Annotated in this window: 53 protein-coding genes and 1 riboswitch (1 of these 54 cut by a window edge); of the genes, 22 read left to right on the top strand and 31 right to left on the bottom strand. The window is 63.1% G+C overall.

Translation table 11 applies throughout. The annotated features are described in order from the left end of the window. From FCL40_RS00760 to ubiA, 3 genes are all read left to right on the top strand, one after another. Nucleotides 1-234: the 3' end of an aminoacyl-tRNA deacylase gene (locus FCL40_RS00760; RefSeq protein WP_136850373.1), read on the top strand. 270 nt of this gene lie to the left of the window's left edge; the window shows 234 of its 504 coding nt (coding positions 271-504); the start codon falls outside the window, past its left edge; it ends in the stop codon at nt 232-234. 107 nt (nt 235-341) lie between these two features. Further along, a complete protein-coding gene (locus FCL40_RS00765) occupies nt 342-1,973 on the top strand; it encodes a methyl-accepting chemotaxis protein (protein WP_136850375.1) in 1,632 nt (543 codons plus the stop codon). Nucleotides 1,974-2,059: 86 nt separating this feature from the next. Then, nucleotides 2,060-2,920 carry a 4-hydroxybenzoate octaprenyltransferase gene (ubiA, locus tag FCL40_RS00770; protein ID WP_229360261.1) on the top strand — a complete coding sequence of 287 codons (861 nt, stop codon included), beginning with the start codon at nt 2,060-2,062 and terminating at the stop codon, nt 2,918-2,920. Nucleotides 2,921-2,989: 69 nt separating this feature from the next. Here ubiA and fre read toward each other — a convergent pair whose 3' ends face one another. Continuing rightward, nucleotides 2,990-3,685 carry an NAD(P)H-flavin reductase gene (gene fre, locus FCL40_RS00775; protein WP_136850377.1) on the bottom strand — a complete coding sequence of 232 codons (696 nt, stop codon included), beginning with the start codon at nt 3,683-3,685 and terminating at the stop codon, nt 2,990-2,992. A gap of 100 nt (nt 3,686-3,785) precedes the next feature. Then, nucleotides 3,786-5,252, bottom strand: a complete 1,467-nt coding sequence (ubiD, locus tag FCL40_RS00780) for a 4-hydroxy-3-polyprenylbenzoate decarboxylase (RefSeq protein ID WP_136850379.1) — start codon at nt 5,250-5,252, stop codon at nt 3,786-3,788. 124 nt (nt 5,253-5,376) lie between these two features. Here ubiD and FCL40_RS00785 point away from each other — a divergent pair, with 124 nt between their 5' ends. Next, nucleotides 5,377-6,309 (top strand): SPFH domain-containing protein, encoded by a 933-nt coding sequence (locus FCL40_RS00785; protein WP_136850381.1) that lies wholly within the window; start codon nt 5,377-5,379, stop codon nt 6,307-6,309. Further along, nucleotides 6,306-6,776, top strand: a complete 471-nt coding sequence (locus FCL40_RS00790; protein WP_136850383.1) for an NfeD family protein — start codon at nt 6,306-6,308, stop codon at nt 6,774-6,776. The genes FCL40_RS00785 and FCL40_RS00790 overlap by 4 nt, the downstream gene beginning before the upstream one ends. Nucleotides 6,777-7,055: 279 nt before the next feature. Here the strand turns inward: FCL40_RS00790 and nrfD are convergent, their stop codons facing one another. Genes nrfD through FCL40_RS00810 form a run of 4 tightly spaced genes read right to left on the bottom strand, consistent with a single transcriptional unit; the run spans nt 7,056 to nt 9,370 of the window. After that, nucleotides 7,056-8,015, bottom strand: a complete 960-nt coding sequence (gene nrfD / locus FCL40_RS00795) for a cytochrome c nitrite reductase subunit NrfD (protein ID WP_136850385.1) — start codon at nt 8,013-8,015, stop codon at nt 7,056-7,058. Continuing rightward, on the bottom strand, nt 8,015-8,680 hold the full coding sequence (locus FCL40_RS00800; protein WP_136850387.1) for a 4Fe-4S dicluster domain-containing protein: 666 nt from the start codon (nt 8,678-8,680) through the stop codon (nt 8,015-8,017). Before FCL40_RS00800 ends, nrfD begins: the two co-directional genes overlap by 1 nt. Then, entirely contained in the window at nt 8,677-9,144 is a 468-nt protein-coding gene (locus FCL40_RS00805; RefSeq protein ID WP_136850389.1) for a cytochrome c3 family protein, read from the bottom strand. The genes FCL40_RS00800 and FCL40_RS00805 overlap by 4 nt, the downstream gene beginning before the upstream one ends. Before the next feature lie 46 nt (nt 9,145-9,190). Then, a complete protein-coding gene (locus tag FCL40_RS00810) occupies nt 9,191-9,370 on the bottom strand; it encodes a hypothetical protein (protein WP_136850391.1) in 180 nt (59 codons plus the stop codon). A gap of 441 nt (nt 9,371-9,811) precedes the next feature. On the opposite strand from FCL40_RS00810, the gene FCL40_RS00815 reads away from it, so the two are divergent. Next, on the top strand, nt 9,812-10,765 hold the full coding sequence (locus FCL40_RS00815; RefSeq protein ID WP_267873495.1) for a LysR family transcriptional regulator: 954 nt from the start codon (nt 9,812-9,814) through the stop codon (nt 10,763-10,765). Between the two features lie 55 nt (nt 10,766-10,820). On the opposite strand, the gene rho is transcribed toward FCL40_RS00815, so the two are convergent. After that, the gene (gene rho, locus FCL40_RS00820) at nt 10,821-12,086 is read right to left on the bottom strand and encodes a transcription termination factor Rho (RefSeq protein ID WP_028107863.1); all 1,266 of its coding nucleotides are present in this window, start codon (nt 12,084-12,086) and stop codon (nt 10,821-10,823) included. A gap of 224 nt (nt 12,087-12,310) precedes the next feature. Next, nucleotides 12,311-12,637: a thioredoxin TrxA gene (trxA, locus tag FCL40_RS00825; RefSeq protein ID WP_136850395.1), complete on the bottom strand. Its 327-nt coding sequence runs from the start codon at nt 12,635-12,637 to the stop codon at nt 12,311-12,313. A 319-nt stretch (nt 12,638-12,956) separates the two neighbouring features. On the opposite strand from trxA, the gene rhlB reads away from it, so the two are divergent. The 4 genes from rhlB to FCL40_RS00845 all read left to right on the top strand — a co-directional run bounded on the left by rhlB (nt 12,957) and on the right by FCL40_RS00845 (nt 18,133). Continuing rightward, complete coding sequence (gene rhlB, locus FCL40_RS00830) at nt 12,957-14,240, top strand: ATP-dependent RNA helicase RhlB (protein WP_136850397.1); 1,284 nt, start codon at nt 12,957-12,959, stop codon at nt 14,238-14,240. Next, on the top strand, nt 14,227-15,153 hold the full coding sequence (locus FCL40_RS00835; protein WP_136850399.1) for a Ppx/GppA phosphatase family protein: 927 nt from the start codon (nt 14,227-14,229) through the stop codon (nt 15,151-15,153). The genes rhlB and FCL40_RS00835 overlap by 14 nt, the downstream gene beginning before the upstream one ends. A 189-nt stretch (nt 15,154-15,342) precedes the next feature. Further along, nucleotides 15,343-16,737: an L-cystine transporter gene (locus FCL40_RS00840; RefSeq protein WP_136850401.1), complete on the top strand. Its 1,395-nt coding sequence runs from the start codon at nt 15,343-15,345 to the stop codon at nt 16,735-16,737. Between the two features lie 61 nt (nt 16,738-16,798). Next, nucleotides 16,799-18,133 (top strand): CoA-disulfide reductase, encoded by a 1,335-nt coding sequence (locus FCL40_RS00845; RefSeq protein WP_136850403.1) that lies wholly within the window; start codon nt 16,799-16,801, stop codon nt 18,131-18,133. Nucleotides 18,134-18,174: 41 nt separating this feature from the next. On the opposite strand, the gene FCL40_RS00850 is transcribed toward FCL40_RS00845, so the two are convergent. The 12 genes from FCL40_RS00850 to ubiE all read right to left on the bottom strand — a co-directional run bounded on the left by FCL40_RS00850 (nt 18,175) and on the right by ubiE (nt 29,420). Further along, nucleotides 18,175-18,537, bottom strand: coding sequence for a hypothetical protein (locus FCL40_RS00850; RefSeq protein WP_136850405.1), 363 nt, complete (start codon nt 18,535-18,537; stop codon nt 18,175-18,177). 290 nt (nt 18,538-18,827) lie between these two features. After that, entirely contained in the window at nt 18,828-21,476 is a 2,649-nt protein-coding gene (locus FCL40_RS00855) for a hypothetical protein (protein ID WP_136850407.1), read from the bottom strand. An 80-nt stretch (nt 21,477-21,556) separates the two neighbouring features. Then, nucleotides 21,557-21,636, bottom strand: a riboswitch (cyclic di-GMP riboswitch). 197 nt (nt 21,637-21,833) lie between these two features. Further along, nucleotides 21,834-22,373 (bottom strand): TlpA family protein disulfide reductase, encoded by a 540-nt coding sequence (locus FCL40_RS00860; RefSeq protein ID WP_136850409.1) that lies wholly within the window; start codon nt 22,371-22,373, stop codon nt 21,834-21,836. 163 nt (nt 22,374-22,536) lie between these two features. Next, a complete protein-coding gene (gene hemB, locus FCL40_RS00865; protein ID WP_407644134.1) occupies nt 22,537-23,508 on the bottom strand; it encodes a porphobilinogen synthase in 972 nt (323 codons plus the stop codon). A 153-nt stretch (nt 23,509-23,661) separates the two neighbouring features. Next, nucleotides 23,662-24,438, bottom strand: coding sequence for a TatD family hydrolase (locus FCL40_RS00870; RefSeq protein ID WP_136850413.1), 777 nt, complete (start codon nt 24,436-24,438; stop codon nt 23,662-23,664). Then, nucleotides 24,435-24,935, bottom strand: a complete 501-nt coding sequence (locus FCL40_RS00875) for a hypothetical protein (protein WP_136850415.1) — start codon at nt 24,933-24,935, stop codon at nt 24,435-24,437. Before FCL40_RS00875 ends, FCL40_RS00870 begins: the two co-directional genes overlap by 4 nt. Nucleotides 24,936-24,976: 41 nt before the next feature. Next, on the bottom strand, nt 24,977-25,729 hold the full coding sequence (gene tatC / locus FCL40_RS00880) for a twin-arginine translocase subunit TatC (RefSeq protein WP_136850417.1): 753 nt from the start codon (nt 25,727-25,729) through the stop codon (nt 24,977-24,979). A gap of 2 nt (nt 25,730-25,731) precedes the next feature. Then, nucleotides 25,732-26,124 (bottom strand): Sec-independent protein translocase protein TatB, encoded by a 393-nt coding sequence (tatB, locus tag FCL40_RS00885; RefSeq protein ID WP_136850419.1) that lies wholly within the window; start codon nt 26,122-26,124, stop codon nt 25,732-25,734. Nucleotides 26,125-26,130: 6 nt separating this feature from the next. After that, the gene (gene tatE, locus FCL40_RS00890; RefSeq protein ID WP_136850421.1) at nt 26,131-26,355 is read right to left on the bottom strand and encodes a twin-arginine translocase subunit TatE; all 225 of its coding nucleotides are present in this window, start codon (nt 26,353-26,355) and stop codon (nt 26,131-26,133) included. Nucleotides 26,356-26,421: 66 nt separating this feature from the next. Next, nucleotides 26,422-28,056: a ubiquinone biosynthesis regulatory protein kinase UbiB gene (gene ubiB, locus FCL40_RS00895; protein ID WP_136850423.1), complete on the bottom strand. Its 1,635-nt coding sequence runs from the start codon at nt 28,054-28,056 to the stop codon at nt 26,422-26,424. Next, complete coding sequence (locus FCL40_RS00900; protein WP_136850425.1) at nt 28,053-28,655, bottom strand: ubiquinone biosynthesis accessory factor UbiJ; 603 nt, start codon at nt 28,653-28,655, stop codon at nt 28,053-28,055. Before FCL40_RS00900 ends, ubiB begins: the two co-directional genes overlap by 4 nt. 12 nt (nt 28,656-28,667) lie before the next feature. Beyond that, the gene (gene ubiE, locus FCL40_RS00905) at nt 28,668-29,420 is read right to left on the bottom strand and encodes a bifunctional demethylmenaquinone methyltransferase/2-methoxy-6-polyprenyl-1,4-benzoquinol methylase UbiE (RefSeq protein ID WP_136850427.1); all 753 of its coding nucleotides are present in this window, start codon (nt 29,418-29,420) and stop codon (nt 28,668-28,670) included. Nucleotides 29,421-29,579: 159 nt separating this feature from the next. Here ubiE and FCL40_RS00910 point away from each other — a divergent pair, with 159 nt between their 5' ends. Together FCL40_RS00910 and FCL40_RS00915 are read left to right on the top strand one after the other, a co-directional pair. Then, nucleotides 29,580-30,245, top strand: coding sequence for a transglutaminase-like cysteine peptidase (locus FCL40_RS00910; protein WP_229360244.1), 666 nt, complete (start codon nt 29,580-29,582; stop codon nt 30,243-30,245). After that, nucleotides 30,242-32,158: a bifunctional diguanylate cyclase/phosphodiesterase gene (locus FCL40_RS00915; RefSeq protein ID WP_136850428.1), complete on the top strand. Its 1,917-nt coding sequence runs from the start codon at nt 30,242-30,244 to the stop codon at nt 32,156-32,158. The genes FCL40_RS00910 and FCL40_RS00915 overlap by 4 nt, the downstream gene beginning before the upstream one ends. On the opposite strand, the gene FCL40_RS00920 is transcribed toward FCL40_RS00915, so the two are convergent. Both FCL40_RS00920 and rraA read right to left on the bottom strand, forming a co-directional pair. Further along, nucleotides 32,130-33,197, bottom strand: a complete 1,068-nt coding sequence (locus tag FCL40_RS00920) for a formimidoylglutamase (protein WP_136850430.1) — start codon at nt 33,195-33,197, stop codon at nt 32,130-32,132. The genes FCL40_RS00915 and FCL40_RS00920 overlap by 29 nt on opposite strands. Nucleotides 33,198-33,199: 2 nt before the next feature. Next, the gene (gene rraA / locus FCL40_RS00925) at nt 33,200-33,685 is read right to left on the bottom strand and encodes a ribonuclease E activity regulator RraA (RefSeq protein ID WP_136850432.1); all 486 of its coding nucleotides are present in this window, start codon (nt 33,683-33,685) and stop codon (nt 33,200-33,202) included. A 342-nt stretch (nt 33,686-34,027) separates the two neighbouring features. Between rraA and FCL40_RS00930 the strand changes: the two genes are divergently transcribed. The 3 genes from FCL40_RS00930 (at nt 34,028) to FCL40_RS00940 (ending at nt 36,047) form a co-directional block, all read left to right on the top strand. Further along, nucleotides 34,028-34,276, top strand: a complete 249-nt coding sequence (locus tag FCL40_RS00930; protein ID WP_136850434.1) for a YgjV family protein — start codon at nt 34,028-34,030, stop codon at nt 34,274-34,276. 178 nt (nt 34,277-34,454) lie between these two features. Further along, on the top strand, nt 34,455-34,973 hold the full coding sequence (locus tag FCL40_RS00935; RefSeq protein WP_136850436.1) for a phosphatase PAP2 family protein: 519 nt from the start codon (nt 34,455-34,457) through the stop codon (nt 34,971-34,973). 12 nt (nt 34,974-34,985) lie between these two features. Then, on the top strand, nt 34,986-36,047 hold the full coding sequence (locus FCL40_RS00940; RefSeq protein ID WP_136850438.1) for an MJ1255/VC2487 family glycosyltransferase: 1,062 nt from the start codon (nt 34,986-34,988) through the stop codon (nt 36,045-36,047). Nucleotides 36,048-36,118: 71 nt separating this feature from the next. On the opposite strand, the gene FCL40_RS00945 is transcribed toward FCL40_RS00940, so the two are convergent. From FCL40_RS00945 to priA, 7 genes are all read right to left on the bottom strand, one after another. After that, nucleotides 36,119-36,508 (bottom strand): gamma-butyrobetaine hydroxylase-like domain-containing protein, encoded by a 390-nt coding sequence (locus tag FCL40_RS00945; RefSeq protein WP_136850440.1) that lies wholly within the window; start codon nt 36,506-36,508, stop codon nt 36,119-36,121. 15 nt (nt 36,509-36,523) lie between these two features. Continuing rightward, the gene (gene hslU, locus FCL40_RS00950; protein WP_136850442.1) at nt 36,524-37,849 is read right to left on the bottom strand and encodes an HslU--HslV peptidase ATPase subunit; all 1,326 of its coding nucleotides are present in this window, start codon (nt 37,847-37,849) and stop codon (nt 36,524-36,526) included. Nucleotides 37,850-37,854: 5 nt separating this feature from the next. Beyond that, nucleotides 37,855-38,385: an ATP-dependent protease subunit HslV gene (hslV, locus tag FCL40_RS00955; RefSeq protein WP_136850444.1), complete on the bottom strand. Its 531-nt coding sequence runs from the start codon at nt 38,383-38,385 to the stop codon at nt 37,855-37,857. A 233-nt stretch (nt 38,386-38,618) separates the two neighbouring features. Then, on the bottom strand, nt 38,619-39,218 hold the full coding sequence (locus FCL40_RS00960) for a tRNA-uridine aminocarboxypropyltransferase (protein WP_136850446.1): 600 nt from the start codon (nt 39,216-39,218) through the stop codon (nt 38,619-38,621). A 47-nt stretch (nt 39,219-39,265) separates the two neighbouring features. Continuing rightward, on the bottom strand, nt 39,266-39,820 hold the full coding sequence (locus FCL40_RS00965) for an SPOR domain-containing protein (protein WP_136850448.1): 555 nt from the start codon (nt 39,818-39,820) through the stop codon (nt 39,266-39,268). Nucleotides 39,821-39,823: 3 nt separating this feature from the next. Beyond that, nucleotides 39,824-41,572 (bottom strand): arginine--tRNA ligase, encoded by a 1,749-nt coding sequence (gene argS / locus FCL40_RS00970; RefSeq protein ID WP_136850450.1) that lies wholly within the window; start codon nt 41,570-41,572, stop codon nt 39,824-39,826. A 169-nt stretch (nt 41,573-41,741) separates the two neighbouring features. Further along, the gene (gene priA, locus FCL40_RS00975) at nt 41,742-43,931 is read right to left on the bottom strand and encodes a primosomal protein N' (RefSeq protein WP_136850453.1); all 2,190 of its coding nucleotides are present in this window, start codon (nt 43,929-43,931) and stop codon (nt 41,742-41,744) included. Between the two features lie 245 nt (nt 43,932-44,176). Here priA and rpmE point away from each other — a divergent pair, with 245 nt between their 5' ends. Then, entirely contained in the window at nt 44,177-44,392 is a 216-nt protein-coding gene (gene rpmE / locus FCL40_RS00980) for a 50S ribosomal protein L31 (RefSeq protein WP_136850456.1), read from the top strand. A gap of 362 nt (nt 44,393-44,754) precedes the next feature. Beyond that, nucleotides 44,755-46,002, top strand: a complete 1,248-nt coding sequence (locus FCL40_RS00985) for a malic enzyme-like NAD(P)-binding protein (RefSeq protein ID WP_136850458.1) — start codon at nt 44,755-44,757, stop codon at nt 46,000-46,002. A 119-nt stretch (nt 46,003-46,121) separates the two neighbouring features. Here the strand turns inward: FCL40_RS00985 and metJ are convergent, their stop codons facing one another. Next, a complete protein-coding gene (gene metJ / locus FCL40_RS00990; protein ID WP_136850461.1) occupies nt 46,122-46,439 on the bottom strand; it encodes a met regulon transcriptional regulator MetJ in 318 nt (105 codons plus the stop codon). A gap of 181 nt (nt 46,440-46,620) precedes the next feature. Between metJ and metB the strand changes: the two genes are divergently transcribed. The 5 genes from metB (at nt 46,621) to FCL40_RS01015 (ending at nt 54,703) form a co-directional block, all read left to right on the top strand. Beyond that, the gene (gene metB / locus FCL40_RS00995; protein WP_136850463.1) at nt 46,621-47,775 is read left to right on the top strand and encodes a cystathionine gamma-synthase; all 1,155 of its coding nucleotides are present in this window, start codon (nt 46,621-46,623) and stop codon (nt 47,773-47,775) included. Further along, entirely contained in the window at nt 47,772-50,141 is a 2,370-nt protein-coding gene (metL, locus tag FCL40_RS01000) for a bifunctional aspartate kinase/homoserine dehydrogenase II (protein WP_136850465.1), read from the top strand. The genes metB and metL overlap by 4 nt, the downstream gene beginning before the upstream one ends. 31 nt (nt 50,142-50,172) lie before the next feature. Then, nucleotides 50,173-51,054, top strand: coding sequence for a methylenetetrahydrofolate reductase (metF, locus tag FCL40_RS01005; protein WP_136850467.1), 882 nt, complete (start codon nt 50,173-50,175; stop codon nt 51,052-51,054). A 288-nt stretch (nt 51,055-51,342) separates the two neighbouring features. Beyond that, nucleotides 51,343-52,917: a methyl-accepting chemotaxis protein gene (locus tag FCL40_RS01010; RefSeq protein WP_136850469.1), complete on the top strand. Its 1,575-nt coding sequence runs from the start codon at nt 51,343-51,345 to the stop codon at nt 52,915-52,917. 211 nt (nt 52,918-53,128) lie between these two features. Next, the gene (locus tag FCL40_RS01015; protein WP_136850471.1) at nt 53,129-54,703 is read left to right on the top strand and encodes a methyl-accepting chemotaxis protein; all 1,575 of its coding nucleotides are present in this window, start codon (nt 53,129-53,131) and stop codon (nt 54,701-54,703) included. A gap of 48 nt (nt 54,704-54,751) precedes the next feature. On the opposite strand, the gene FCL40_RS01020 is transcribed toward FCL40_RS01015, so the two are convergent. Continuing rightward, complete coding sequence (locus FCL40_RS01020) at nt 54,752-55,801, bottom strand: hypothetical protein (RefSeq protein ID WP_136850473.1); 1,050 nt, start codon at nt 55,799-55,801, stop codon at nt 54,752-54,754. Between the last annotated feature and the right edge of the window lie 169 nt (nt 55,802-55,970).

The raw sequence follows: 55,970 nt of genomic DNA on the forward strand, positions 1-55,970 counted from the left end.
AGCTTCCCCGATTGCCAGTTCGGTGCCCTGCCCGCCCTGGGCCAGGCCTATAACCTACCGGTGGTGGTGGACGACGCCCTGTCGGATCAGGAGAGGGTTTACTTCGAGGCGGGCGATCACCAGCTGCTGGTGCAGCTGGAGAAGCCGGCCTTCGACAAGGTGATGGGTAAGGACCGTCATGGCCGCTTCAGCGTGCAGCCGACGCTGGATTACGGTCAGCGACGTTGGCTGTAGTCCGGGGCAGGATTACTGCGAAGTTGTTACTGCCGTGATCCAGATCAGTACCCCTCCTTGAGAAGCGTGTATTTTTCGATAACACGTTTCTCAAGGAAGATATTAAAGTGCTGTTACTGAAACGAATTTCAATCAGCAAGAAGCTGTGGCTGCTGGTTATCCTCTCCATTATCGCCACCCTGTGGCTGCTGGTGTTTGCCGCCAATCTCCTGAAAAGCCGCATCAACGATGCCACCGACCAGGCCTTAAAGGGACACCTTGACCAGGCCCACTCCCTGGTGACCTTCTACCAGGGGCAGGCGGCGGAGCTGGGCGAGGAGAATGCCAAGAGCCGGGCGCTGGCGGCCCTGACCCAGCTGAGGTTTGAGGGTAAGCACTATTTCTGGGTTCTGGGGAGCGACGGCACCCTGCTGGCCCACCCCCATCGCCAGGACGCCTTGGGACAGGATATCTCCCGGGAGACCGATCTCAACGGAGTTCCCTTCTGGCAGGAAATGGTCAACCTGGGGCGCGGCCCCGGCGAGGGTTTCCTGAAGTACAGCCTGAAGGGGGACAACGGCGAACCGGTGGAGAAGACCGCCTACGTGATGCGGGATCAGCAGTGGAACTGGGTGATTGGCGCCGGCATCGAACACGCCGACGGTCAGGCCCTGTTCTGGGATCTGGTGATCCGGCTGATCTGGGTGTCATTGATCGCCACCGCGGTGACCCAGCTGGTCAGCCACTTTGTCCGCCGGGACATCGCCACCGCCATCCACGAGCTGGAGGTGGCCTGTGATGCCATGGCCGACGGTGACCTCGGCGATAAGGACAGCCATCTGCACGACCGCCGGGATGAACTGGGTCATCTTGCCCAGGCCCTGGGCAAGATGCGCCAATCTCTGGTGAAGGTCCTCTCCGAGGTGAAGCTCACCGCCACCGACGCCCAGGAGCAGGCCCTGGCCCTGGCGGATTCCGCCCAGGCCAGCCGTCACTCCATCGAAGAGCAGCAGTCCCAGCTGCAGCAGGTGGCCACCGCGGTCAATGAGATGAGTCACACCATTGGTGATGTGGCCCACAACGCCGAGCAGACTGCCGCCACCACCCACGCCGCCAGCGACAGCAGCGAGCAGGGGCAGCAGCGTATGCACCAGGCCGAGGCGAGGATCAACGAGCTGGCCCAGAGCGTCAGTGCCAGTGCCGACCGCATCCGCGAACTGCACCAGGGGGTCCAGGCGATCAGCGAGATCACCGAGGTGATCAACGGCATCTCTGAGCAGACCAACCTGCTGGCGCTCAACGCCGCCATCGAGGCGGCCCGGGCGGGTGAGCAGGGGCGGGGCTTTGCCGTGGTGGCGGATGAGGTGCGCGGGCTGGCGGCCCGAACCCGGGAGTCCACTTCCCAGGTGCAGAGCACCATCGAAACCCTGCAGCGGGGGGCCCTGGTCTCCGTGGAGGCGATGGGCAGCTGCACCACCCTGGCCAGTGACAGTGCCGCCGAAAGCAAGACGATGGCCCAGGAGCTGGAGCAGGTGGTGACCCGCATCCGGGATGCCAATGATCGTGCCGGCCAGATCGCCACCGCCTCGGAGCAGCAGAGCGCCGTGGCCGAGGAGATCAACCAGAACCTGATCCGTGCCAACGAGTCGGGCAACGAAGTGGGACAGCAGGCGGAGCAGGTGGCCAGGCAGAGCCAGGCGCTGCTGGATCATGCCGCGTCATTGCAGAACCAGTTGCAGAGATTCAGCTTCAGTGGCTAGTAAGCCGCTGTAAAATCTGATCTGGATCACGCATAATGGCCACAGTTGAAACCATCAGAGACCGTGCACGGATGATGTTAGCCGTTATGCGTGATCGCCTGGGGCCCTACATGAGGCTGGCCAGGCTGGATCGCCCCATAGGAACTTTCCTGTTGCTGTGGCCCACCCTCTCCGCCATCTGGCTGGCGGCCCACGACGGTGCCCCAGAGACCCGGGTGCTGCTGGTGTTCTTTATTGGTGTCTGGCTGACCCGGGCCAATGGCTGCATCATCAACGATTACGCCGACCGGGATCTGGATGGGCATGTGGAGCGGACCAGGGGACGCCCCCTGGCCAGCGGCGAGCTGCAGGCCTGGGAGGCACTGGCGCTGTTTGTGGTGCTGGGATTGATCTGCTTCTCGCTGGTGCTTACCCTCAACACCCTGACCATCATGATGAGCTTCGTCGGGATCGCCCTGACGGTCATCTACCCCTTCACCAAGCGTTTCTTCCCCGGCCCGCAGATGGTGCTCGGGGTGGTGTGGAGCTGGTCGATCCCCATGGCCTTTGCCGCCCAGACCAACTCGGTGCCGGCGGAAGCCTGGATCATGTTCCTGGCCCACTGGTGCTGGACCGTGGCCTACGACACCATGTACGGCATGGTCGACAAGGAGGATGATCTCAAGGTGGGGATCCGTTCCACCGCCATCTGGTTCGGCCGCTGGGACAGGCGGATCATCGCTTTGTTGCAACTGGTCTGCCTGGGGTTGCTGCTGACTCTGGGAGGGCGCTTGGGGCTGGCTTGGCCCTACTACCTGGCCATGACGGCCATGGCGGCGCTGTTCCTCTATCAGCATTGGCTGATTCGTCATCGGGACAGGGCCATGTGCTTCAAGGCGTTCCTCAACAACAACTGGGCCGGCCTGGCGCTGTTTACCGGGGTGGTGGCCAACTACGCCCTCAGCTGAGCCAGGGGCTCCCAAGACAAAAAACACCGCCAACCGGCGGTGTTTTTTTGGTGCTTAAGTCGCGCAGCACTACTTCATAAAGGCGTAGGCATCGCCGTAGAGGTGGGCTTCATTCACGCCGTGCTGGCGGAACGCCTCACGGGCGGCTCCGGCCATCTCGAAGCGGCCGGCGATGTAGATGTCGTACTCCCCCAGCCCGACGAAGTCGCTGCAGACCGCATCGATCACCGTGCCTTGACGCTCACCCTCAACCGCCTGGTCGAACACCGGCACGAAGGTCAGATGGGGCAGGGTGCTGGCCCACTGCTGCACCTTGTCGGCCAGGTACATCGCCGCCCGGTCGCGACACCCCCAATAGAGGAACGTGGTGGTGGTGTCCCCCTGGGCGATCAGGGTCTCCATGATGGCGTTGATGTAGGAGAAGCCGGTGCCGCCGGCCACCAGCAGCCTGGGGCGGTCGCTCTCCTGGCGCAGAACGGCGTCACCGAAGGCCAGCTCCACCTCGATGCTGTCGTTCGCCTGGAGGCGCTCGATCACCTGCATGGCGTAGCTCTCTGCCACCGAAGCGCCGATGTGCAGCTCAATCTGGCTGGCGTCCAGCGGCGTGGAGGCGATGGAGAAGGGGCGCTTGTCCTCGTCGTCCATCACTACCGTCAGGTACTGGCCCGCCTTGAACTGGACCGGTTGCTCCGGGGTGAGGATGACCTTGAAAACGGTATCGCAGAAGGGGGTCACCGACGCGATCTTACAGCTGATCCTTTGCATTGAGTTCTCATTCTTATTCCGGGGTGCGCGCATTGTAGCGCGAACGTTGACCCTGGGGCCAGCAATGCCCCAGGGCGGCAGTAGGATATTTTCGATCGGGCTAATCGATGCCGAGATCGGCCCAGCGCTCATCCACCCGCCGTTTCACCTCGTCATCCATGACGATGGGTTCGCCCCATTCGCGCTCGGTCTCCCCGGGCCACTTGTTGGTGGCGTCGATGCCCATCTTTGAGCCCAGCCCGGCCACTGGCGAGGCGAAGTCCAGATAGTCGATGGGGGTATTGTCCACCATCAGGGTGTCCCGGCTGGGATCCACCCGGGTGGTCAGGGCCCAGATGACGTCGTTCCAGTCGCGGGCGTTGACGTCGTCGTCACAGATGATGATGAACTTGGTGTACATAAATTGGCGCAGGAAGCTCCAGGCCCCCATCATCACCCGCTTGGAGTGGCCGGGATACTGCTTCTTGATGGTGATCACCGCCATCCGGTAGCTGCACCCCTCCGGGGGCAGGTAGAAGTCCTCGATCTCCGGATACTGCTTCTTGAGGATGGGGACAAACACCTCGTTCAGCGCCACCCCCAGCATTGCCGGTTCATCCGGCGGCCGGCCGGTGTAGGTGCTGTGGTAGATGGCGTCCCGGCGCATGGTGATGTGGGTGACGGTGAACACCGGGAAGCGTTCTACCTCGTTGTAGTAGCCGGTGTGGTCGCCGTAGGGGCCCTCCTCCGCCTCCTCGCCGGGCTCCAGGTAGCCCTCGAGAATGATCTCGCTGTGGGCGGGCACATCCAGGTCGTTACTGACCGACTTGACCACCTCGGTGCGCTCACCCCGCAGCAGGCCGGCGAAGGCGTACTCACTCATGGCGTCCGGCACCGGGGTGACGGCCCCTAGGATGGTGACCGGATCCGAGCCCAGGGCCACGGACACCGGGTAGCGCTCCCCCGGGTGCTTATCCTGGAAATCCTTGTAGTCCAGGGCTCCGCCACGGTGGGCCAGCCAGCGCATGATCAGCTTGTTTCTGCCCAGCAGCTGCTGGCGGTAGATCCCCAGGTTCTGGCGTTTCTGGTTGGGGCCCTTGGTGATAGTCAGGCCCCAGGTCACCAGGGGGGCGACGTCGCCGGGCCAGCAGTGCTGGATCGGCAGCTGAGTCAGATCCACGTCGTCGCCGCTGATCACCACCTGTTGACAGGGGGCCCTGGAGACCCGCTTGGGAGGCATGTTCAGCGCCTGCTTGAACATCGGCACCTTGGAGATGGCGTCCTTGAAGCCGGAGGGCACCTCGGGCTCCTTGAGGAAGGCCAGCAGTTCGCCCACTTCCCTCAGGGCGCTGCTGTCCTCGCGGCCCAGGGCCATGGCCACCCGCTTGGGGGTGCCAAACAGGTTGGCCAGCACCGGCATCTGCTTGTCCTTGACGTTCTCGAACAGCAGGGCGGGGCCGCCGCCGCGCAGCACCCGGTCGCTGATTTCGGTCATCTCCAGGTGGGGATCCACCTCTGCGGTGATCCGCTTGAGCTGCCCCTCCTGCTCCAGGTGGTTGATGAACTCTCGTATATCCCTGAATTTCATGCGATAGTCTCTACATTACTGACTGCAATCGTTCCCGAAAGTGGTCATGACATCATTGCCTCACAGTATACTGGTCCTGGCACCTGCTGTCGCCGCCTACAACCCATTGAGATAAGGAAGAGAGATGGACATAGGTCTTCTAATCGAGCTGCTGGGTCCCAGCATCATCTTTGTGGTTTTCGCCCTGGTGGTGGTGTTTACCGCCGTGAAGATCATCCCCCAGGGGTACGAGTGGAACGTGGAGCGTTTCGGCCGCTACACCACCTCCCTGAAGCCCGGCCTGCACCTTATCGTCCCCTTCATCGACCGCATCGGCAAAAGGGTCAACATGATGGAGCGGGTGCTGGACATCCCCAGCCAGGTGGTGATCAGTAAGGACAACGCCAACGTGACCGTCGATGGGGTGACCTTTATCCAGGTGGTGGACGCCGCCCGTGCCTCCTACGAGGTGAACGACCTGGAGAACGCCATCCAGAATCTGGCAATGACCAACCTGAGGACGGTACTGGGTTCCATGGAACTGGATGAGATGCTCTCCCGCCGGGACGAGATCAACGACCGGCTGCTGGCGGTGGTGGATGCGGCCACCCAGCCCTGGGGGGTCAAGGTCACCCGTATCGAGATCAAGGATATCGCACCGCCGCGGGAGCTGATCGAGGCGATGAACGCCCAGCTCAAGGCGGACCGTTCCAAGCGTGCCGAGATCCTGGAGGCGGAGGGGGTCAAACAGTCCGCCATCCTCAAGGCGGACGGTGAGAAGCAGGCGGCGGTGCTGCGCGCCGAGGGCGAGCGCCAGGCCGCCTTCCTGGAGGCGGAGGCCAGGGAGCGTCAGGCGGAGGCGGAAGCCAATGCCACCACCACGGTGTCCAGGGCCATCGCCCAGGGTGATCTCAACGCCATCAACTACTTCATCGCCCAGAAGTACACCGAAGCCCTGGCCAACATCGGCACCGCCGACTCCAGCAAGCTGGTGCTGTTGCCGATGGAGGGCAGCAGTCTGGCGGGCTCCGTCGCCGGCATTACCGAACTGATTGAGACCGTGAGGAAGCAGTCGTGATCGATCTCTTCCTGTCGATGAACGCCACCTACTGGCTGATCCTGGGGCTGTTGCTGCTGACCCTGGAACTGCTGGGGGCCGGGGGATACCTGCTGTGGATCGGCGGAGCTGCCCTGAGCACCAGTGTGGTGGCCCGCCTCAGTGATATCCGGGCGGAGAACCAGTGGGTGCTGTTTGCCACTCTGTCGGTGCTCCTTACCCTGGCCTGGTACCTCTATCAGCGACGCCGCGACAGACTGGGCCGGCAACGCAGCGGCCTCAACCAGAGGGCCCGGGCCCTGGTGGGCAGTTCCTGCCTGATCCTGACCCGGGTCACGCCCCAAGGCGGGCGGGTGAAGCTGGGGGACAGCAGCTGGCTGGCACGCTCCGAAGGGGAGGAGATCCTGGAGGAGGGGACCCAGGCTCGGGTCATCCGAGTCGAGGGCACCCTGCTGATGGTGACAGCCAAGGATCCCAAGCGCGGCTAGTCCGCCCTTGGCCGTTTGGCCCAGCGGCCGTCGAGGCCAAAAAAAGGGCCACCCTGATGGGTGGCCAAACTCGTGATGAGAGTCTCGAAAGAGGGGGCCCTCCTGGCCCTATTCCTACACTCTTACTCATGGCAGTGGCCGCAGCTTTCGCCGGCGGGGTGCGCCTTGTGCACCTGGTGGCAGTCGGCGCACTCCAGGTTTCCCTGGTGAGTTTCCCCCTTCAACTCGGCCAGCGCACGATCTCAGCGTTCATCATCCTCGCCCTTATCGGTTGTTGTCTCAGGCCACGGTCATCTGGCCGGCGTAGAGGACGAAGTGACGCAGGGCGAACACCCCAATCAGGGTCAGCAGGCAACTGGTGACCACCATGGCGTTGCTCTGTTTGATCCGTTCCGGCAGCCAGCGGTTGAGGGCCGCGGGCACCATCATGCCGCCGACCACCACCAGTCCCCAGAAGATCGCCGACCAGAAGCCGCCGCCGAGGGCCACCTTGGCGGCCACCAGGCTCTGTCCGCCCGCAAACGCCAGGCCGACGAAGAAGGCAAACAGCAGGAAGGCCTCGGTGATCACCACCGGGGTCTCCAGGTGGTGCACATAGTGGATATCCTCATCGGTGGGCTTGTGCTTGAACAGGGCCAGGCTCATCAGGATCGCCGCGCCGATGCCGGAGGAGATCCCGGAGACCAGGAACAGGATCGGCAGGATCGGGTTGTTCAGCATGGGGTAGCCCTTGAGGGCGGACAGCAGGAAGCCGGTGTAGGCTCCCAGGATGATCGCCAACACCGCCAGGGCGTTCTCGATGGGGCGGGCATGGCGGCACAGCCAGTTCACCAGCCTGACGAACCGGGGCAGGGCCACATCCAGTTTTTGCAGCGGGCCGGCGAAGGCGATCAGCAGCCACACCAGGAGCACGCCGATGTAGAGCGACGCGGCGATAACCCCTAGGCTCATCACCGAGGTGGGGTTGTAGAACACCATGATCTTCCAGAACTCCAGGGGCTTGGTCAGATCGAACACCAGCAGCATCAGCCCCACCATGATCGCCAGGGGGCCGACGGCGGCCGCCCCCTGGACGATGCCGCTGTGGTGGGCTGGCAGCCCCTTATTCTCCAGCTTGCGCTTGGTGAGAATGCCCACCAGGGTGGCGCCGGCGGAGACGCCGGCCAGGAACAGGTAGATGGCGATGGGCCAGTGCCACACCAGGGTGTCGAAGTGCAGTACGCTGTCGAGGTTGCTCATCATAGGACTCCGGGTTTCTGGCTGGGGATGCGGAACAGCTTGGGATTGGTGCCCAGATCCAGCTTGTCCCGGACGGTGCGGGCGCTGCGCAGCACCGCCACCAGTTCGCTGTTGCGGTCATTGAGATCACCGAAGATCAGCGCGCCGGTGGGGCAGGCTTCGACGCAGGCGGGCAGTTTGCCCTGGGCCAGGTTGGTCTTGCGGCAGAAGTCGCACTTGTCTGCGGCCTTGGTGACCGGGTTGATGAAGCGCACCCGGTAGGGGCAGGCGGCCAGGCAGTACTGGCAGCCGACGCACTTGAAGGGATCCACGTCGACGATGCCGGTGGCTTTGTCGCGAAAGGCGGCGCCGGTGGGGCAGACGCTGATGCAGGGGGCATCCTGGCAGTGCTGACAACTCTCCCGGGTGAAGGTGTAGTAGGGTTGTTCCTCGGCATGATAGGGACCGTCGATGTTCAGCTTGAGACGGTTGACCCCCTCGGGGACCTGGTTGACCTTGCGGCAGGCCTGTTCACAGGCGCGGCAGCCGATGCACTTGGTCTCATCGTGGATGAGGGCGAAATTCTTCGGGTTTACCGGGGCGTCGTCGGCCTGGCCGCTGCCCACCAGACCGGCGGCGGCACAGAGGGCGGAGCACCCCAGGAACTCTCTTCTGGTCAGGCTCATAGTGACTCCTTATCCTTGCGGGCGCCGTGACAGTCTACGCACAGCTGGGTGCGCCGGGTTTCAGTGATGCCCCGGATGGGATCCCGGTCCGGATGCAGCCGGTGACAGGCGGCACAACTGAGCTGGTTGAGGTGGACATCATGGGTCCAGTCTGCCGCCCTCAGCTTGCCAGGCTGGTGACAACGGGCGCAGCGCTGGTTCTGAACCGTCACCTCGGTGACGCTGTCCTGCCCATAGGTGATGACCGGTGCTTTCCCCTTGGGGTGTTGCCCCTTGTCACCATGGCAGCTGGTGCAGGCCAACCCCTGGGTGCCGACGCTGGCGTGGACTCCCTCCATGCTGCCGTTGCGCTTGTGGCAACGCAGGCACTGGGTCGATGAGTCCGTTGCCGCCTGGGCCAGGGGCTGCACCCCGGCGATCAGGGCGCAGCTGACCAGGATCGAAATCAGATATCGATCTCTCATAATTTCCTCCGGGGAGAGCGGGAGCCCTTGCGGGCGCCCGGGGTGTTCAGTGCTGGTGATTGATGTGGCGGGGGGCAGAGGCTTTGACCTCCCGCTTCCGTCCTTGGGTCAGGTATTCGTACATGCCGACAACGATCGCAGAGGCGATATAGGGCAGGGCAACGAACAGGACAAAGAACAGGAACAGATAAGGTATAACGACAGTTAAGAAAGTACCGAAGCTCATAATATCCTCCTGGATTTAAAAAGGGCGTTTGCCTTTCTTGGTTATTATTATCTCCATTTAAATAATAGGAATTACTTGATTGCGATCAAATTAAATCAAGCAAATAAATAAAACCAACCTATTTTTTGATCTGGAAAATATTTCCATTTAGGGGAAAAGTATTCTGCGAAAACTAAATAATCATATAGCTTTCTTTCGGTTAACTGATATTCGGTATGTGATTAAGTGCAAGAGCGCGTTGTGTTTTTTGCAATTTGCCTAGCTGTGTCATGATACGGGGTCAGGATTGGGTTAAATCCAGATAGTGAAAAACTCAGTTGCGAAAAATGGATAACAATAAGATAAAACTCTTAATTTATACTTTAGCAAAAATGCTTTTTGGTGCTATTTTATAGTTAGTGAGTTTGTACGGGAGATTTAGAGATGTCTAATGAATACGGCATGGATAGCCTGTGTGAAATAACCTTATTTAATATACTTGTTTTCGTTCGCCTCTATACCGTATTGAACTCCCAGGTGGTTGCCAAGACCCTTCAGGTTCCGCCCTCCAAGATCAGTCGGGCGCTGGCGTCCCTGCGTCAGAACCTCGGCGATCCCCTCTTTATTCGCCGTCAGTATGGTTTCCAGGCCACTCCCATGGCCACCCGCATCTTCCCGGAGATGGAGCGACTGCTGCAGCACGCCCAGGCGTTGGCTCGTCAACTGCAGCCCGCCAGCGAGGAGCGTCAGCGGGTGGTGCTGAGCGTTCCGGCGCCGTTACGGGCGGGGCTGACCCAGCATCTGAACTTCAGCTGCCGGCGCCATGAGGCGGCCATCGATGTGGTGACCCGCACCTGGAGCGGTCCGGTCACCGAGGAGATGGGGCGCAACCAGGTGGACATCGGCGTATTTTGCTCGCAACAGGGCTACCCCAAGATGGGCAGCGAGCTGGTGGCCGAGAATCGGGCGACCTACCTGGTTGGGGCGGCCGACCATGAGATCTGGAAGGAGGCGCCCCTGACCCTGGAGGCGCTGCTGCGCTACCCCCAGGTGGTTACCGAGATGACCGAGATCAACGATGAAGAGGACATGCTGGAGCGCGCCGCCCGCGCCCTGGGGAGGGAGCTGATCCCGGTGGCCCGGGTCAACAGCCTGGCGGAACTGGTGGAGATGGTGGTGGATTCCCCAAACCTGTCCCAGGTGTGCGGCAGTCAGGCGGTGGGGTTTCTGCGGTCGGTGCATGGTATCCGGGTGCAGCGGCTGCCGGAGGAGGTGCGTGAGACGGTCCTCAGGCTGAACTTCGGTGAACGGGTTCCCGGCTTCCACATGCTGCAGCGCACCGGACACCGTGCCCCGCCCTGGCTGGTGGAGTCGGTGCGGGAGTTTGTCCGGGATGCCGCCGAGCTTATCGACTGACCGAAAGCAGGCGCAAAAAAGGCCGCATCATGCGGCCTTATTTCTCGGCTGGGGGTTAGCCCTTGGAGCGCTTCATGGCGGTGAAGAACTCGTCGTTGGTCTTGGTCATCGCCAGACGGTCGATGAGGAACTCCATCGCTTCCACCTCCTGCATGGGGTGGAGAATCTTGCGCAGAATCCACATCTTCTGCAGCTCCTCCTGGCTGGTGAGCAACTCCTCACGACGGGTACCGGAGCGGTTGAAGTCGATGGCGGGGAACACCCGCTTCTCGGCGATCTTGCGGGACAGGTGCAGCTCCATGTTACCGGTGCCCTTGAACTCCTCGTAGATCACCTCATCCATCTTGGAGCCGGTGTCGATCAGGGCGGTGGCGATGATGGTCAGGCTGCCCCCCTCCTCCACGTTACGGGCGGCGCCGAAGAAGCGCTTGGGACGGTGCAGGGCGTTGGCATCCACACCACCGGTCAGTACCTTGCCGGAGGAGGGGATGACGGTGTTGTAGGCCCGGGCCAGACGGGTGATGGAGTCCAGCAGGATCACCACGTCCTTCTTGTGCTCAACCAGGCGCTTGGCCTTCTCGATCACCATCTCGGCCACCTGGACGTGGCGGGATGCCGGCTCGTCGAAGGTGGAGGCCACCACCTCGCCCTTCACCAGACGCTGCATCTCGGTCACCTCTTCGGGACGCTCGTCGATCAGCAGGACGATCAGCTCACAGTCTGGGTGGTTGTAGGCGATGGACTGAGCGATGTTCTGCAGCAGCAGGGTCTTACCGGCCTTGGGCGGTGCCACGATCAGGCCGCGTTGGCCCTTACCGATGGGGCTGGCCAGATCAAGAACCCGGGCAGTAATGTCCTCGGTGGAGCCGTTGCCCCGCTCCATGCGCAGTCGATCGTTGGCGTGCAGGGGAGTCAGGTTTTCGAAGAGAATCTTGTTGCGGGAGTTCTCGGGACGATCGTAGTTGACCTGATTGACCTTAAGCAGGGCGAAATAACGCTCCCCCTCTTTCGGAGGCCGGATCTTGCCAGCGATGGTGTCACCGGTGCGCAGGTTGAAACGACGGATCTGGCTGGGGGAGACATAGATGTCATCCGGGCCGGCCAGGAAGGAGGCGTCGGCGCTGCGCAGGAAACCGAAACCGTCCTGGAGGATCTCCAGGACGCCACCGCCGAAGATGTCTTCGCCGCTCTTGGCGTGGGCTTTGAGGACGGCGAACAGGATGTCCTGCTTCCGGGCGCGAGCCATGTTTTCCAGGCCCATGGACTCAGCCAAGGCGACGAGCTCGGAGATGGGTTTCTGCTTAAGTTCAGATAAATTCATGGGAGGGTCTTTGTGGTTGTTTGCGTGCGGCTGCCGCCGACGCTTTCATTACAAATTATTTGAAATTTTAAGGGAGTGCCCGAGGGCAGGAGCCGAATCAGGCAGGCAAGTGTTGGCTAATAAACTAGCACTAAAGGAAAAACGCGTCCAGTGTCCCCGGGGGATTTTCCAGCTTTGTGAGAGGGGCGGGGCAAAACCCAGGCCGAAGCCTGGGTTGGATCCCATTACAGATGAGAGTCGATAAACTCTTTCAGCTGGGTCTTGGAGGCGGCGCCAACCTTGGTGCCGGCCAGTTCGCCGTTCTTGAACAGCAGCAGGGTGGGGATGCCGCGAATGCCGAACTTCGCCGGGGTGGCGTTGTTCTGGTCTACATTGACCTTGCCGATGACGATCTGATCGCCATACTCTTCCGCCAGCTCATCCAGTACGGGGGCGATCATCTTGCAGGGGCCACACCATTCCGCCCAGAAGTCGACCAGTACAGGTTTGCTGGATTGCAGCACCTCAGCGTCAAAGCTGTCATCAGTCAGCTGTACAATCTTATCGCTCATTGTTTACTCCGTTTAGTGATAGCTCGGGTCGGAGCCATGGTTGCGATCTTGGGCTCCTTGCCGTTGCTTTCAAGCCTCCGGCGGTTAAAAAAAGTGTGTCTGTCTTCACCGGGGCGCTGTTTGTCGGTTCCTGTTGGCACTTTTTCTTGCCACAGAAGAGGTTCGGAGCGGTGCTGCCAGGGCAGTCAGGCTCAGTTTCCGGGCATTTCCTATTCAGACCGGAGCTCGGAACACCGAGTTTCGGACCGGACAACAGAATCGGTAATATTTGACTGGATCACGTTTTCTAATGCAAGCGCATCCGGTATGCTTTCCAACCATGAGCAAAACACACTTGACTGACACCCGCTTCACCGACCTGCCACTCACCAAAGAGGTGGCGGATGCCCTGGTGGAGACTGGGTTTACCCACTGTACGCCGATTCAGGCGCTCTCCCTTCCTATCGTGCTGGGCGGCAAGGATATTGCCGGTCAAGCTCAAACCGGAACCGGGAAGACCCTGGCGTTCCTGACGGCGACCTTCCATGAACTGATGACCCGCCCCGCGCCCGAGCAGCACGACGGCAAGAGTCCCCGCGCCATCATCATGGCCCCCACCCGGGAACTGGCCATCCAGATCCACAAGGATGCGGAGCCCCTGGCCAAGAGCACCGGCCTGAAGATGGGCCTGGCGTACGGCGGTGAGGGGTACGATGCCCAGCGGGCTCAGCTGCAGGCGGGCACCGACGTCCTGATCGGTACCACCGGCCGGCTGATCGACTACCTCAAACAGGGGGTCTACAACCTCAACGCCATCCAGGTGATGGTGCTGGACGAGGCGGACCGGATGTTTGATCTCGGTTTTATCCGGGACATCCGTTACATCTTCCGCCGCATGCCCCCTGCCGCCGAGCGTCGCAACATGCTGTTCTCCGCCACCCTCTCCTTCAAGGTGAAGGAGCTGGCCTATGAGCACATGAATGATCCGGTGCACGTCGAGGTGGAGCCGGAGCAGAAGACCGCCAAGCGCATCAAGGAGGAGCTGTTCTACCCCTCCAACCGGGAGAAGATGCCGCTGCTGCTGACCCTGATCGAGGAGGAGTGGCCGGACAAGGCGATCGTCTTTGCCAACACCAAGCACCGCTGTGAAGACATTCACGGCTGGATGGAAGCGGACGGTCACCGCGTCGGCCTGCTGACCGGAGACGTGCCCCAGAAGAAGCGCCTGCGCATCCTGGAGCAGTTCAAGGGCGGTCAGCTGGATTTCCTGGTGGCCACCGACGTGGCTGCCCGTGGCCTGCACATCTCGGATGTGACCCACGTGTTCAACTATGACCTGCCTGACGACTGCGAAGACTATGTGCACCGCATCGGCCGTACCGGCCGGGCTGGCGCCGAAGGCTCCTCCATCAGTTTCGCCTGCGAGGAGTATGCCCTGAACCTGCCGGACATCGAGGCCTACATCGGCCACTCCATTCCGGTGACCAGCTACGACCCGGAGGCGCTGCTGAGTGACCTTAAGCGTCCCCAGCGGATCCAGCGTCACCGTCGCACCAACACCGGCGGCAAGCGGCCGGGCGGTCGCGACCGTTCGTCCGGCCAGCGCCGACATGACAAGCGTTAACACCCACAACGGCGGCCTTTTGGCCGCCGTTACTCTAGGGTCCAACAGTTTCAACCTGCTCCTGGCCGAGCCCGTGCCCGCCGCCCTTCCCCATATAGTTGCCAAACACAAACGCAAGGTGCGCCTGGCTGAGGGAATGGATCGGCAGGGGCTCTCCCCCGAGGCCGAGGCGCGGGGCCTGGCATGTCTGGCCTGGTTCGGCGAGATCCTGGCCCAATCCCGGCCGGCGCGAGTGGCGGTGCTGGCCACGGCGGCGCTGCGCGGCGCCGCCAACGGCGCCGAGTTTTGCCGCCGGGCGGAGCCCCTGCTGGGGTATCCCATCGAGGTGATCAGCGGTGAGCGGGAAGCGGAGCTGATCTACACCGGCATGCGTGCCTCCACCCAGGTGACCGGCGAGGCCCTGGTGATCGACATCGGCGGGGCCAGCACCGAGCTGGTGGTGGGGGATGAGGAGCATGTTCACTACAAGCACTCCTTCGATCTGGGCTGTGTCCTCTATACCCAGGGGTATTTTTCCGGTGAGATCAACGAAGCCGCCTTCGAAGCGGCGGATGCCGCGGTGCGGGCCAGGCTGGCTGGGGAGCTGCCCAGGCTGTCGGCCCTGAGCTGGCAGCACTGTCTGGGGGTCTCCGGTACCGTTCGGGCCCTGTTTGAGCTGGCGGAGGCCCAGGGAGCACCCAGGAAGGCACTGACTCCTGGCTATCTGCGCCGGGTGAGGCAGAGCCTGTGCCAGGACGGTGCGGCGCTGCTGCAGCAGCTGGATGAGGAGCGCCGCATCCCCTTTGCCGCCGGGGTCGCCATCCTGCTGACCCTGTTTGAACTGCTGGCCATCCCAGCCCTGGGTCTGGCCGGCGGGGCGCTCCGGGAGGGGGTGTTACACCAGCTGCAGAATGCCGAGGAAGCCGGGACCTGAAGGCCCGGTTTTTTTATTAACATTTACTTATATGCAATGCGTTTTCGTGCTAAAGGGAGACTTTTGGCCTCGGGTATCCTGTACTATCGCCCGACATAAATCCCTCGATTAACGGGTCCAAACAACAACATCGCACCAAATTTTTTCACATTTCAATGAGAGAGCCCCTGTGGGGCGAGGTAAAAGAGTATGAGTCTACAGGTGGTCGCCAACCTGCTGGTTATGTTGGCCCTGTTGTGGATGCTGTACCGCATGCAGCAGAAGCACATGAAGTTTACCCACAGAGTCTTTGCTGGCCTGGGCCTGGGTGTGGCCTTCGGCCTGGTGTTGCAGCTGGTCTACGGAGTGGATTCCCCTGAACTGGCCACCTCCATCGACTACTTCAACATCGTCGGCAAGGGCTATGTGCAGCTGCTGAAGATGATCGTCATGCCGCTGGTGATGGTCTCCATCGTCAGTGCCATCCTCAAGCTGAAGGATGCCGAGGCTCTCGGCCGGATCAGCGGCCTGACCATCGGCGTGCTGCTGATCACCGTGGCCATCGCCGGTCTCATCGGCTTCTTCGTGGCCAACCTGTTTGGCCTGACCGCCGAGGGACTGACCCAGGGCGCCCGCGAGGCGGACCGCGCCGCCTATCTGCTCTCCCGCGAGGGCGCCGCCACCGGCATCTCCATCGCCAATACCCTGGTGAGCCTGATCCCCGCCAACCCCTTCCTGGACATGACCGGGGCCCGGGACACCTCCATCATCTCGGTGGTGATCTTCTCCGCCTTTGTCGGGGTGGCCGGACTGGGACTGCACCGCAAGCAGCCCGACGTGGCCGAGCGCTTCGATCGCCTGGTGGCGGTGGCCTACGCGGTGGTGATGCGCATCGTTACCCTGGTGCTGCGGCTGACCCCCTACGGCGTCATGGCGCTGATGACCAAGGTGCTGGCCAGCAGCCAGTTCTCCGACATCTTCAACCTGATCAACTTCGTGGCCGCCTCTTACCTGGCTCTGGGACTGATGTTCCTGGTTCACCTGGGGCTGGTCACCGCCTTCGGCGGCAACCCGGTGACCTTCCTGCGCAAGGTGCTGCCGGTGCTCTCCTTTGCCTTTACCAGCCGCACCAGCGCCGGTACCATTCCGCTGAACATCCAGACTCAGACTCATCGGCTGGGGATCCCCGACGGCATCGCCAACCTGGCGGCCTCCTTCGGGGCGACCATCGGCCAGAATGGCTGTGCCGGCATCTACCCGGCGATGCTGGTGGCGATGATCGCCCCCACCGTGGGCATCGACCCCATGACTCCCACCTTCATCGCCACCCTGATCGCCACCATCGTGGTGGGCTCCTTCGGCGTGGCCGGTGTCGGCGGCGGTGCCACCTTCGCCGCCCTGATTGTGCTGACCGCCCTGGACCTGCCGGTGGCCCTGGCCGGACTGCTGATCTCCATCGAGCCGCTGATCGACATGGGCCGCACCGCCCTCAACGTCAACGGGGCGATGACCGCCGGCTTTGTCACCAGCCGGGTGTTGGGTCAGACCGACATGTCGGTGTATAACTCTGAGCAGGAGTTGGACGTGGACCTTGAGTCGGCCTGAGCCGTCAAGGGAGAGAGCCAAGGCCGCCGGTAGGCGGCCTTTTATCTGGAAGAAGCAGAGTATGAAAATTGTCATCATCGGTGGTGAAGCCGCCGGAATGAGCGCCGCCGCCAAGGCCAGGCGTACCGACCGCGATGCGGAGATCATCGTCTTCGAGCAGTCCCAGGTGGTCTCCTTCGGCGCCTGTGGGCTGCCCTATTTCATCGGCGACAGCTTTGATGACAGCGGCTTTATGGCTGAGCGCAGCGTGGCCCAGTTCCGTGAATCCGGCATCGACCTGCGTGTTGGCCACCGGGTTGAGCGGCTGGATCCGGCCAAGCGCTCGCTGCTGGTGACCGACCTGGCCAGGGGCAGGAGCTTCCCTCAGCCCTTCGACAAGCTGATGATCGCCACCGGCGCCGCCCCGGTGGCACCGCCCATTGAGGGCCTGGATCTGGAGCGGGTGTTCTTCCTGAAGACCCTGGAGGATGGCCTGGCCCTCAAACCCCTGGTGCAGTCGGACGAGATCCGCGACGTGGTGGTGATCGGCGCCGGCTACATCGGCCTGGAGGTGGCGGAGGCCCTGGTGCACCAGGGCAAGCGGGTGCGGGTGATCGAGCGCACCGACCGGGTGCTCAGTGAGTCCTTCGACGCCGAGATCGGCGAGATGATCGAGGCGGAGCTGAGGGAGAAGGGCGTGAAGCTGCACCTGGGAGAGTCGGTCACCGCCCTGGAGGGCGAGGCTCAGGTGCGACAGGTGGCCTCCGAACTGGGGCAATACCCGGCCGATCTGGTGATCCTGGCTACCGGGGTGCGCCCCAATACCGGATTCCTGGCGGACAGCGGCATCGATCGCCTGGCCAACGGCGCCATCGTCATCGATCCCCAGGGACGCACCAGCCTGCCGGATGTGTACGCCGCCGGCGACTGTGCCACCGTCCCCCACAGGGTCAGTGGCCGCCCCGCTTACCTGCCCCTGGCCACCAGTGCCAACAAGCTGGGCCGGATGATCGGTGAGAACCTCTGCGGCAACCAGAAGGTGTTTCCCGGGACCCTCGGCAGTGCCGGGGTCAAGGTGCTGGGGGTTGAGGCGGGCCGCACCGGCCTGTCCGAGCGCGAGGCCCGCAGCCTGGGGCTGGCCTACCGCACCGTGGTGATCAACGACAAGAACACCACCAACTATGTGGCGGGCCAGAGCGATCTGCGGGTCAAGCTGGTCTACGCCGAGGAGGACAAGCGGCTGCTGGGTGGCCAGGTGGCCGGCGGGCCCGGGGCGGTGCTGCGGGTGGATGCCCTGGCGGCGGCGATTCATGGCGGTCTGACCACGGAGGACCTGGGAATGCTGGATCTGGTGTATGCGCCGCCTTTCGCCCGTACCTGGGACGCCCTCAACGTGGCGGGCAATGTCGCCAAATAGCGCGCGCGAAAGAGGGGGCCTGAGCCCCCTTTTTTATCCCTCTAGAGTCGCTTCCCCCGAACCTCGATGGGGGAATCCCCCCTGGAGAGCTCGGTGATCTGCACCCGCTGCTGCACCTGGACGGGGCTGTATCGGCCAATCCGCTGGGCGATGCGCCGGTCGTCGTTGTAGCGGGCCGAGAACACGGCCAGGGGTTCACCATTGCACAGCAGGTGCCGCCCGACGGTTCGATAGTCGAAACCGGAGTGCGCCAGGTTGCCGGTCCAGCGCACCAACGGGGCGGTGGCGGCAGAGAGGCACAGGCGGGTCTCGATGCGGTCATCGGCTGCGATAAAGCGGTTGTCTACGGCGAAGGCCGGGGCGGTGAGCAGGCTGGTGGCGACAATCACGGAGGCGAGTTTCATGGTTAACGTCCTTAGCGGTTGATTAACGCCAGATAAGTGTTGTCGCTCTGGGTGACTGCCCCTGGATTCAGATGTAACCGTTGCTGACAGGCTTTCGCCAAGGTCGCTGGAAACCTTTCTGTCTTTTAGGGGGTTAGGCCGGAGCGGCCGGGGGAGCCCTCCACAATGGGTTACAGCTGGACACAGATTGACATCTTTGGCCGACACCGGGCGTGGGTGGGCATGCCGGGTCGGTGATGGTGGAGAGGGGGCAGAGAGAAGGGGCGACCTGGGTCGCCCCTTGGGTGGGGTTAGCGAATCAGCTCAAACAGGAAGCTGTCCAGGGATTCCAGCTCGACCGAGCCGTCCTCGGCCACGCCATAGCTGCGGGTCAGCACCTGAGCGGTCGCCTGGTTGCCGTACCAGTAGAGGTGATGGCGTTGGGGAGAGGTCTCGCCGTTGGGGCCCAGGGGGCTCAGCTCCAGCCCCGAGTTGGTCTGGGTCCAGTTCATCTCGAACTGGGCGGGGGCGGTGGGGTCCTCCTCCAGACACTGGCTCAGGTCGACCCAGCCGGTGCCCTGCGGATCGCTGGCCAGGCCATTGAAGTGCAGCTCCAGGGTGCAGCTGTTGTCACCCATGCCGCTGAGTCGCAGATCCAGCGGCGCCTCCAGGCCGGCCAGGGAGAAGGGGCGCACCAGGCTCATGCTGTACTCGCGCACCTGGTCCTCCTCCTGTTCGGTCACCTTCATGACGTCGTCGCCCAGGCCCTCCGCAGGCAGTTGGATCAGCACCCAGTCGGTGTCGCTAAACGTCATCAGCAGCTGATGCCGTGCATCCACAATCCAGCTGCCTGCCAGGATCTCGGTGTCGATGCCGTCGGCGTCCAGCTCCTCCAGCCACACCTGAACCCGGCCGTTGCCCATGAAGTGCATCAGCGCCTCGAAGTCACCTGCCTTGGCCAGGTAGCGGCTGCCCAGCAGGGCAGTGGTGGCGGCCTCATCGGCCACCAGCTCGGGGGCGGTGGGGTCGTCCCCGGGCTCGACACCGTCATCGGGATCCTGGCCGTCGCCGGGCTCGAAGCCACACTCCTCGGCATCCTCTATGTCACGCAGCTCCGGTGTGCCCAGGTTGGTCAGGAAGGCGTCCATCGCCGGCTGGTTGAATCCCCACTGGTCACCATGGGTCAGCCCCTCACCCAGGATGAAGGCGTGGCGGACCGCCCCGTCATACTCGGTGAGCAGGGGCTGGGCCCGGCGGCGATCGGTGAAGGAGTGGCCCCACTCCGGCAGGTTCAGGGCCAGACCCATGGGGGTCTTGATCCAGCTGGCCTCCACGTTCTGTTTCAGCTCGGGGGTGCCGCAGCCGTTATCGTCGCACTCATCGTGTTCAACCACATAGAGTCTGACTTCGCCCTGATCGGCCTCCAGGGAGCCGTAGAGCGCCACTGCCAGGCTGGTGTCCTCGTTGCCGCCAATGAACGCCATCTTTGGCGTCTCTTCGGAGGCGGCATCGTTCATCAGTTCGGCCAGGGTCTCTGCCGGACCGGTGGAGAGGGTCACCTGGTTGCACCAGCGCAACTCGGGGTTGCAGTTGGCGGAGTAGGGCAGGAGCGCCCTCTCGTCCAGCTGCTTGAAGGTCATCTGGTAGCCCTGGGCGCCGTCGGGGAACAGCTGGTCACCGCTGTACTGGACCTTCCATTCACGCTCGCCCTTGGCGTAGCGCTTCATCTTCAGTCCGGAGAGGTCCAGAGACTGGGCCCACACCTGCTGACGTCCGTCCATATCGGAGTGGACGATCACCGACCCATCCGCCTCCTGGGACAGCAGTTCCACCTGTTCGCTGATCTCGGACCAGGCGTCACCTTTCCACACCAACATGTCGCGCGCTTCGTCGTCGGCCACTTCGACAAAGCCGACCTCGGGGCCGTCATAGCGGTAGCGGTTGAAGGTGATCAGACTCTCCACCTTCTGAATCTGCTGGTAGCCCAGCTCCCGCTCCTTGATGCACTGGCCGCTGTCGGCATCGAAGAACACCTCGGAGTGGCCATCCAGCTCGAACATGCCCCCCTCGGACTCAAGCAGGGTCACCAGGCTGGCCTCCTCCAGTTCCCGCTTTTCCCGCTTGTGTTCAACCCGCTCCTGGACATCGGCAGGGGTCAGCGGCAGATCGCCGGCCACATCGGCGGCGATGGCATCGGCGTCGCTCTCCTGGCCGCTGGCTTCGGCCTGGTCCACCCGGCTGACCAGCTGTTCCAGATTCTCTACCAGGGTTTCGGCAATGGCGTCGGCCACCTCAGTGTCCTGAGCATCGCCCCCGGTGCCGCCGTTCTGCGCCACGGCGTGCTGGGCCTTGGCCGTAACCCGGGCCACCACCTGGGCGACCCGGTGCAGGCGCTTGTAGCCATTGCCGCGGTCAGGCTGCTGTTTGCCGACGATGTAATCCTCCACCAGGCTCAGATCCGAGCCGAGAATCCCCAGGGCTTGCTCCAGGGCCGCCGCTGCGGTGTCCTGATCCACGCCGGCGCGTTCCATCTCGGAGGCCAGCAGGGTGGTCAGCGGGCTGACAAACTCTACCACCCCGGCCGGGGCGGTCATGGTGTAGCTCTGGGTGAGCACCACGCCAGGGTTGTCTTCATCCTCGGTCTGGCCAGCGATCACCTTCACCAGCATCTGCACCTGGCTCAGGTCCAGGGCGGCATCCAGATTGTCAAAACTGTACTGGCCTCCGGCCTGAGTCAGGGTGCTGGGCTCGTCGGTATCGCATTCGCCGTTGCCGTTGAGGTCCAGGCACACCTGGGCATTGACCAGGTAGCCGTCGGCGGTGGCGCCTTCAAGGCTTTGGCCTGGCTGGGGTTCGGGTTGGGGAGCCGGGGCGGAGTCGGAAGAGCCGCCGCCACAGGCGGTGAGTTGGGTCAGTGCCGCTGTCAGGGACAGGGCGATAAGGTGGCGCTTGAACTGCATAAATCTACCATCTCCAATGGTTGATCCTATCCAAACGCTGTCTTTGGCTGTGACGAGTCCCCCCAAAAACGGGACTCAACGCTGGAAACCCCGCTATCTCAGCACGGTGAGACCGGAAGCTTTGCGTCCCAGCCTCGCGGCTGGTTTGCCATTGTCAGCGTAACGAAATGTGAACCCAGAGTTCGGTTTTCCCTTAGGTTCCGGGCCATTAGACCATGGTGCGGCAGGGCTGTCACCGCATGCACAGGGAGGTGAGACAGAGTGAGGGGTGACTGTTTATTTTTTTCTTTAAAAACAATCGGTTAAAGTGTCACTAACAGGCCGAACCAGTAAAACTGGTCCGGCGCTGGGGAGAGGTTACTTCAGGATCTCGGCCAGGTCCTGTTCCAGGGAGTGGCTGGGGGTTTCGACGATGCGGCCGATCTCCTTGCCCTGCTGGATCACCATAAAGGTGGGAATACGCTGGAAATCGTAGGCGGCCGCCAGCTTGTCAGGATCGGATTTCTGACGGTCGACGCCGATGTAGCGCACAGTCAGCTTGTCGTTGTTCACCTGCTCCAGCAGTTTGGCAAAGCGCGGGGTCTCACGGTGGCAGTCTGGGCACCAGGTGCCGATGATCACCACGATCTCGGTGGGGGTCTCCACCATCTTCAGGGCGTCGACCCACTCCGCCTGGGGGGCGTAGCGGTCGAAGTTCTCTCCGTAGCCGGGGATCGCTTCCATAATGTCGGCCATGGCCAGTTCACCGGTCAAAATCACCTCCTGTTTCTCCTCTTGGCTGCAGGTGGCGAAGGGACCCTTCTGGCCCTCCTCAAATCCACAGCCGGAGTTTGCCATAGCGGGGGTATTCATCAAAGCCGGAGCCAGCATCATCGCCAGCAAAGTTGTCTTTTTCATGGTGCTCTCATTCTCTCAATCCTGCTCTCCAGTCTGACTCAGAATTGCCGATGTTGTTCTTCCAGAGTTGTGGAAACGTGACCGAGGCCCGTGAATTGACGGCCAGATAGGGAGGAATAAAAAGGGGAGCCAATGCTCCCCTCGAACGATCCAGTCGGTCAGCTTACTTCTCGTTGAGCCACTGGGCCACGCGCTTGGCGAAGTAGGTCAGCACACCGTCGGCCCCGGCGCGCTTGAAGCAGAGCAGGGACTCCATGACGATCTTGCGCTCATCCAGCCAGCCATGCTGGATGGCCGCCATGTGCATGGCGTATTCACCGCTCACCTGGTAGGCGAAGGTGGGCACCTGCAGTTCGCTTTTTACCCGGCGAACGATGTCCAGGTAGGGCATGCCGGGCTTGACCATCACCATGTCGGCGCCCTCTTCGATGTCCATGGCCACCTCTTGAAGGGCTTCGTCGGAGTTGGCGGGATCCATCTGGTAGGTGTGCTTGTTGCCACCCTTGAGGTTGCCGGCGGAGCCGACCGCATCGCGGAAGGGACCGTAGTAGCTGGAGGAGTACTTGGCGGAGTAGGCCAGGATCTGGGTGTTGACGTGACCGGCGGCCTCCAGGGCGTCGCGGATGGCGCCGATGCGGCCATCCATCATGTCGGAGGGAGCCACCACGTCTGCGCCGGCGTCGGCGTGGGACAGGGCCTGTTTGACCAGCACCTCGGTGGTGATGTCGTTGAGGATGTAGCCCTCGTCATCGATGATGCCGTCCTGACCGTGGGTAGTGAAGGGGTCCAGGGCCACGTCGGTGATCACGCCCAGCTCGGGGAATTCACGCTTGAGGGCGCGGACCGCCTTCTGCGCCAGGCCATCAGGGTTATAGGCCTCCTCGGCGCCCAGGGATTTCTTCTCCTGGGGGGTGACCGGGAACAGGGCCACGGCGGGGATCCCCAGCTCCACCAGCTCCCGCGCCTCTTCGATCAGCAGATCGATGGAGAGACGCTCGACGCCGGGCATGGACTCCACCTGCTCCTTGCGGGCGTTGCCCTCCAGAACGAACACCGGGTAGATCAGGTCGTTGACGCTCAGCTGGCTCTCCGCCATCAGCCGGCGGGAGAAGTCGTGGCGACGCATCCGACGCATGCGGCGGCGGGAAAAGGGTCCGGTTACAACGGTCACTTGCAGCTCCTTATAAATGAGGGTTATCGCCACAGGCCGGTCACAGTGTGACGGGAGTCATGGCCGATATCACGGCGTCAATATTAGCAAACTCCCCTCCTTAAGGCAGGAGCTTAATCACACTTGAAACAGGCGCTTGGCATTGAGACGACACTGGTGGGACAGCGCATCGACGCTTTGGTTGCGCAGCTCGGCCACTTTCTTGGCAATGTGTGGCAGCCATCTCGGTTCGTTGCGGCGGCTCCTGGGTTTGGGGCGGATATCCCTGGGGAGCAGGTAGGGGGCATCGGTTTCCAGCAGCAGCCTGTCATCGGGGATCTGCGGCACCAGGGCGGCCAGGGTCTGTCCACGGCGTTCGTCGCAGATCCAGCCGGTGATGCCGATGCACAGCCCCAGTTCCAGGGCCTGGTGCAGCTCCTGCTCGTTGCCAGTGAAACAGTGCAACACGCCTCCGGACAGGTCTGGGCGGACCTCGGACACCATGGCGCGGAACTCGTCGCCGGCGTCGCGGCAATGCATCAGGGCAGGCTTGCCCAGATCGCAGGCCAGTTTCAACTGGGCCTCGAAGGCGCGGCGCTGATCCGCTCGGGGGGAGAAGTCCCGGTTGAAGTCCAGGCCACACTCGCCCACGGCCACCACCCTGGGGTGTTCACACAGGGCGGCGATCTCCCCCCGGCTGCTGGGCTCGAAGCCGCTGGCGTAGTGGGGGTGGATACCGGCGGTGATGTAGACATCCGGGTGGCGCTCCGCCAGGGACTGCAGCAGGCGCGCCTCCTCCAGGTTGCTGGCCAGTCCGATGAGGGTGTCGACTCCCGCTTCCCTGGCCCGTGCCAGAACCTCCTCCAGGTCCTGGCGGAACTGGCTGGAGGTCAGGTTGACGGCGATGTCGATCATTGCACACGCTTGACCCGGGCGCTCTTGCTGCCGTCGCTCTGGCTGAGGATGAAGGAGCCCAGGGAGGCCTTGCGGATGGTGACCGGCACTCCCTGATCCAGCCGGAAGCGGCGGCTGTCGATCTGCTTCCATACCTGGCCGTTCTCCAGGGTGACGATGAACTTGCCGTAGGGGTCGGTTTTCATCTTGCTGATCGCTTGGCTGATCGCCTCCGGCTCTTCGGGGCGCTCGTTGTTCAGGCCGAAGCGCTGGTCGGTAGTGGCCGGGGCGGCTGCGGGGGCCTGGGCGGGAACGGCCGCGGCCGGCTTGGCCAGGCCATCGAAGCAGAGCAGTCGGTCGAGCCGATCCTTGTGGGCGGCGCAGTGCACCACCGCCTCGGCGGCCTTGTCGTAGCAGGCCAGGCGCTGGCGTTGATCATCGATGGCGCGGCAGGCCGCATCGGCGGCGGAGACGGCCGCTGGGGCCAGCATCAGGGTGAGAACGGCGGTCTTAAGCATAACAGTTCCTTGTAGTTAGACTGATGACCGCCGTGACTGGGTTACTCTTCGGTGGGTTCCTCTTGAACCTCTTCCTCGTCGTCTTTCGGTTGATAAAGACGGGAGAAGAACAGGCCACCCTCAAACAGCAGCAGCATCGGCAGGGCCAGCATGGTTTGAGAGATGATGTCCGGCGGCGTTAACAGCATACCAACAACGAAGGCGCCGACAACAATGTACGGGCGGTTTTTCTTCAGATCGTCCGGCGTGGTCATGCCGGTCCACACCATCAGGATTACCGCTACCGGGATCTCGAAGGCGAGGCCGAAGGCGAAGAACAGCTTGAGCACGAAACTCAGGTAGCTGTTGATGTCGGTGGCCACCTGCACCCCTTCGGGGGCGACGCTGGTGAAGAAACCGAACACCACCGGGAACACGATGTAGTAGGCGAAGGCGATGCCGCCGTAGAAGAGAATGGAGCTACTGATCAACAGCGGGAAGATCAGCTTCTTCTCATGCTTGTAGAGTCCAGGCGCGATGAAGGCCCACACCTGGTACAGCACGTAGGGCATGGCGATGAACAGCGCCACAAACATGGTCAGCTTGAACGGGGCGAAGAAGGGCGACGCCACGTCGGTCGCGATCATCGAGGCGTTCTCCGGCATCACCTCCAGCAGGGGCATCGACAGGAAGTTGTAGATGTCGTTGGCCCAGTAGGCGAGGCTGGCGAACACGAGCAGGACGCCGCCTATTGCGTGCAACAGGCGGTTTCTCAGCTCGAGCAGGTGACTGATTAGGGGTTGCTGCTCGGACATACTTACTCTGCGGTTTTGCCCGGCTCAGCGGCTTTCTTTTCGCTGATCTCGGGTTGTGGCGAGACAGTGGCAGTGGATGGCTCGGGCTTGCCTTCGTCCGTCTGATAGGGGCGGTTCACCGACTGTGCGGCCGCCCTCAGTTCGTCGATGGACTGCTTCAGGCCGGGATCGAGGGACTCGAGTCCCTTGGACTCGGCCTTCTTAAGATCCGACTGCAGCTGCTCGATCTTCAGCTCCTGTTCGAGCTCATCCTTCACCGAGTTGGCCATGCGCTTGATGGTGCTGACCCAGCGGCTGATGCTGCGCACGGCCACCGGCAGACGTTCGGGCCCCAGAACCACCAAGCCCAGAACGGCAATCAGGACCAGTTCAAACAGGCCGATACCGTCGATCATAGTGGATTAGGCCTGTTCTTTGTTTTTCTGCTCGGCAGTGGTGGAATCCTCTGCTTTGCTCTCTTCGATCGCTTTCTTTTCTGCGCCCTTGTCTTCGTCGCTCATGGCTTTCTTGAAGCCCTTCACGGCGCCGCCCAGGTCGGAGCCCATGCCGCGCAGCTTCTTGGTACCGAACAGCAGTACCACGATGAGTGCGATGATAAGAAGTTGCCAAATGCTGATGCCGCCCATGTTGTCTCCGGGTTTTTTAACAGGTCAATAAAACGATGTTCAATGTAACAAGTATCGGCGACATTTTCACTGGTTGTTAAGTCGCCATCCCTTGGCCCAACAGGCCAGCCCGGTCAGGGCGAGGGTTGTTGAAGGCCAGATTGTACTGGATTTCCCTATCAATAGTGTGCCCGAGATCAACAAAACCGAGCCAATAATGAGGAAGTAGTGACTATTGTGAATTCTTCGACGCTGATTTATGTAGCGCTCCATCACACCTTGCGGGTGTCGCAATAGCGCCTTGCTCAATTGTAAATTGTCGTGAATGAGATCCGGCATCTCCGGCAGCTTCTCCAGCCAGAAGGGCAGGGCCTCTTTTACCCGCTTCATCTGGGCTGACGGGCCCAGCTGCTCCGCCATCCACTGCTCCAGAAACGGCTTGGCGGTCTGCCACAGGTCAAGTTGTGGATAGAGCTGACGGCCGAGTCCCTCGATATAGAGCAGGGTTTTCTCCAGCAGCACCAGCTGGGGCTGCACCTCCATCTCGAACTCCCGGGCACAGCGGAACAGTTCCACCAGCAGGTGGCCGAAGCTGATCTGGGACAGGGGCTTGTTCTCCAGCGGTTCCAGCACCTTGCGCAGCGCCTTCTCGAACTCTACCGGGTTGGTGTCGGCGCTGATCCAGCCGGAGTCGATGTAGACCTGGGACAGGCGTGAGTAGTCCTGGTTGAAGAAGGCCAGGAACACGTCCGCCAGGTAGCGCTTGTCATTCTCGGTCAGGCTGCCGACGATGCCGCAGTCGATGCCGATGTACATGGGGTCGTCCGGGTGCTCCCGGCTGACGAAGATGTTGCCCGGGTGCATGTCGGCGTGGAAGAAGTTGTCCCGGAACACCTGGGTGAAGAACACCTCGACGCCGCGTTCCGCCAGCAGCTTCATGTTGGTGCCCTGGGCCTTGAGGGCCTCGAGGTCGGTCACCGGGATGCCGTAGATGCGCTCCATCACCAGCAGCCGGCGTCGGCACAACTCCGGATAGACCCTGGGGATGTAGAGGGCGGGGGAGCCGGCGAAGTTGTCCCTCAGCCGGCGGGCGTTGCTGGCTTCCTGCACCAGGTCCAGCTCCGCCAGGATGGTCTTGCGGTAGTCCTCCACCACCTCGACGGCGCGCAGGGGCTTGCCCTTGCGGGTGTTGCTCACCAGTCGGGCGCCGGCCTCCATCAGGGTCAGGTCCGCCAGGATCACCGCTTCGATGTCCGGGCGCACCACCTTGAGGATCACCTCATCTCCGGTACTGCGCAGGGTGGCGGTGTGTACCTGTGCCACCGAGGCGGAGGCCAGGGGGACGATGTCGAAATCGTCGAACAGGGTGTCGATGCCGTGTCCCAGGGCGGACTCGATCTCCGCCTTGGCCAGTTCACCGTCGAAGGGGGGCACCTGATCCTGCAGCTGGGCCAGGGCGTCGGCAAACAGGTCCGGCAGCAGATCGCGCCGGGTGGAGAGCATCTGGCCGAACTTGATGAATACCGGTCCCAGCTCTTGCAGGGCCAGCCGTGCCCGAACCGACGGGTGGGCGTCCGGGGACTTGCGGCCGACCCAGAACAGGGACGCGTCCACCAGCCTCAGCGGCAGGGGGCGGCGTGACTGGGGCAACAGATCGATGAGACGGTATTGGCGGAAGGTGCGGGCAACCTGATAGGCCCGCCTGATGGCGCCCCAGCTCATCGGCAGGACTCCATGGCCGCCAGTCGCCGGGCCAGGGTCTGGGCGCGTTGCTCCAGTTCATCCACCTGGCGGCAGAAGCGGGCCACCTCGTCGGCGGCGGGAGAGACGCGACGCTCCTCAACCAGGTAGTCACCCAGGTGAGCCTGGGTGGCATCGAGGTGCTTTTTCCCCATGGCCAGCAGACTCTGTCCCAGGTTCTGCACCCGGTAGGCCATGCCGTCGCCCACGATCTTACTCAGGGGTTCGGTGATGTCCGGCTCGATGCCGGTCAGCACCTGGGCCAGCTTCCCCACCAGCTGCATGTCGCCGCTGATCTCCAGCTTGTTCTGCTGCACCAGCTCGGACAGGGGGGCGCCCTGCTGGATGTCCGCCAGCACCGACAGGCTGACCGACAGGGTGGCCTGGGGATCGCCACCGTAGCGGCTGTACACCTGCACGGGGTGGCCCAGGATCAGGAACAGCGGCCACGGCAGTTCCGCCAGCTTCAGCTCCACCACCTGGCCGCGACAATCGGCCAGGGGGCGGGGATTGGGATGGTACGTCAGCAGGTGCCCCAGCGCCGCTTCCAGGCTGCCTGCTACCAGGGTCGCAAGGTGCATATTACCTCGGGGTCAGAACTTGTAGCCGCGGTGCAGGGCGACCACACCGTTGGTCATATTGACGTAGTCCGCCTGGTCAAAACCGGCATCCAGCATCATCTGTTTCAGAGTCTCCTGGTCCGGGTGCATGCGGATCGATTCGGACAGGTACTGATAGCTCTCGGCGTCGCCGGCCACCATGGAGCCCATGCGCGGAATCACCTGGAAGCTGTAGAAGTCGTAGGCCTTCTTCATCATCGGGTTCAACGGCTTGGAGAACTCCAGTACCAGCAGTTTGCCACCGGGCTTGAGAACCCGCTGCATGGAGGCCAAGGCCCTGGCCTTGTCAGTGACGTTACGCAGGCCAAAGGCGATGGTGATGATGTCGAAGTGGTTGTCCGGGAAGGGCAGGGCTTCGGCGTTGGCCTGGACATAGTTGACGTTGCCCACCACGCCCTGGTCCTGCAGCTTGGCACGGCCCACCTTCAGCATGGAGTCGTTGATGTCCGCCAGTACCACTTCGCCCTTCTCTCCCACCAGCTGGGAGAACTTGCGGGTCAGGTCGCCGGTGCCACCGGCCAGGTCCAGCACCTTCATGCCGGGGCGGGCAGCGGCACATTCGATGGTGAAGCGCTTCCAGTACCTGTGGACACCGAAGGACATCAGGTCATTCATCAGGTCATATTTGGATGCGACGGAGTGGAATACGTCGGCCACCATCTCGGCCTTCTTGTCGGCTTCCACCGTCTTGTATCCGAAATGGGTCTTGTCGCCGTTGTCTGCCATGATCGGGCATTCCTATGTTAGCTAGCTGGAAATTGGACACAGTCTACACTTTAAAGCAATGAACAGAAATGGTGCGGGATCAATCTGTAATCCTTCTCTCTGTGGCGCGTGGAGGTGATTGGACGCCAAGAGACAGATACGCCACAGGACTTCGGGGATGTGAGACTCAGATCTTGGATATTGATATCGCTGCTTCTCGCCATGCCGGGGCTTGCCGAGGAGTTTCCGGGCTGGCGTGACTTCTTCCAGCCGGAACGGCTGCGGCCCGTCGAACGGCGTTTCGGCGAGCAGGGCATGACCCAGGTGCAGGCACTGCATCAGTTTATCGAGGCCCGGCTGGCCATGAACCTCCCGCCGGCGCAGCACCTGAACGCGGTGAACGATCACTTCAACCGCTATCGGTTCGTCGCCGATGCCACCCACTGGAACCGGCCCGACTACTGGGCCACCCCCTTCGAGTTTGTCGCCAGCGGCGGCGGCGACTGCGAAGACTTCTCACTGGCCAAATTCTTCACCCTGCGGGTGCTTGGGATGCCCTCGTCCAATCTGAGGCTGATGTACGCCAAGGCGCTGGAGCTCAACCAGGCGCACATGGTGCTGATCTACCTGGAGACCGAGGCCGCCATGCCCCTGGTTCTGGACAACCTCAACCCGGCTATACTTCCTGGCGACCAGCGCACCGACCTGCTGCCGGTCTACAGCTTTAATGGAGAGGGGCTGTGGCGGGCCCGGGCCTTCGATCATGGGGTGCGTCTGAAGCAGGGAGAAAATGGCATTTTGCTGTGGCAGGATCTGTTGCAGCGTCTGGCGGGAGATTCATCATGACCCTATTCCGACTGCTCCTCATCTGCCTGGTGCTGCTGGTCGCCACCCTGACCGCCACCACCCTGCTGCTGTTTGTGCGCGGCAGCCAGGCCTACCTGGTGGAACAGCTGGCCAGTCATGGCCAGGACACCGCCACCTCCTTCGGACTGTCCCTGTCGCCGGTGCTGGCTCAGGGGGACTGGGTGTTGGCGGAGTCGATGGTGGACGCCATCTTCGACCGGGGGGATTACGCCTCCCTCGAGCTGATAGGACGGGAACGGAAGCTGGTGCGCCACATCACCGCGGCCCCGGAGAGCGCCCCCAGGTGGTTCAAGCAGTGGATCGGACTGGAGGTGCCGATGCGCGAGACCGAGATCAACGCCGGCTGGCAGTTGGTGGCCACCCTCAAGATCCAGGTCAATCAGGATCCTGCCCTGCTGCACCTCTACCGGATCTCCCTCAATGCCCTGCTGGTGGCACTGGTGTTGGCGGCGGTGGCCATCCTCTCCGGCGCCTGGGGGCTGCGTTGGATACTGGCGCCGCTGAAGTCGGCCCAGGCCCAGGCGGAGGCGTTGCGCAGGCGACGCTTCCTGAAACAGGATAAGTTACCCTGGCTGCTGGAGCTTCGGGCCCTGACCCTGACCATGAATCGCATGGTGGAGAACAGTGAACTGCAGTACAAGCAGCAGTGCAAGCGGATGCGTCAGCTGCAGCAAAATCGCTTCATCGACACCGAGACCGGGTTGGGCAATGGCACCCGGGGCAGGGACCGGCTGGACAACCTGCTCCGGGACAGGGAGACCGAGCAGGGGGTGGCGGTGCAGATCCACCTGATGGGGCTGGAGGGGTTGGAGCGCAGCTTGGGGGTGGCGGCCCAGCAGCCGCTGATGACCGGCATCACCGAGCTGCTGCGCCAGCAGCTGGCCCGCTTCCCTCTTGGGCGCATCTATCGCATGGGCCAGGCGGATTTCTGGGCATTGCTGCCCGGAATAGAGCTGCAGGACTGGCTGCCCCTGGCGTTGGAACTGGAGCAAGCCCTGAGCCTGAGGGTGCAACAGGCAGGGGCGTCCAGGGTAGTGGTGGCCTCCGAGCCCTTCCTGTTCGGCGGTGAGGTTGCCGAGGTGGAGCAGCGTCTTCACGCGCAGATTCAGAGGCTGCTGGCCGGGGAGTCCGGGCCAGCAGCCACCGTTGCCCCCAGTGACCGCCAGGCGCAGATGGCGCGACTGGAGGCCATGCTGGCCCGCCCCCCCAAGCTGCTGGCCCATCGGGTGATCGACCGAGACGCCAATACCCTCTATTTCGAGGTGCTTACCCGCTTCCACGATGGCAAACAGTGGCGTAGCCCCGGGGCGGTGGTGGCGCTGGCCCAGCGACTGGAGCGGCAGGTGGAGGTGGATCTGCTGGTGCTGGACACCCTGCTGACGGAGCTCAGGCGTGCGCCCCTGGCTCAGACCCTGGCCCTCAACCTGACCACCGCATCCCTGTTGTCACAGCGCTTTATCAGCCGGTTGCGGGAGGGGGCCCGGGAGGCGGCGGCCCTCGGGGCCACCATCGCGGTGGAGATCCCGGAACAGGCAGCCCTGGAGTACCGTGACGGTTGCCGACACTTTGTCGAGCTGATGCAGCGGCAGCGGGTGCCGGTGTGGCTGGATCACGTGACCCCGGCTGGGTTGGCAGAGCTGGAGCACCTGCCGGTGGTGGGGATCAAGCTGGACCCGGCTTACAGCCGCCACATGAACCAGGAGGGCAGCTACCAGTCGCTGCTGCCGCTGATGGTCACCGCCGCCCATGCGCGCAGCGTGCTGGTGGTGGCGGAGCAGGTGGAGCAGCACTCGGTGGCCGAGCGGCTGCGAGATTTCCTGGTGGATGGGTTGCAGGGTTTTGCCTTCAGCGGCCCCCTGCCCCTCAGTGATCTGCCGAGAGACGGCCGCTGAGGTAGCTGAACACCAGCTCGCTCAGTGCCTGGCCAATCTGGCGGCGTCCGGCCTCCGGACCGGCCGGGTGGCAGGCGGGCGCCCCCTCGGCCAGGTGCAGGTAGGCGCAGCGGTGATGGCGGGCCAGGTGATAGACCGAATGCAGCGCATCGGTCAGGGGAACGCCGGCCACCGTTTCCGCCGAGCTGGCCAGCCCGGCCACTGCGTCCAGATCCAGCTCCACTCCCAGCGGCTGCCCAGCCAGGTGCAGATCGTCACTGATCCGCTCCAGTGCCTGGGCCAGGGTCAGTTCCCGGCGTACCCAGATCGCCTGGTAACTGGTCCAGCGTTTGTCGCCGGCCTTGAGTGCCGCCAGGCTGGCGCTGTTGTTCTTCAACTCATGTAGGCCCAGTACATGGTAGTAGCCCAGGGCGCCCTGCTCGTGGGCATAGGCAAAGCCGTTGCCGCTGTGGCGACCCTCGGCGGCGCGGAAATCGCTGTGGGGGTCCAGGTTGACGGCGGACAGGGGGCCGTCGAGGGCTTCGCTGGCCCCGGACAGTATCGGATAGGCGTTGTTGTGGCCACCGCCGATGACGATGGGCTCCAGGCCGGCCGCCACCACCTGGGCGATCAGCGGCTGCACCAGGATGTCCAGGGCTTCGGTCAGCTGGCGCAGGGTGGCCAACTGCTGGGTATCACCGCTGGAGAGGTGCCGGGCTTGCTGCTGCAGGGAGCGGGTGTCGACCTCACCCAGCAGCAGCATCTGTTCGCCGCCGAGGAAGGTGTTGGCCTGCAGGTTGGCGAACTGGGCCAGGAAGGCGTGCCAGGCGAGGTCAGCGCCGCCCCGACCCAGGTTGGCCCTGGGTCCGATATCTTCCGGGATACCCAGCAGCACGTAACGGGCCCCCTGCTGCTTCGCCTGATCCAATGCCTGGGGCAGGCTGAGCGGATCCCGGGTCAGTTCGCCGGCCAGCAGCCAATGCTCCCCCTGGTGGGCTTCCCCCGCCCGGTGCGACAAAAACCGCGCCAGGTAGGCGCGGTCAGCCAATCGCAACGTCATGATCAATCGATGTCCAGCGGGTCCGGGGAGAGGATGATGCCGGTGGAATCGGCGTAGACATGATCTTCCGGCAGGAAGGTGACGCCGCCGAAGTTCACCGGTACATCCACCGCCCCTTCACCGGTCTGGTAGGCCCCCACGGGGATCGGTGCCAGGGCCTGAATGCCAATGTCGAGATCCTCCAGGGCGTCCACTTCGCGGACACAGCCATAGATGATCAGCCCCTCCCAGTTGTTGCGGGCGGCCAATTCGGCCAGCGAGGCATCGATGAGCGCCCGTCTCAGGGAGCCGCCGCCATCGACCAGCAGGACCTTGCCGGTGCCATCCTTTTCCAGGGTCTCGGCAATCAGCACGTTGTCTTCGAAACATTTGATGGTGTGCAGCTCACCCCCGAAGGAGGTGCAGCCACCGAAGTTGCTGAACATGGGTTCCACCACGTCCACCTGCTCGGCGTACAGGTCGCATAGTTCAGAAGTGTTGTAGTGCATAATGCCCTCCTCGCGTAACCGGTGCAGCACAAGTATAACCGCAATTTTTACCGTTGAAATGCGGCTTTTGTGGCAGAACTCATTGTTTGTTAATCGACTTTTAGTACCCTTTGCCGTCCGCCGCAAACAGGGTGTTGTAAATTAACGAAATAAATCAACATCAAGGGGGCCTTTGGCGTGATCTTGATCACGATAAACGCATGAATGTATTGATGTTAACAACTTGTTTGCTACCATTTCTTACAGTTTGATTAATGATTCACCAGACAGTTCGGGGCATGGAACCCCCAGCACCAGTCAGGGTTGAGGGGATCAGTCAGTCGTTTTCTTAAGGTTAATACTATGGAACTGAACCTGGTTGAAGTAGTCGGTCATATGGCCTCCATCATGGTAGCCATCTCTCTGATGATGAAGAACATTGTTCGCCTTCGGGTGCTGAACTTCATCGGTTGTTCGTTGTTCGTTATCTACGGCCTGATCATCGATGCGTCCCCGGTGTGGACCATGAATGCCTTCGTGGCCAGCGTGAATGTCTATTACCTAGTGAAGATGTTCCGCGAGCAGAGCTCCCCTCAGGCGGAAGGCGCCTAACGCCCTTCACCTGCAGACAGGGTCGCCAATGGCGGCCCTTTTTTCTGGCCGATGCTGCCCCCTCTCCCCGTTACCGGCCGATGCCTCGACGCTGTCACCCAATTGACCCGACCCTGTCACGCCAGTGTCATTGCCCAAAACTAAGTTGTGAGACAACGACTGGAAGAGGCAGGCTCCTATGTGGCAACGACTGGATGAGTGGGACAGGCACTGTTTTCTGATACTGAACCGCGCCGCGGATCGCCCCCTGTGCCAACAGGCGGCGCGCCAGCTGTCCCGCAGTGGCGATGGTGCCGGCTACGCCCTGTTTGCCACTGTCGCCGCGGTGGCGGACCCGCGACAGGGCCCGCTGCTGTTCGAACTGCTGCTGATGGCCTACGCCATCGAACTGCCTCTCTACTGGCTGCTCAAGACCCGCCTGCGCCGGGCACGCCCCTGCCAGGCGGTGGCCGGCTGTCGGGCGCTGGTTGACCCCCATGACACGTTTAGCCTGCCGTCCGGCCACAGTGCGGCGGCCTTCCTGTTTGCCACCCTGTTGTGCTGGTACATCCCGGGGCTTGGCTGGGGCTGCTTCCTCTGGTCCTCCGGGGTGGCCTGGGCCCGGGTGGTGTTGGGGGTCCACTACCCCGGTGACGTGGTGGCCGGCGCCTCCCTGGGCACCCTGGCGGCCCTGGTGAGTCTGAATATGCTGCTCTAGGAGTCTGACGCAATGCGAATTTTGTACGGTATTCAGGGGACGGGAAACGGCCACCTGACCCGGGGACGGGTCATGGCTCCGGCGCTGGCGGCGGAGGGGATCGAGGTGGATTTCCTGTTCTCCGGGCGCCCCAGGGAGCAGTTCTTCGATATGGCTCCCTTTGGTGATTTCGACAGCCGTTCCGGGCTGACCTTCGCCACCAAGGGCGGCGAGGTGAGCATGTGGGGCACCTACCGGCAGAACAGCCTGTTTCAGTTCTGGCGGGACGTGAACGATCTGGATCTCGGCAGCTATGATCTGGTGCTGAACGACTTCGAGCCGATCTCCGCCTGGGCGGCACGCCGCCAGGGCAAGGAGTGCGTCAGCGTCAGTCACCAGAACGCCTTCCAGCAGAAAGTGCCGGTCGCCGGCCAGCGCTGGATCGATCGGAGGATCATGCACAGTTTTGCCCCGGCCACCATCCATCTGGGCTGCCACTGGCACCACTTCGGCTGTGATCTGCTCCCCCCCTTCATCGAGCTGCCGGAGTCACAGGCCAGGGACGTCGGCCACCTGCTGGTCTACCTGCCCTTCGAGGAGCCGCAAACCATCGCCGCCATGTTCGCCCAGGTGCCCGAGGCCCAGTGCCACGTCTATCATGGTCAGCCGGCCCCGGCCAACCTGGCCGATCACATCCACTGGCATGGCTTCGAACGTGCCGGGTTTCAGCAACATCTGTCCGGTTGCTCCGGGGTGGTCTGTTCCGCGGGCTTCGAGCTGGTGTCCGAGGCGTTGGTGTTGGGCAAGAAGCTGCTGCTTAAGCCCTTGCGGGGACAGTTCGAGCAGAGATCCAACGCCCTGGCGCTGGAGTTGCTGGGAGCGGCCCGTACCATGGCGCGGGGCAGCCGGGAGGAGATCCTGGCCTGGATGGCCTCCAGCGCCCAGGAAGCGATCCACTACCCGCAGATGGGGCGGATGCTGGCCCGCTGGCTGGCCCGGGGGGAGTGGCATCGGGTCAGCGAACTGTGTCAGCAGGCCTGGAGCGAAGCCAGGATGCCGGAGAGCTGGAACCATAAGTGGGCCTACGCCTATTAATCGCTGTGGACCCGGTCTGGAACTGATGTTGGTCGCGCAAAAGAAAAGGAGCCGAAAGGCTCCTTTTCTTATTACTTGTCGCTGTAGTGGATCTGCACGTCCAACAGGGGCTCGCGGCTGCCCTTGGCCGCCTTGAGCCGCTTGAGGTAATCCTCCCACATGGTGGCCTGGTTCATGGCGAAGGCGTAGAGGATGTCCCAGGAGAACAGGCCCGAGTCATGGCCGTCATCGAATACCAGTTTGACCGCGTAGTTGCCCACCGGCTCGATGCGCTCGATGTTGACCTCCCGCTTGTTGGTCACCAGCTGGGGATTGCCGTGACCCTGCACCTCGGCGGAGGGGGAGCAGACCCGCAGCAGCTCGCAGCTGAGCTGGGCGGTTTCGCCGTTCTCGAATCCCACCTCGAGGATGCGGGACTTTCGCTTCAGTTTCAGTTTGGTGACCTTGGGTGCCTGACGCATGCGCCGCTCCTTGTGTTAGAGGATAAAGCGGGAGAGATCTTCGTTCTCTACCAGCCTGTCCAGGTGGTCGTTGACATAGGTGGCATCGATGGTCAGGGTCTCGCCCCCCTTGTCGGAGGCGTCGAAGGAGATCTCCTCCATCAGCTTCTCCATCACGGTGTGCAGGCGGCGGGCACCGATGTTCTCGGTGCGCTCATTCACCTGCCAGGCCGCTTCGGCGATGCGCCTGATGCCATCGTTGGTAAAGGCGATGGTTACCCCCTCGGTGGCCATCAGCGCCCGGTACTGTTCGGTCAGGCTGGCGTTGGGCTCGGTGAGGATGCGTACGAAGTCCTCGGCGGACAGCGCTTCCAGTTCCACCCGGATGGGCAGGCGTCCCTGCAGCTCGGGGATCAGGTCCGAGGGCTTGGCCAACTGGAAGGCGCCGGAGGCGATAAACAGGATGTGGTCGGTCTTCACCATGCCGTGCTTGGTGTTGACGGTGCACCCCTCCACCAGCGGCAGCAGATCCCGCTGAACCCCCTCACGGGAGACATCGGGGCCTGAGGTTTCGCCGCGTTTGCAGATCTTGTCGATCTCGTCCAGGAACACGATGCCGTGCTGTTCCACCGCCTCGATCGCCTTCTCCTTGAGCTCTTCGGGGTTGACCAGCTTGGCGGCCTCTTCCTCGATCATCAGCTTCATGGCATCGCGCACCTTCATCTTGCGGCGTTTGCTCGGCTGGTTGCCCAGGTTCTGGAACATGGATTGCAGCTGGCTGGCCATCTCCTCCATCCCCGGCGGGGTCATGATCTCCACACCGGCGGGGGACTGGGCCACGTCGATGTCGATCTCCTTGTCGTCCAGCTGGCCCTCCCGCAGCTTCTTGCGGAAGGTCTGGCGGGTGGCGCTGTCTCCCTTGTTGTCGTGGGACCACTCATCCCTGGGCTTGGGCAGCAGTGCATCGAGCACCCGCTCCTCGGCAGCCTCCTCGGCTCGGAAACGGTTGCGTTCCACCTCGAGATCCCGGGTCATCTTGATGGCCGAGTCGGTGAGATCGCGGATGATGGTCTCCACTTCCTTGCCCACATAGCCCACTTCGGTGAACTTGGTGGCTTCCACCTTGATGAAGGGGGCCTGCGCCAGCTTGGCCAGGCGGCGGGCGATCTCGGTCTTGCCCACGCCGGTGGGGCCGATCATCAGGATGTTCTTCGGGGTCACCTCCTGGCGCAGCTCGCTGTCCAGCTGCATGCGGCGCCAGCGGTTACGCAGGGCGATGGCCACCGCCTTCTTGGCGCCATCCTGCCCGATAATGTGGCGGTTCAGTTCGGAAACAATCTCTCTGGGGGTCATCTCGGACATGGTGGTTAACCCTTGGTAGTCAGTTCTTCGATGGTGTGGTGCTGGTTGGTGAACACGCAGATGTCACCGGCGATGGCCAGGGCCTTGGCGCAGATATCCCGGGCGCCCAGCTCGGTGTTTTGGATCAGGGCCAGTGCCGCGGCCTGGGCGTAGTTGCCACCGGAGCCGATGGCGATCGCCTCGTGCTCGGGTTCCACCACGTCGCCGTTGCCGGAGATCAGCAGGGTGGTCTCGGTGTCGGCGACGATCAGCATCGCTTCCAGTTTCTGCAGTGAACGTTCGGTGCGCCACGCCTTGGCCAGTTCGACTGCGGCCCGGGTCAACTGCCCCTGGTGGGCAGTGAGCTTGGCTTCCAGCAGCTCGAACAGGGTGAAGGCATCGGCGGTGGCACCGGCAAAACCCGCCAGGACCCGGCCGCCGCTCAGCAGGCGCACCTTGCGGGCGTTGCCCTTCATCACTGTGTTGCCCAGGGAGACCTGGCCGTCACCGGCAATGACAACTTTGTCGCCGCGGCGTACCGAAACAATGGTGGTCATAGTGAATCCTTATCAGTCGCCGGGCCCGTGCCCGGCAGGGGAATCGTTTCTCGCGTTGAGTTAGATGTGGGGGCAGGCCCCGCCGCCTTCAACCCCGAAGCGGCTGATTTCGTGATCCCCAATTAACCTTTGGCCGGGATGGGGGATTGATCAAGCGGAATCGGGAGGGGGGAGTCATCGGCGTGCGGACCACGCAGCAAACGCGGCCTCCGCGGGGGGCGCGCCGGCTGAACCTAAAGCGGGTAACGCTTCCTCACCGAGGGCGGCATGTGGGCCAGCTGGCTCTGTTTCAGGGCCTCGAAGGCGGTCATCAGAGGGGTGGTATCGCAGTGGTCTATCAGCGGCAGGGCGTAGGCAACTGCCTCCAGGGTGGAAAGGCTGTCTGTGCGTTTTGCTTTGCGGATCTGGTAGTTGCCCTGGGGCAACTCCCTGAAGCTCACCTTGGGCAACGCCTGCAGCCAGGGGTTGAGCTGCAGCATCCGGTGCACCTTCTTCCAGGTGCCATCCAGTACCAGCAGCTGACAGGGCTCGCTCTCCTGGCCAAGGGATTCCAGCGGCGTGGCCTGCTCGCCGGGGTAGAGCAGCCGCAGTGGTCTGGGATCCTTGGACAGCGCCTCCCTGAGCGGGGCGAAATCGGCCTCGGTTTCGCCATCGACCAGGGCGCACTGTGCCAGCACCAGGGCGCACAGGTGGGCGGTGCCCTTGGCCGATTTGGCCTCTGAGGGGTGGCGCAATATGGTGACGGCGTGGCGGCTGGCGCATTGTCCCAGGGCCGGGCAGAGACAGACGCTTTGGGGGCGCAGGCAGCGGGGACACTGGCGGCGTTGGCTCATGCTCTACTCCAGAGAGAGTGCGGGCCGCCCGAGGGCGGCCCGGTGGGTCAGTTCCACAGCCAGATCTGGCAGCCGTTGATGCCGCCCCTCTGCAGGGTGTGGCGGTCGCTCTCCGCCACCCGCTTGCGCTCATAGGGGCCCAGCACCACCCGGTACCAGACGCCGTTGCTGCCTTGGGTGCGGCGGACCTGGGACTCCAGCCCCATGAAGGCGATGCGGGCCTTCATCTCCTCGGCCTGCCCCTGCTTGCGGAAGGACCCGCACTGCATCTGATAGGGCCCGCCCAGTTGTTGCTTGGGCACCTCCACCTCCACCTCTTTCTCCGGCAGGGTTTCGATGTACTCCCAGGTCTCTTGGGGCTTCTCCGGCAGTGCCGACTCCGGTTTTGGTTTCGGTTTCGGCTGAGGCTTGACGATCTCCGCCTCGGGCTGGACCGGGGCGTCGTCGGACGCGCCCTGGATGCTCCACAGGAAGTAGCCGAAGCCGGTGATCAGCGCCAGTACCAGCACCAGGCGCAGCCAGGGAAAGGGCGGCCGGGCGGCGGCCCTGCGGCCACGGCTGCGGGGCTTGCGGCCCCGCTTGGCGTAATCGCGGGTGGCCATCGATTACATCCGCTCCAGGGTGTTGATCCCCAGCAGGCTCAGGCCCACCTTCAGGGTGTTGGCGGTGGCGGCGCACAGGCGCAGTCGGCTGGCCTTGGTGGCCTCAGCCACGTCCTCTTTGTTGATGGGGCAGGCTTCGTAGAAGCTCATGAAGGCACCGGCCAACTCATACAGGTAGCTGCACATCAGGTGCGGGGCGCCCTTGGCGGATACACCCAGTACCGCGTCGTTGAACTGCACCAGCTTCTGGGCCAGGGCCTCCTCCTTCTCCGCTTCGATCACCACCTCACCGGTCAGGGACGCCGCGCTGACGCCAGCCTTGCGGAAGATGGACTGGATGCGGCTGTAGGCGTACAGCATGTAGGGGGCGGTGTTGCCCTCGAAGGTGAGCATGTTGTCCCAGTCGAACACGTAGTCGGTGGTGCGGTTCTTGTTCAGATCCGAGTACTTCACCGAGGCCATGGCGACGGTGCTGGCAATGGTATCCAGTTCCTCACCCTGCAGATCCGGGTTCTTGTCGCCGATCAGCTTCAGCGCACGCTGGTGGGCCTCCTCCAGCAGATCCGCCAGCTTGACGGTGCCGCCGGAGCGGGTCTTGAACGGCTTGCCATCCTTGCCCAGCATCATGCCGAAGGCGCAGTGCTCGGTGGTGGTGGTCTCGGGCAGGTAGCCCGCCTTGCGCGCGATCAGCCAGGCCTGCTGCAGGTGTTGAGCCTGGCGGGAGTCGATGAAATAGAGGATGCGATCGGCCGCGAAGGTGTCCACCCGGTACTTGGCGGCGGCGATGTCGGTGGTGGTGTAGAGGAAGCCACCGTCACGCTTCTGGATGATCACGCCCATGGCGTTGCCATCCTTGCCCTTGAACTCGTCGAGGAACACCACCTTGGCACCGTCGTCCTCTACTGCCAGACCCTTCTCGGTCAGGTCGCTGACGATCTGGGGCAGCAGCGGGTTGTACAGACTCTCGCCCATGATGTCATCGTTGCTCAGGGAGACGCCCAGGCGGTCATAGATCGCCTGATTCTGAGCCATGGTGATGTCCACCAGCTTCTTCCACATGGTGCGGCAGTATTGGTCGCCGCCCTGCAGCTTGACCACGTAGTTGCGGGCGCGCTCGGCGAACGCCTCGTCTTCGTCGTAGTGCTTCTTGGCTTCCCGGTAGAAGGCTTCCAGATCGGACAGCTCCAGGTCGGAGGCGCTCTCGTTCTCCATCTTCTCCAGGTAGGCGATCAGCATGCCGAACTGGGTGCCCCAGTCGCCGATGTGGTTGGCGCGGATCACCTTGTGCCCCAGGAATTCCAGGGTGCGGGTGACCGCATCGCCGATCACCGTGGAGCGGATGTGGTGCACCGCCATCTCCTTGGCCACGTTGGGGGCGGAGTAGTCGGTGACGATGGTCTGGGCTTGGGCCACGCTGGCGACATTGGCGCGGGGATCGGTGGCGATCTTCTCCACCTGCTTGCCCAGCCAGCCACTGTCGAGGAAGAAGTTGATGAAACCTGGGCCGGCGATCTCCACCTTGGCGACCAGCTCGGAGGCGGGCAGGGTATCGATGATCGCCTGGGCCAGTTCTCTGGGGTTCCTCTTGGCGGGCTTGGCCAGCATCATCGCCAGGTTGGTGGCCAGGTCGCCATGGCTCTTGTCTCGGGTTCGGTCTACCTGAACTCGGGGCGCCGCGTCGGCGGGAATGATCTCGCGCTCCTTCAGCAGGGCTACGGTCTGTTCAAGTAATTGCTGGATATGTTCTTTCATTGCGACACCGAAAAACTGATGGGGACTGGCCGCGTAACGGCAGATGAATCAAACCGCACATTTTAACGCCTAACTATGGCAATACCAACGGTTTGTTTGCCGGCATCGCCAGATAAAAAGGGCGGTAGGGGCGGTCGATCTCCGTCGGAGAGGCAGCGGTCGCCGCCTGTTACAGCAGATCCTGGGGGTCCCGCTCCAGGTGCCAGCGGCAGCGCTTGCCCGAGGCCAGCTGCTCTATGGCCGGCAGGGCCAGGTCCAGGGCCTGCTGCAGCCGTTTCCTGTCGTTGGCCAGCAGCAGGGTGTGGAAGCGGAATTTGCCCGCCTTGCGCTCCATCGGCGCGGGCATCGGCCCCACCCGCTGCAGCGCCAGCTCGCCGAAGCATTGGTTGGCTTCATTCAGAAACTGCTGTGCCTGTTGGGGATGGCTGGATTCCGCCCGCAGGATCGCCATCTGTCCCGCCGGAGGCAGCAGGGCGTCCATCCGCTCCCGGAGGGCCGCCTCGGCGAAGGGCCCGTAGCCCTGGGTGGTGAGCTGGTGCAGCAGGGGGTGATCCGGCTGATGGGTCTGCAGCAACACTTCGCCGGGCTTGCTGGCCCGCCCGGCCCGGCCCGCCACCTGGATGTAGAGCTGGGCCAGGCGCTCGGCGGCGCGGAAGTCGGCGGAGAACAGCGCCCCGTCCACATCCAGCAGCCCCACCAGGGTGACGTCGGGGAAGTGGTGGCCCTTGGCCAGCATCTGGGTGCCGATCAGGATCCTGGCTTCGCCGCGGCGGATCTTCTCCAGCAGGGTATCCAGGGCGCCCTTACGGGCGGTGGTGTCCCGGTCGATGCGCACCACCGGGTAGTCGGGGAAGCGTTGGCTCAGCGCCTGCTCCAGCTGCTCGGTGCCGACTCCCTGGGTGAACAGCTGGGTGGAGCCGCACTCGCTGCACTGGCGCGGCAGCCGTTTCTGGCTGCCGCAGTGGTGGCACTGCACCATGCCGCTGCCCTGGTGCACCGTATAGAAGGCGTCGCAGCGGCTGCAGCCGTGCAGGTGGCCGCACTCGTGGCACAGCAGCGCCGGGGCGAAGCCGCGCCGGTTGAGAAACAGCATCACCTGGTTGCCCGCCTCCAGGTGGCGGGTCATCTCGCGCAGCAGCTCGTGGGAGCAGCCGGCGTCCAGGTTCTGCAGCCGCAGGTCGATGATCTTCTGCTGAACCATGCGGGCCACCCCGGCGCGTTCGGTCAGCTGCAGCCGACGGTATTTGCCGGTGGTCACGTTGTGCAGGCTCTCCAGGGAGGGGGTGGCGGAGCCCAGGATGATGGGCACCCGCTCCAGGCTGGCGCGCATCACCGCCAGGTCGCGGCCATGGTAGCGGAACCCCTCCTGCTGTTTGAAGCTGGCATCGTGCTCCTCGTCGATGATGATCATCCCCAGCCGGGGCAGCTCGGTGAACAGCGCGGAGCGGGTGCCGATGACGATCCCCAGGGCGCCGGCCCGGGCCTGCTGCCACACCTGCAGCCGCTCGTTGTCGTTCAGGGCGGAGTGCAACACCCCCATGGGCACCTTGAAGCGGCGACGGAAGCGGGCGATGGTCTGGGGTGTCAGGCCGATCTCCGGTACCAGCACCAGCACCTGGCGGCCGGCTTTGAGCATCGGCTCCATCAGGTGGAAATAGACCTCGGTCTTGCCGGAGCCGGTGACCCCCTCCAGCAGCCAGGGACGGAACGCCCCGCCGTCTGCGTTGACGCTGGCCACCGCCACCGCCTGCTCCTTGTTGAGGGTCTGGGGCGCCTCACCCAGTTCGAACTCGTCACTCCAGTTCGGGTCAAACTCGGGCGGCCGATCGGTGGACTCAATCAGCCCCTTGTCCGCCAGGGCTTTGAGCGCCTGGCGGCTGAACTCCAGCTTGCTGACCTGGCCATCTTCCAATTGACCCTGAGTCTGCAGGTAGGCCAGCAGCCGCTGCTGCTGGAAGGCGCGTTTGAGGGTGTCGAGCTGGAGCGTCCTGCCGGCGTGGGTGGGTTGCCACAGGGTCAGCGGCAGGGGGGCGGCGCTGTCGCCCTGTCTCAGTTTCACCGGCAGCATCTGGCTGAGCACCATACCCAGCGGGCTGAAGTAGTAGCGGGCCGCCAGCTGCGCCAGCTGCCAAAGCCGCTCACCGATGACCCGTTCCTGATCCAGGGTGCGCAGCATGGGTTTGAGCTTGCTGTCATCCAGATCGCTGTGTTCGCTCAGGCTGACCACCACGCCGATCTGGGTCTGGCGGCCGAAGGGCACCTCCACCCGGCAGCCGATCTCCGGCAGGGATTGGCCTTCGGCGGGCAGGTAGCTGAACAGTTGGCGCAGGGGCAGGGGCAGGGCGACCTGAATGTACACGTGAGCGGATCCCGGGTTACTGATTTGGATGATGGTTACCGGGATGGAGTCCCGCTGGCCACCGAATCTCTGTGGTCAGGTGGATACCCTATCAGAGCCGGGGTAATCTTACTATGCGGAGCGTTTCCACGCTTGCGGGGGTTGATGGCATCGTGTACTATTACGCGCCTTTAATTTATCACTAACGACGTATGGTGTCCGGCTTTGGATCGGATAGCGATACGGCCTTAACTGAGGTTTTCCCAATGAAACAAGGTATTCACCCCGAGTACAAAGAGATCACCGCCAACTGCTCCTGCGGTAACGTGATCAAGACCCGCTCCACCGTAGGCAAGGACCTGCACCTGGACGTATGCTCCGAGTGCCACCCCTTCTACACCGGTAAGCAGAAGGTTCTGGACACCGGCGGTCGCGTAGACAAGTTCAAGAAGCGTTTCGGTGCTCTGTCCTCCAAGAAGTAAACCGAACCGCATCGAAAAAGGGCACCCCAGGGTGCCTTTTTTTGTGCCTTGGCCATGGAAAAAAGCAAAATTTTATTGGTCAGTCCAATTTCCCGCAGAGGCGGGATAATACCCACTTTCTGGCGGTAAGTGGCTTCTATCTAATTAAATTCACTGAACTATATTTCATATGACATTAGTCACTTTTCCTGAAATATCTTTTATGAATCTTATACTTTTGAGCCTTTGGCAATGAAACTGGTCAGAACTGCTTGTTATATCAAGTGTTAATAACAAGATTGGTTGCAATATCAGGCAATAGGAGTAAGGTTTCAGGCGACTGTACCCCTTCCCTAAATAAAGTAGTGACTGGAATTAAGAGAATGGAAGACCTTCGCGAACAAGCCCTCGAGTATCACGCCCAACCTGTACCTGGAAAGATCAGCATCTCGCTGACCAAGCCTGCGGAAACCCAGACGGATCTGGCCCTGGCCTACAGCCCTGGCGTGGCCGAGCCGGTTCGGGAGATCGCGTCCAACCCTGTCGATGCCTACAAATACACCAACAAGGGCAACCTGGTGGCGGTGATCTCCAACGGCACCGCCATCCTCGGCCTGGGTAACCTGGGCCCTCTGGCATCCAAGCCGGTGATGGAGGGTAAGGCACTGCTGTTCAAGCGCTTCGCCAACATCGATTCCATCGACATCGAGGTGAAGCACCGCACCCAGGAGGAGTTCATCGATACCGTGGCCAACATCGCGGATACCTTCGGTGGTATCAACCTGGAGGATATCAAGGCGCCCGAGTGCTTCGAGATTGAGAAGCAGTTGATCGAGCGCTGCCAGGTACCGGTGTTCCACGATGACCAGCATGGCACCGCCATCGTCACCGCCGCCGGCCTGCTGAACGCCCTGGAGATTCAGGGGAAGAGCCTGGAGGAGTCCACCATCGTCTGCCTGGGCGCCGGCGCCGCCGCCATCGCCTGCATGGAGCTGCTGATCACCTGTGGCGCCGTGCGTGAGAAGATCTACATGCTGGACCGCAAGGGCGTGCTGCACACCCGCCGCGATGACCTGAACGAGTACAAGAAGCTGTTCGCCAACAACACCGACAAGCGCACCCTCACCGACGTCATCCAGGACGCCGATGTGTTTGTGGGCGTGTCCGGTCCCGACCTGATCAGCGAAGAGCAGGTGAAGCTGATGGCCGACAAGCCGGTTCTGTTCGCCTGCTCCAACCCGGATCCCGAGATCAAGCCGGAGCTGGCCCGGGCGGCCCGTCCCGACGTGATCATGGGCACCGGCCGCAGTGACTACCCCAATCAGGTGAACAACGTCCTCTGTTTCCCCTTCATCTTCCGTGGTGCCCTGGACGTGCGTGCCCGTGCCATCAACGATGAGATGAAGGTGGCCGCGGTGGAGGCGATTCGCCAGCTGGCCAAGGAGCCCGTTCCCCAGACTGTGCTGGATGCCTATGGTGCCTCCGAGATGAAGTTCGGCGCCGAGTACGTGTTGCCCAAGCCGATGGATCCTCGCCTGCTGCCCCGGGTGGCCAAGGCGGTGGCCAAGGCGGCCATCGACTCGGGTGTGGCGGAGCTGGAAGAGCTTCCCGCCCACTACATGATCGACTGATCGCCGCAGTGTGAATGATTGAGGGCAGCCCTGGGGTTGCCCTTTGTCTACGCGGGCGTCGGAGACGAAAAAGGGATACCTGATGGTATCCCTTTTCTTTTTTGCGAATCGGAGGTGCTTTACTCCATCTCTTCCCAGTCGATCCCCAGGGCCTGCATCTGGCGCTTGGCGGAGTCGGGGATGGTGTCGGGGTGGTCCTTCCTCAGGTCTTTGTCCTCGGGCAGAGGTTGGCCGGTAAAGGCGTGCAGGAAGGCCTCACAGAGCAGTTCACTGTTGGTGGCGTGGCGCAGGTTGTTGACCTGGCGACGGGTGCGTTCATCGGTGAGCAGCTTAAGTACGCCCAGCGGAATGGAGACGGTGATCTTCTTCACCTGCTCGCTCTTCTTACCGTGTTCCGCGTAGGGGCTGATGTACTCGCCGTTCCACTCAGTGCTCATTGCTTGTGCCTTTCACTTGGGTTAACGGGTGCAAATTGTAACTTGTCTGATTTCTGAGTCAAATTGTAGATATCTTAACCTATAAACGTTTAGACGTCTAAAAGTCTTGACGCCCAAATTCGGATGGTCTAATTTGGACGTCCAGACATCTCGAGTGCACAGAATAACCAGGAGCCACGGAATGAGTACCCACAAGCCCGCCACCATTGCTGCCCGTGAAGGGATTGATACCGACCTGACTCATGGCGCCGTGGTGCCACCCATCTATCTCTCCAGTAACTACACCTTTGCCGACTTCAACCAACCCCGCCGTTACGACTACACCCGCTCCGGTAACCCCACCCGGGATACCCTGGGCAGTGCCCTGGCGCAGCTGGAGGAGGGGGCCGGTGCGGTGATCACCGCCACCGGCATGGCTGCGGTGACCCTGGCGGTCAGCCTGCTCAAACCCGGTGAACGCCTGGTGGTGCCCCACGACTGTTACGGCGGCAGCTACCGCCTGTTTACCAACCTGGCAGCCAAGGGGGCCTTCGAGCTGTCCGTGGTGGATCAGGGGGATCAACAGGCCCTGGCGGCCGCCCTGGCGCTCAATCCCAAGATGGTGTGGCTGGAGACCCCCAGCAACCCCCTGCTGCGGGTGGTGGACATCGAGGCCGTGACCAGGGCCGCCAAGGCCGCCGGGGCGCTGGTGGTGGCGGACAACACCTTCCTCTCTCCGGTGCTGCAGAAGCCGCTGACTCTGGGGGCCGACATCGTCATCCACTCCACCACCAAGTACATCAATGGCCACTCCGACGTGGTGGGCGGCGCGGTGGTCGCCCGGGAGCCGGAACTGGCGGAGACCCTGGCCTGGTGGGGCAACTGCCTGGGGATCACCGGCGCGCCCTTCGACGCCTTCATGACCCTGCGGGGCCTGCGTACCCTGCCACTGCGTATCCGTCAGCACCAGGAGAACGCCGAGGCGGTGGTGGCCCTGCTGGAAAGTCACCCCGCGGTGGCCAGGGTGCACTACCCCGGCCTGGTGTCCCACCCCGGCCATGAGCTGGCCAAGCGTCAGCAGAGCGGTTTCGGGGCCATGCTCAGCTTCGAGTTCAACGGGGGCGAAGAGCAGGTACGGACCTTCCTGGCCCGCCTGGAGCTGTTCTCCCTGGCGGAAAGCCTGGGGGGGGTTGAAAGCCTGGTGGCGCACCCCGCCACCATGACTCACGCCGCCATGGATCCCGATGCCCGCCGCGCCGCCGGCATCCAGGACAGCCTGATTCGCCTCTCCGTGGGCATCGAGGACAGTGAGGACCTGGTGGCGGATCTGCGTCAGGCCCTGGAGGGCGTGCAGTGACCGGGAAACAGCTGCACAAATTCGGCGGCTCCAGCTTGGCGGACGCCGAGTGTTACCACAGGGTTGCCCACATCGTGCAGACCCACGGCCATGCCGGGGACCTGGTGGTGGTCTCCGCCGCCGGCAAGACCACCAATGCCCTGCTGGATCTGCTGCGGCTGGCGCGCCATGGCCAGCCCTTCGAGGAGGCCCTGGCCGAGCTTAAGCGGTTTCAGCAGACCCTGGTGAGCGAGACTCTGGGCGCGTCGGGACAGCCGCTGTCTGACCAGCTGGCCGCCGACATCGCCCACATCGGCCAGTGCCTGGGCGCCGAGCCCAGGGACTGCGCCGCCATCCAAGCGTTTGGCGAGTTGTGGTCTGCCCGGCTGCTGGCGGCCCTGCTCAGCAGGCTGGGGGCGCCGGCCACCGCCCTGGATGCCCGCGATTTTCTGCTGCTGGACGATTCGGTCCAGCCACGACCGGACTGGGCCCGCTCTGCCGAGGCGCTGCACCGCTGCCTGGCTCAGCGACCCAACCAGAGAGTGGTGGTTACCGGCTACTTCGGTGCCAACGCCCAGGGCCGCACCCGGTTGCTGGGACGAAACGGTTCCGACTACAGCGCCACCCTGATCGCCGCTCTGGCCGAGGCGGCCGAGGTGACCATCTGGACCGACGTGGCTGGCATCTACAACGCAGACCCCAACCTGCTGGCGGACGCCCGCCTGCAGGCCAGCCTCAGCCTGGATGAGGCGGACCAGCTGGCCCGCCTGGGATCGCCGGTGCTGCACAGCCGCACCCTGCAACCCTTGCGCCAGGTCGCTATGGCACTGAATGTACGCTCCAGCTATACCCCGGACAGCCCCTACACCCGCATCCTGCCCAGGGGCAGTGAGCAGACCGAGCCGGTGGTGACCAGCTTGGGGCGGGTGACCCTGTACCGCTTCCAGGGCAAGGTCCCGGCTTTCCACCAGTTGTGTGACTGGCTGGGGCAACAGGGGTTGCCGCCCCTGGCCGACTATGACCAGCCCCTGATGCTGGCGCTGACCTGCGAGCAGTCCCGCGCCCTGGGGGGCGACCTTGCTCGGCAGGCGGCGTCCCTGGGTCTGACTCTGCTCAGCAGCGGTGACGACTACGGCCTGGTGGGGCTGGTGAGTCAGCACCCCGGGCGACTGGCGGGGGCCTTTGCCAGACTGCTGAGCCGCAGCGCCTACCCCTGCTGTCGCCATGATCAGGCCCTGGTGACCCTGGTGCCGTCCCGGGAGGTGACCGCCCTGGTGGAGTCGATCCACCGTCGCTGTGCCGGCCCCCGCCGGCGCATCGGCCTGGTGCTGGCGGGCAAGGGCAACATCGGCTCGGCCTGGCTGGATCTGTTTTCCCGGCAGCAGCAGCAGCTCAACGAGGAGTTTGAGGCTGAGATGCGGCTGGTGGGAATCATCGGATCGGAGCACTACCTGATCGATGAGGCGGGGATCGACCCGGCCCGCTGGCAAGGACGCTACCAGCAGGAGGCCCGGGAGTGCCACGGGCTGGAGTGGCTGGACCGGGCGGCGGTGATGGATCTGGATGAGGTGGTGCTGCTGGACATCACCGCCTCCGCCTCGCTGGCGCTGCACTATCCTGAGATTGTGGCCGCCGGCCTGCACCTGGTCAGCGCCAACAAGCAGGCGGGCAGTGGCCCCGGCACCTTCTACCGCGAGTTGCAGCGCCAGTTGTCCAACTGCCACCGCTACTGGCGTTACAACGCCTCGGTGGGGGCGGGGCTGCCGGTGTTCTACAGCATCGATGACCTGAAGCGCAGCGGCGATGCCATCACCTCGGTCTCCGGAGTGTTCTCCGGCACCCTGAGCTGGCTGTTTGACCACTACGACCGTCGAGGCCCCTTCTCCGAGTTGGTGCTGCAGGCCAAGTCCGAGGGGCTGACCGAGCCGGATCCCCGGGACGATCTCTCCGGTCGCGACATGCAGCGCAAGCTGCTGATCCTGGCCAGGGAGCTGGGCCTGACCTTGGAGCTGGAGCAGATCGAGCTGGAATCCCTGGTGCCGGCGGCCCTGGCGGATCTGCCGCTGGAGCAGTTCCTGGCGCGCATCGAAGAGCTGGACCCGCTGATGCAGGCTGCCGCCGATGAGGCCAAGGCCAGGGGCCTGGCGCTGCGTTACGCCGCCAGCCTGACCATCGATGAAGCGGGTGTCCGCGCCCGGGTCGGCCTGGAGCAGGTGGCGCACAGCCACCCCTTCGCCAACCTGCCGGCGGGGGACAACCAGTTTCTGTTCCTCAGCAAGCATTACCCCAACGGCCTGGTGATCCAGGGTCCCGGGGCCGGACGGGAGGTGACCGCCGCCGCGGTCCAGTCCGATTTTGTCGCCATCTGCCGACGTCTGTTGCACTGAGCCGGACGCACGTTTTACGGGAGTAGTATTTATGGGATTTCATCACGCACAACAGTTAGAAGCCCTGAACGAGCGTTTGAGCCACCTGAAAGATATCCAGGTCTCCTTCGAGTTCTTCCCCCCCGCCACCGAGGAGATGGAGCAGACCCTGTGGGGCTCCATCGAGCGGCTGAGGCCGCTGAGGCCCCGCTTCGTCTCCGTCACCTACGGTGCCAACTCCGGGGTGCGGGACAGGACCCACAAGGTCATTGAGAAGATCCACCGGCAGACCGACCTGGTGGCCGCCCCCCACCTGACTGTGGTGGACGCCTCCGAGGAGGAGCTGCGTGGCCTGGCCAATCAGTATTGGCAGCAGGGGGTGCGCCACATCGTTGCCCTGCGCGGTGATCTGCCCGAGGGCCAGGGGCGTCCCGACCGCTTCGCCGTGGACCTGGTGAAACTGCTGAAGGAGGAGCACGACTTCGAGATCTCGGTGGCCGCCTACCCCGAGGTGCATCCGGAGGCCTCCAGTGCCCAGGCGGATTTGATCAACCTCAAGCGCAAGGTGGATGCCGGGGCCAACCGGGCGATCACCCAGTTCTTCTACGATATCGAGGCCTACCTGCGCTTCCGTGACCGCTGCGCCGCCGCCGGAATCGATGTGGAGATCGTCCCCGGCATCCTGCCGGTGACCAACTATCGTCAGTTGCTCAAGTTCGCCGGCTTCACCAATGTCCATGTGCCCAATTGGCTGCACCACATGTTCGACGGCCTGGACGACGATCCGGCCACCCGCAAGCTGGTGGGGGCCAATGTCGCCATCGAGATGGCCAAGGTGCTGGCCAAGGAGGGGGTGCGGGAGTTCCACTTCTACACCCTCAACCGGGCGGAGCTGAGCTACGCCATCTGCCATGCCCTCGGGGTGCGCCCCTGATCCCGTCTGCGGCTGCCCCCGGGCAGCCGTTTTCCCCCTCTCTTAAACGGTGACGATTCTATGACGCTCAGGGCGGAATGGAACCGGCAGCGACCTGTTCAAGAATTGTTCCCCGCCGCAATTTAGCAACGCTAATATTCGACAGTTCTTATGTGAAACATGTTGTGATTTCGCTCGAAAATTTAGCAGTTTGCAACTGAATGCACGGGTGTAACTTTGACGGCGGTCAAGTTCTTCCGGGAGGGCAACTGTCAAAATGCCGACACCCTACAGAAGAACCAGCATCTCATGCGCAACAATCAACCGGTAACCGACAGGGAGCAGCCCGTCAGGCTCGACTCCATCCTGCTCTCCACCACCAACCTGGATGGTGACGTCAAGTACGCCAACCAGGAGTTCAGCGACATCTGTGGCTTCAGCTTCGATGAACTGCACGGTGAGGAGCACAACATCGTCCGCCACCCCGACATGCCCCCGGTGGCCTTCGAGTCGATGTGGGATACCATCAAGGGGGGCAACCCCTGGATCGGTGTGGTGAAGAACCGTTGTAAAAACGGCGATTATTACTGGGTGAACGCCTACATCGCCCCGGTCTATGAAGAGGGCAGGCTGCATGAGTACCAGTCGGTGCGGCGCAAGCCCACCGCCGAGCAGGTGGAGCGCGCCGACCGCATCTACACCGCCATCAATGCCGGCAAGACGCCCAAAGAGCTGAAGCCCAGCCTGCTGGGTTTCGGCGGCCGGCTGATGCTGTGGACCCTGGCGGCCACCACCCTGACCGCCGTGGGCGCCATCTACTCCCCCGTTGCCGCCGCGGTGGTGGGGGCCGCGGTGGCGGCGATGGGCATCCACAGCCTGATGGCGCCGATGCGCAAACTGGTGAGCACCGCTACCAGCATCATCGATGATCCCGTGGCTCGGGGGGTGTACAGCGGCCGCCAGGATGAGATCGGCAAAGTGGACCTGGCGATGCACTTCCTGGTGACCGAAACCGGTGGCGTGGTCGGGCGCATGGCCGACTCCGCCGGATCCATCAGTGAGCAGAGCACCGAGCTGACCTATACCATCAATGAAACCCGCGATCGGGCGGACCAGCAGAGCCAGCAGACCAGCCAGGCGGCTACCGCCATGGAGGAGATGACCGCCAGCTTCGCCGAGGTGAACAACAACACCCAGATCGCCGCCGAAGAGATGGGCCGCAGCCATACTGCCGCCGAGCAGGGACATCAGCGCCTGGAGACGGTGATCGAGGCGATCAACAAGCTCAGCGAAGAGGTGGGTCACTTCTCCGAGGTGGTGGCCTCCATCGAGCAGGACAGCCGTGAGATCAGCGGCGTACTGGATGTGATTCGCGGCATCGCCGAGCAGACCAACCTGCTGGCGCTCAACGCCGCCATCGAAGCGGCCCGGGCTGGCGAGTCCGGCCGCGGCTTTGCGGTGGTGGCCGACGAGGTGCGTCAGCTCTCCAGCCGCACCAGCGAATCCACCACTCAGATCGAGCAGATTGTCTCCAAGTTTCAGGAGAGCACCCGCCGCGCCACCGAGGCGATGCAGGCGGGTCAGTCCCAGGCCAGCCGCTCGGTGGAACTGGCCGAGGAGGCGGACGCCGCCTTCGAGCAGTTGCGGGCTTCCATCAACCGCATCACCGAGATGTCGGAGCAGAACGCCACCGCCATGGGCCAGCAGACCACGGTAGCCGGCGAGATCAGCCAGGCGATCCAGGTGATCAGCGAACTGGCCCAGGAGAGCCTGGAGCAGACTGAGTTGGCCAAGGCGCGCAGCGAGCAGATGAACCGGCTGGCGGACAAGACCCACGGCCTGTCTCAGCAGTTCTGGAAACAGAGCGTCCAGCGCGAATACTGAGCTCGGAATTTCCGAGTGGTGATACCGCCGCGGGCCGGGTTAGTGCCCGCGTTTTTGTTCACAAAACTGCCATAAATGGCGGTGTTTTCCTCCCCTGTCTACGGATTTTGTTGACCATCTCATTTAACGTCCCCATAACGTGATTTGAGTCATATCCTGGTTCGAAGGGGTTTGCCAGAATGGCGTCTCTAATAAAAAAGCCCTGATCATCATGCGCAATAATCAACCGGTTACCCAGAAAGAGAAGAGGCTCAGCCGCGACTGCATCTTGCTGTCCACCACCGATCTGGATGGCAACATCAAGTACGCCAACGAAACCTTCATCGAGGTGGGGGAGTACTCCTTCGAAGAGTTGCACCGTCAGCCCCACAACATTGTGCGTCACCCCGACATGCCTCCCGCGGCGTTTCAGTCGCTGTGGGCGCGTGTGAAATCCGGGCAGCCCTGGATGGGGGTGGTGAAAAACCGCGCCAAGAGTGGCGATCACTACTGGGTCAATGCCTACGTGGCGCCGGTCTATGAGGACGGCAAGCTCCATGAATTCCAGTCGGTGCGGCGCAAGCCTACCGAGGGCCAGGTGGCCGCGGCCGAGCGTATCTACGCCGCGATCAATCAGGGCAAGACACCGAAAGAGCTGCGCAAGGCACATCTGGGCTTCGGTGGCCGGCTGATGCTGTGGGCGGCCGGGGTGAGCGCAGCCACCGCCGCCGCTGCCGCCTACTCTCCGGTGGCTGCCGCCGTGGCCGGTGGCCTGCTGGGGGTGGCCGGCGTCTACGGCCTGCTGACCCCCTTCCGGGCGCTGGTGGAGACCGCCACCAGCATCACCGACGATCCCATTGCCCGTGGCGTCTACACCGGCCGTCAGGATGAGATCGGTAAGCTGGACCTGGCGATGCACTACCTGGTGACCGAAACCGGTGGCGTGGTCGGACGCATGGCCGACTCCGCCGGTGCCATCAGTGAGCAGAGCCAGGATCTGACCGCCACCATCAACGACACCCGCGAGCGGGCAGACAGCCAGAGTCAGCAGACCAGCCAGGCGGCCACCGCCATGGAGGAGATGACCGCCAGCTTCGCCGAGGTGAACAACAACACCCAGGCCGCCGCCGAGGAGATGGGCCGCAGCCATACTGCCGCCGAGCAGGGGCACCAGCGCCTGGAGACGGTGATCGAGGCGATCAACAAGCTCAGCGAAGAGGTGGGTCACTTCTCCGAGGTGGTGGCCTCCATCGAGCAGGACAGCCGTGAGATCAGCGGCGTACTGGATGTGATTCGCGGCATCGCCGAGCAGACCAACCTGCTGGCGCTCAACGCCGCCATCGAAGCGGCCCGGGCCGGCGAATCCGGCCGCGGCTTTGCGGTGGTGGCCGACGAGGTGCGTCAGCTCTCCAGCCGCACCAGCGAGTCCACCGCCCAGATCGAGCAGATTGTCTCCAAGTTCCAGGAGAGCACCCGCCGCGCCACCGAGGCGATGCAGGCGGGCCAGTCCCAGGCCGGCCGTTCGGTGGAGCTGGCCGAGGAGGCGGACGCCGCCTTCGAGCAGCTGCGGGCTTCCATCAACCGCATCACCGAGATGTCGGAGCAGAACGCCACCGCCATGGGCCAGCAGACCACTGTGGCCGGCGAGATCAGCCAGGCGATCCAGGTGATCAGCGAGCTGGCGGAGCAGAGCCTGGAGCAGACCGAGATGGCCAAGGACCGCTGCGAGCAGATGAGCCGCCTCTCCACCAAGACCCACGGCCTGTCTCAGCAGTTCTGGAAGCAGAGTGTGCAGCGGGAATACTGAGCCGCAGTGAACAGAGAAAAGCCCCGGTCATCCGGGGCTTTTTTGTGGCTAGAAGCGGTAGAGGGCGGTGGCCTGCAGGTAACTGGAGCCGCCGCGCCGGGGCCGGCTGAAGTCGGTGTCCTCATCCCGCACCTGGAGGTGGCCCAGCTCCAGCCCCAGGTCCAGGTAGGGCTCGGGAGAGGCGAACAGGGTGATCCCCAGGTGGGTGCGGTCCACCCTCTCCACCTCGGTGACGATCTTACCGATGAACAGGGTGGAGCGCAGGCTGTCGACCCAGCGGTGGCGATAGGCCAGCATCGCCGCGACGCTGGTTTCCAGCTGGCCATTGGCGATGTCCTTGGCGGCAGAGGTGCCCACGTAGCGCCCCAGCTGGCCGTAGTGCAGCTGCAGCTGCAGCCTGTCCTGTCCCAGGGCCAGGTTGGCGGAGGCCGAGGCGCCGACGCCCACTTCGGCCAGGCCGTCCGGGTCCAGGTAGCGGGCCAGCCCGCTCAGCGACAGCTGGCCCCAGTCGCCGCGCCAGTCCCGGCGCAGGATCAGATCCGGCAGCCAGTCGCTGTCGTCATCGATACTCACCGGGTTGCCCTCATTATTCGTTCGGGTGCCGTAGCTCTTGGGGTTCTCCAGGGCCAGTTGCCAGTGATCCCCCTGGTAACGAAGCTGGGCCTGGCGCACCATCGCCTCCCCGACCAAGGGGCCGCCCAGGTTGGTGGTTTCCGGGAAGCTGGCGCTATTGACCAGGGTGGACCAGGTCTGGCCCGCCAGGACATCGCGATAGGCCAGGTAGGCGTGGCGCAGCCGGGGGCTGTAGGAGTTGGAGACCACGGCATTGCCCTGGGCGGAGTTGGCAAAGTCCATCTCGATGACGGCGCTGAGCCTGGCTTCCTTCAGGGCCAGCCGCAGTCGGCTCTCCTGGCCACTGAACTGGGTCTTGGCGGTGTCCTGTTCCGCCGGGGTGTCGGCACCGGTCCAGATGCCGGCGTAGGGGATGTCGCCATGGACCGACTTGAGGTCAGCCTTGATAAAGCCGCTCAGCTCGACATCGGTGGCACAGCAAAGAGGGGAGGCCAGCGTCAATGCGGCCAGAATCAGTTTCTTCATGGTTCCCTGTGAATCGAGGCCGCCGCGACCATGGCGACGGCTCAGAATAAGAAGGCTCCCGGCGTGCATCGATGATGTGAGTGGCAGGGAACAAGGGGACAGGCCCTGCAAAAACGCGGATGCCAGAGTGTAAAGTCGCGGGACACACATGCACACTGCCGGGGGAGCA

The organism is Ferrimonas sediminicola (assembly GCF_005116715.1).
Taxonomy (GTDB): domain Bacteria; phylum Pseudomonadota; class Gammaproteobacteria; order Enterobacterales; family Shewanellaceae; genus Ferrimonas; species Ferrimonas sediminicola.

Bases quoted from the DNA above. Each gene is read 5' to 3' on its own strand.
- FCL40_RS00965 (WP_136850448.1), bottom strand. From the start codon at position 39,820: ATGGCCACCCGCGATTACGCCAAGCGGGGCCGCAAGCCCCGCAGCCGT.
- rho (WP_028107863.1), bottom strand. From the start codon at position 12,086: ATGAATTTATCTGAACTTAAGCAGAAACCCATCTCCGAGCTCGTCGCC.
- rraA (WP_136850432.1), bottom strand. From the start codon at position 33,685: ATGCACTACAACACTTCTGAACTATGCGACCTGTACGCCGAGCAGGTG.
- tatC (WP_136850417.1), bottom strand. From the start codon at position 25,729: ATGTCCGAGCAGCAACCCCTAATCAGTCACCTGCTCGAGCTGAGAAAC.
- FCL40_RS00855 (WP_136850407.1), bottom strand. From the start codon at position 21,476: ATGCAGTTCAAGCGCCACCTTATCGCCCTGTCCCTGACAGCGGCACTG.
- FCL40_RS00870 (WP_136850413.1), bottom strand. From the start codon at position 24,438: ATGATCGACATCGCCGTCAACCTGACCTCCAGCCAGTTCCGCCAGGAC.
- hslU (WP_136850442.1), bottom strand. From the start codon at position 37,849: ATGTCCGAGATGACCCCCAGAGAGATTGTTTCCGAACTGAACCGCCAC.
- ubiB (WP_136850423.1), bottom strand. From the start codon at position 28,056: ATGAGCTGGGGCGCCATCAGGCGGGCCTATCAGGTTGCCCGCACCTTC.
- FCL40_RS00800 (WP_136850387.1), bottom strand. From the start codon at position 8,680: ATGAGCCTGACCAGAAGAGAGTTCCTGGGGTGCTCCGCCCTCTGTGCC.
- FCL40_RS01010 (WP_136850469.1), top strand. From the start codon at position 51,343: ATGCGCAACAATCAACCGGTAACCGACAGGGAGCAGCCCGTCAGGCTC.
- metJ (WP_136850461.1), bottom strand. From the start codon at position 46,439: ATGAGCACTGAGTGGAACGGCGAGTACATCAGCCCCTACGCGGAACAC.
- FCL40_RS00840 (WP_136850401.1), top strand. From the start codon at position 15,343: ATGAGTCTACAGGTGGTCGCCAACCTGCTGGTTATGTTGGCCCTGTTG.
- FCL40_RS01020 (WP_136850473.1), bottom strand. From the start codon at position 55,801: ATGAAGAAACTGATTCTGGCCGCATTGACGCTGGCCTCCCCTCTTTGC.
- argS (WP_136850450.1), bottom strand. From the start codon at position 41,572: ATGAAAGAACATATCCAGCAATTACTTGAACAGACCGTAGCCCTGCTG.
- FCL40_RS00935 (WP_136850436.1), top strand. From the start codon at position 34,455: ATGTGGCAACGACTGGATGAGTGGGACAGGCACTGTTTTCTGATACTG.
- FCL40_RS00785 (WP_136850381.1), top strand. From the start codon at position 5,377: ATGGACATAGGTCTTCTAATCGAGCTGCTGGGTCCCAGCATCATCTTT.
- hemB (WP_407644134.1), bottom strand. From the start codon at position 23,508: ATGCGTCGGATGCGTCGCCACGACTTCTCCCGCCGGCTGATGGCGGAG.
- FCL40_RS00940 (WP_136850438.1), top strand. From the start codon at position 34,986: ATGCGAATTTTGTACGGTATTCAGGGGACGGGAAACGGCCACCTGACC.
- ubiE (WP_136850427.1), bottom strand. From the start codon at position 29,420: ATGGCAGACAACGGCGACAAGACCCATTTCGGATACAAGACGGTGGAA.
- FCL40_RS00985 (WP_136850458.1), top strand. From the start codon at position 44,755: ATGGAAGACCTTCGCGAACAAGCCCTCGAGTATCACGCCCAACCTGTA.
- FCL40_RS00960 (WP_136850446.1), bottom strand. From the start codon at position 39,218: ATGAGCCAACGCCGCCAGTGTCCCCGCTGCCTGCGCCCCCAAAGCGTC.
- metF (WP_136850467.1), top strand. From the start codon at position 50,173: ATGGGATTTCATCACGCACAACAGTTAGAAGCCCTGAACGAGCGTTTG.
- FCL40_RS00875 (WP_136850415.1), bottom strand. From the start codon at position 24,935: ATGCTTAAGACCGCCGTTCTCACCCTGATGCTGGCCCCAGCGGCCGTC.
- ubiD (WP_136850379.1), bottom strand. From the start codon at position 5,252: ATGAAATTCAGGGATATACGAGAGTTCATCAACCACCTGGAGCAGGAG.
- FCL40_RS00920 (WP_136850430.1), bottom strand. From the start codon at position 33,197: ATGACGTTGCGATTGGCTGACCGCGCCTACCTGGCGCGGTTTTTGTCG.
- rhlB (WP_136850397.1), top strand. From the start codon at position 12,957: ATGAGCAAAACACACTTGACTGACACCCGCTTCACCGACCTGCCACTC.
- tatE (WP_136850421.1), bottom strand. From the start codon at position 26,355: ATGGGCGGCATCAGCATTTGGCAACTTCTTATCATCGCACTCATCGTG.
- FCL40_RS00805 (WP_136850389.1), bottom strand. From the start codon at position 9,144: ATGAGAGATCGATATCTGATTTCGATCCTGGTCAGCTGCGCCCTGATC.
- FCL40_RS00860 (WP_136850409.1), bottom strand. From the start codon at position 22,373: ATGAAAAAGACAACTTTGCTGGCGATGATGCTGGCTCCGGCTTTGATG.
- metB (WP_136850463.1), top strand. From the start codon at position 46,621: ATGAGTACCCACAAGCCCGCCACCATTGCTGCCCGTGAAGGGATTGAT.
- FCL40_RS00835 (WP_136850399.1), top strand. From the start codon at position 14,227: ATGACAAGCGTTAACACCCACAACGGCGGCCTTTTGGCCGCCGTTACT.
- FCL40_RS00915 (WP_136850428.1), top strand. From the start codon at position 30,242: ATGACCCTATTCCGACTGCTCCTCATCTGCCTGGTGCTGCTGGTCGCC.
- FCL40_RS00815 (WP_267873495.1), top strand. From the start codon at position 9,812: ATGGATAGCCTGTGTGAAATAACCTTATTTAATATACTTGTTTTCGTT.
- trxA (WP_136850395.1), bottom strand. From the start codon at position 12,637: ATGAGCGATAAGATTGTACAGCTGACTGATGACAGCTTTGACGCTGAG.
- FCL40_RS00810 (WP_136850391.1), bottom strand. From the start codon at position 9,370: ATGAGCTTCGGTACTTTCTTAACTGTCGTTATACCTTATCTGTTCCTG.
- fre (WP_136850377.1), bottom strand. From the start codon at position 3,685: ATGCAAAGGATCAGCTGTAAGATCGCGTCGGTGACCCCCTTCTGCGAT.
- tatB (WP_136850419.1), bottom strand. From the start codon at position 26,124: ATGATCGACGGTATCGGCCTGTTTGAACTGGTCCTGATTGCCGTTCTG.
- FCL40_RS00945 (WP_136850440.1), bottom strand. From the start codon at position 36,508: ATGCGTCAGGCACCCAAGGTCACCAAACTGAAACTGAAGCGAAAGTCC.
- nrfD (WP_136850385.1), bottom strand. From the start codon at position 8,015: ATGAGCAACCTCGACAGCGTACTGCACTTCGACACCCTGGTGTGGCAC.
- FCL40_RS00930 (WP_136850434.1), top strand. From the start codon at position 34,028: ATGGAACTGAACCTGGTTGAAGTAGTCGGTCATATGGCCTCCATCATG.
- FCL40_RS00845 (WP_136850403.1), top strand. From the start codon at position 16,799: ATGAAAATTGTCATCATCGGTGGTGAAGCCGCCGGAATGAGCGCCGCC.
- FCL40_RS00850 (WP_136850405.1), bottom strand. From the start codon at position 18,537: ATGAAACTCGCCTCCGTGATTGTCGCCACCAGCCTGCTCACCGCCCCG.
- FCL40_RS01015 (WP_136850471.1), top strand. From the start codon at position 53,129: ATGCGCAATAATCAACCGGTTACCCAGAAAGAGAAGAGGCTCAGCCGC.
- hslV (WP_136850444.1), bottom strand. From the start codon at position 38,385: ATGACCACCATTGTTTCGGTACGCCGCGGCGACAAAGTTGTCATTGCC.
- ubiA (WP_229360261.1), top strand. From the start codon at position 2,060: ATGCGTGATCGCCTGGGGCCCTACATGAGGCTGGCCAGGCTGGATCGC.
- FCL40_RS00900 (WP_136850425.1), bottom strand. From the start codon at position 28,655: ATGCACCTTGCGACCCTGGTAGCAGGCAGCCTGGAAGCGGCGCTGGGG.
- rpmE (WP_136850456.1), top strand. From the start codon at position 44,177: ATGAAACAAGGTATTCACCCCGAGTACAAAGAGATCACCGCCAACTGC.